At 67.2% G+C, this 57,671-nt stretch carries 47 protein-coding genes (2 of these 47 running past the window's edge); 18 read left to right on the top strand and 29 right to left on the bottom strand.

Annotated features, from left to right (window positions below; all coding sequences use genetic code 11):
- The 7 genes from AC3WLF_RS05040 to AC3WLF_RS05010 form a co-directional block, all read right to left on the bottom strand.
- Positions 1–436: the start of a sigma-54-dependent transcriptional regulator gene (locus AC3WLF_RS05040; RefSeq protein ID WP_010813064.1), read on the bottom strand. The gene continues 884 nt to the left of window position 1, outside the view; the window shows 436 of its 1,320 coding nt (coding positions 1–436); it begins with the start codon at positions 434–436; its stop codon lies beyond the left edge, outside the window.
- A complete protein-coding gene (locus tag AC3WLF_RS05035) occupies positions 426–2,375 on the bottom strand; it encodes a sensor histidine kinase (RefSeq protein ID WP_492357907.1) in 1,950 nt (649 codons plus the stop codon). The genes AC3WLF_RS05040 and AC3WLF_RS05035 overlap by 11 nt, the downstream gene beginning before the upstream one ends.
- Before the next feature lie 166 nt (positions 2,376–2,541).
- The gene (locus AC3WLF_RS05030) at positions 2,542–3,852 is read right to left on the bottom strand and encodes a dicarboxylate/amino acid:cation symporter (protein WP_492317541.1); all 1,311 of its coding nucleotides are present in this window, start codon (positions 3,850–3,852) and stop codon (positions 2,542–2,544) included.
- A gap of 619 nt (positions 3,853–4,471) precedes the next feature.
- A complete protein-coding gene (locus AC3WLF_RS05025) occupies positions 4,472–5,770 on the bottom strand; it encodes an MFS transporter (protein ID WP_492357906.1) in 1,299 nt (432 codons plus the stop codon).
- Positions 5,771–5,852: 82 nt separating this feature from the next.
- On the bottom strand, positions 5,853–7,547 hold the full coding sequence (gene hutU, locus AC3WLF_RS05020) for a urocanate hydratase (protein WP_492357135.1): 1,695 nt from the start codon (positions 7,545–7,547) through the stop codon (positions 5,853–5,855).
- 189 nt (positions 7,548–7,736) lie between these two features.
- A complete protein-coding gene (gene hutC, locus AC3WLF_RS05015; RefSeq protein WP_492357905.1) occupies positions 7,737–8,483 on the bottom strand; it encodes a histidine utilization transcriptional repressor HutC in 747 nt (248 codons plus the stop codon).
- Positions 8,484–8,530: 47 nt separating this feature from the next.
- Positions 8,531–11,914: a diguanylate cyclase gene (locus tag AC3WLF_RS05010; protein WP_492352908.1), complete on the bottom strand. Its 3,384-nt coding sequence runs from the start codon at positions 11,912–11,914 to the stop codon at positions 8,531–8,533.
- Between the two features lie 341 nt (positions 11,915–12,255).
- Here AC3WLF_RS05010 and AC3WLF_RS05005 point away from each other — a divergent pair, with 341 nt between their 5' ends.
- Together AC3WLF_RS05005 and AC3WLF_RS05000 are read left to right on the top strand one after the other, a co-directional pair.
- Positions 12,256–12,654: a nuclear transport factor 2 family protein gene (locus AC3WLF_RS05005; RefSeq protein WP_492357904.1), complete on the top strand. Its 399-nt coding sequence runs from the start codon at positions 12,256–12,258 to the stop codon at positions 12,652–12,654.
- Between the two features lie 99 nt (positions 12,655–12,753).
- Positions 12,754–13,641, top strand: coding sequence for a c-type cytochrome (locus AC3WLF_RS05000; RefSeq protein ID WP_492357903.1), 888 nt, complete (start codon positions 12,754–12,756; stop codon positions 13,639–13,641).
- 9 nt (positions 13,642–13,650) lie between these two features.
- On the opposite strand, the gene AC3WLF_RS04995 is transcribed toward AC3WLF_RS05000, so the two are convergent.
- Entirely contained in the window at positions 13,651–14,739 is a 1,089-nt protein-coding gene (locus tag AC3WLF_RS04995) for an acyltransferase family protein (protein WP_492317687.1), read from the bottom strand.
- Between the two features lie 327 nt (positions 14,740–15,066).
- On the opposite strand from AC3WLF_RS04995, the gene AC3WLF_RS04990 reads away from it, so the two are divergent.
- From AC3WLF_RS04990 to AC3WLF_RS04980, 3 genes are all read left to right on the top strand, one after another.
- The gene (locus tag AC3WLF_RS04990) at positions 15,067–15,531 is read left to right on the top strand and encodes a (2Fe-2S)-binding protein (protein WP_010813052.1); all 465 of its coding nucleotides are present in this window, start codon (positions 15,067–15,069) and stop codon (positions 15,529–15,531) included.
- 16 nt (positions 15,532–15,547) lie between these two features.
- Positions 15,548–17,806 carry a xanthine dehydrogenase family protein molybdopterin-binding subunit gene (locus tag AC3WLF_RS04985; protein WP_492357902.1) on the top strand — a complete coding sequence of 753 codons (2,259 nt, stop codon included), beginning with the start codon at positions 15,548–15,550 and terminating at the stop codon, positions 17,804–17,806.
- A 269-nt stretch (positions 17,807–18,075) separates the two neighbouring features.
- The gene (locus tag AC3WLF_RS04980; protein WP_340527535.1) at positions 18,076–18,363 is read left to right on the top strand and encodes a helix-turn-helix domain-containing protein; all 288 of its coding nucleotides are present in this window, start codon (positions 18,076–18,078) and stop codon (positions 18,361–18,363) included.
- Between the two features lie 20 nt (positions 18,364–18,383).
- Here AC3WLF_RS04980 and AC3WLF_RS04975 read toward each other — a convergent pair whose 3' ends face one another.
- On the bottom strand, positions 18,384–19,922 hold the full coding sequence (locus tag AC3WLF_RS04975; protein WP_492317533.1) for an MltF family protein: 1,539 nt from the start codon (positions 19,920–19,922) through the stop codon (positions 18,384–18,386).
- A 179-nt stretch (positions 19,923–20,101) separates the two neighbouring features.
- Positions 20,102–20,530: a hypothetical protein gene (locus tag AC3WLF_RS04970; protein ID WP_492357901.1), complete on the bottom strand. Its 429-nt coding sequence runs from the start codon at positions 20,528–20,530 to the stop codon at positions 20,102–20,104.
- Positions 20,531–20,928: 398 nt separating this feature from the next.
- Here AC3WLF_RS04970 and groES point away from each other — a divergent pair, with 398 nt between their 5' ends.
- From groES to AC3WLF_RS04945, 5 genes are all read left to right on the top strand, one after another.
- The gene (gene groES, locus AC3WLF_RS04965; protein ID WP_010813047.1) at positions 20,929–21,219 is read left to right on the top strand and encodes a co-chaperone GroES; all 291 of its coding nucleotides are present in this window, start codon (positions 20,929–20,931) and stop codon (positions 21,217–21,219) included.
- Between the two features lie 46 nt (positions 21,220–21,265).
- Positions 21,266–22,909 carry a chaperonin GroEL gene (gene groL, locus AC3WLF_RS04960; RefSeq protein ID WP_492317531.1) on the top strand — a complete coding sequence of 548 codons (1,644 nt, stop codon included), beginning with the start codon at positions 21,266–21,268 and terminating at the stop codon, positions 22,907–22,909.
- A gap of 722 nt (positions 22,910–23,631) precedes the next feature.
- A complete protein-coding gene (locus AC3WLF_RS04955) occupies positions 23,632–24,870 on the top strand; it encodes a pilus assembly protein TadG-related protein (protein ID WP_492357139.1) in 1,239 nt (412 codons plus the stop codon).
- Between the two features lie 9 nt (positions 24,871–24,879).
- Positions 24,880–25,371 carry a TadE/TadG family type IV pilus assembly protein gene (locus AC3WLF_RS04950; RefSeq protein WP_492357140.1) on the top strand — a complete coding sequence of 164 codons (492 nt, stop codon included), beginning with the start codon at positions 24,880–24,882 and terminating at the stop codon, positions 25,369–25,371.
- Positions 25,372–25,393: 22 nt separating this feature from the next.
- Positions 25,394–25,810 (top strand): TadE family protein, encoded by a 417-nt coding sequence (locus AC3WLF_RS04945; RefSeq protein WP_492357900.1) that lies wholly within the window; start codon positions 25,394–25,396, stop codon positions 25,808–25,810.
- Between the two features lie 145 nt (positions 25,811–25,955).
- Here the strand turns inward: AC3WLF_RS04945 and AC3WLF_RS04940 are convergent, their stop codons facing one another.
- The 12 genes from AC3WLF_RS04940 to AC3WLF_RS04885 form a co-directional block, all read right to left on the bottom strand.
- Positions 25,956–26,741, bottom strand: coding sequence for a metallophosphoesterase (locus AC3WLF_RS04940; protein ID WP_492357141.1), 786 nt, complete (start codon positions 26,739–26,741; stop codon positions 25,956–25,958).
- Between the two features lie 211 nt (positions 26,742–26,952).
- On the bottom strand, positions 26,953–27,927 hold the full coding sequence (locus AC3WLF_RS04935; protein WP_492357142.1) for a type II secretion system F family protein: 975 nt from the start codon (positions 27,925–27,927) through the stop codon (positions 26,953–26,955).
- A gap of 77 nt (positions 27,928–28,004) precedes the next feature.
- Positions 28,005–28,982, bottom strand: a complete 978-nt coding sequence (locus AC3WLF_RS04930) for a type II secretion system F family protein (RefSeq protein ID WP_492357143.1) — start codon at positions 28,980–28,982, stop codon at positions 28,005–28,007.
- Positions 28,983–29,036: 54 nt separating this feature from the next.
- Entirely contained in the window at positions 29,037–30,407 is a 1,371-nt protein-coding gene (locus AC3WLF_RS04925) for a TadA family conjugal transfer-associated ATPase (RefSeq protein WP_492357144.1), read from the bottom strand.
- Positions 30,408–30,457: 50 nt separating this feature from the next.
- Positions 30,458–31,651 carry a CpaE/TadZ family protein gene (locus tag AC3WLF_RS04920; protein ID WP_492357899.1) on the bottom strand — a complete coding sequence of 398 codons (1,194 nt, stop codon included), beginning with the start codon at positions 31,649–31,651 and terminating at the stop codon, positions 30,458–30,460.
- Between the two features lie 54 nt (positions 31,652–31,705).
- Positions 31,706–32,044: a hypothetical protein gene (locus AC3WLF_RS04915; RefSeq protein WP_492357146.1), complete on the bottom strand. Its 339-nt coding sequence runs from the start codon at positions 32,042–32,044 to the stop codon at positions 31,706–31,708.
- 34 nt (positions 32,045–32,078) lie between these two features.
- Positions 32,079–33,953, bottom strand: coding sequence for a type II and III secretion system protein family protein (locus tag AC3WLF_RS04910; RefSeq protein ID WP_492357147.1), 1,875 nt, complete (start codon positions 33,951–33,953; stop codon positions 32,079–32,081).
- A gap of 64 nt (positions 33,954–34,017) precedes the next feature.
- On the bottom strand, positions 34,018–34,857 hold the full coding sequence (gene cpaB / locus AC3WLF_RS04905; RefSeq protein ID WP_492357148.1) for a Flp pilus assembly protein CpaB: 840 nt from the start codon (positions 34,855–34,857) through the stop codon (positions 34,018–34,020).
- A gap of 43 nt (positions 34,858–34,900) precedes the next feature.
- Complete coding sequence (locus tag AC3WLF_RS04900) at positions 34,901–36,322, bottom strand: DUF8689 domain-containing protein (RefSeq protein ID WP_492357898.1); 1,422 nt, start codon at positions 36,320–36,322, stop codon at positions 34,901–34,903.
- A 79-nt stretch (positions 36,323–36,401) separates the two neighbouring features.
- Entirely contained in the window at positions 36,402–36,935 is a 534-nt protein-coding gene (locus tag AC3WLF_RS04895; RefSeq protein WP_492357150.1) for an A24 family peptidase, read from the bottom strand.
- Between the two features lie 55 nt (positions 36,936–36,990).
- Positions 36,991–37,164 (bottom strand): Flp family type IVb pilin, encoded by a 174-nt coding sequence (locus AC3WLF_RS04890; protein ID WP_492357151.1) that lies wholly within the window; start codon positions 37,162–37,164, stop codon positions 36,991–36,993.
- Positions 37,165–37,248: 84 nt separating this feature from the next.
- Entirely contained in the window at positions 37,249–37,434 is a 186-nt protein-coding gene (locus AC3WLF_RS04885; protein ID WP_492357152.1) for a Flp family type IVb pilin, read from the bottom strand.
- 1,119 nt (positions 37,435–38,553) lie between these two features.
- Here AC3WLF_RS04885 and AC3WLF_RS04880 point away from each other — a divergent pair.
- The gene (locus AC3WLF_RS04880; protein WP_492357153.1) at positions 38,554–39,564 is read left to right on the top strand and encodes a glycosyltransferase family 2 protein; all 1,011 of its coding nucleotides are present in this window, start codon (positions 38,554–38,556) and stop codon (positions 39,562–39,564) included.
- A 228-nt stretch (positions 39,565–39,792) separates the two neighbouring features.
- Here the strand turns inward: AC3WLF_RS04880 and AC3WLF_RS04875 are convergent, their stop codons facing one another.
- Both AC3WLF_RS04875 and AC3WLF_RS04870 read right to left on the bottom strand, forming a co-directional pair.
- A complete protein-coding gene (locus AC3WLF_RS04875; RefSeq protein ID WP_439671369.1) occupies positions 39,793–41,169 on the bottom strand; it encodes a sigma-54 dependent transcriptional regulator in 1,377 nt (458 codons plus the stop codon).
- A gap of 1,296 nt (positions 41,170–42,465) precedes the next feature.
- On the bottom strand, positions 42,466–43,440 hold the full coding sequence (locus AC3WLF_RS04870) for a LysR substrate-binding domain-containing protein (protein WP_439671370.1): 975 nt from the start codon (positions 43,438–43,440) through the stop codon (positions 42,466–42,468).
- 81 nt (positions 43,441–43,521) lie between these two features.
- Here AC3WLF_RS04870 and AC3WLF_RS04865 point away from each other — a divergent pair, with 81 nt between their 5' ends.
- A complete protein-coding gene (locus AC3WLF_RS04865) occupies positions 43,522–44,790 on the top strand; it encodes an MFS transporter (protein ID WP_492357154.1) in 1,269 nt (422 codons plus the stop codon).
- 85 nt (positions 44,791–44,875) lie between these two features.
- Here the strand turns inward: AC3WLF_RS04865 and AC3WLF_RS04860 are convergent, their stop codons facing one another.
- The 5 genes from AC3WLF_RS04860 to hemL form a co-directional block, all read right to left on the bottom strand.
- Positions 44,876–45,439: a methyltransferase family protein gene (locus AC3WLF_RS04860; RefSeq protein ID WP_492357155.1), complete on the bottom strand. Its 564-nt coding sequence runs from the start codon at positions 45,437–45,439 to the stop codon at positions 44,876–44,878.
- Between the two features lie 360 nt (positions 45,440–45,799).
- Entirely contained in the window at positions 45,800–46,303 is a 504-nt protein-coding gene (locus AC3WLF_RS04855; protein ID WP_492357156.1) for a TPM domain-containing protein, read from the bottom strand.
- Positions 46,304–46,323: 20 nt separating this feature from the next.
- Positions 46,324–47,184 carry a TPM domain-containing protein gene (locus AC3WLF_RS04850; protein WP_492357897.1) on the bottom strand — a complete coding sequence of 287 codons (861 nt, stop codon included), beginning with the start codon at positions 47,182–47,184 and terminating at the stop codon, positions 46,324–46,326.
- Positions 47,185–47,197: 13 nt separating this feature from the next.
- Positions 47,198–47,824 (bottom strand): LemA family protein, encoded by a 627-nt coding sequence (locus AC3WLF_RS04845; RefSeq protein WP_492317504.1) that lies wholly within the window; start codon positions 47,822–47,824, stop codon positions 47,198–47,200.
- Between the two features lie 100 nt (positions 47,825–47,924).
- Complete coding sequence (gene hemL, locus AC3WLF_RS04840) at positions 47,925–49,217, bottom strand: glutamate-1-semialdehyde 2,1-aminomutase (protein WP_492353364.1); 1,293 nt, start codon at positions 49,215–49,217, stop codon at positions 47,925–47,927.
- A gap of 241 nt (positions 49,218–49,458) precedes the next feature.
- Between hemL and AC3WLF_RS04835 the strand changes: the two genes are divergently transcribed.
- From AC3WLF_RS04835 to AC3WLF_RS04810, 6 genes are all read left to right on the top strand, one after another.
- Complete coding sequence (locus AC3WLF_RS04835; RefSeq protein WP_010813017.1) at positions 49,459–49,629, top strand: rubredoxin; 171 nt, start codon at positions 49,459–49,461, stop codon at positions 49,627–49,629.
- 329 nt (positions 49,630–49,958) lie between these two features.
- Complete coding sequence (locus AC3WLF_RS04830) at positions 49,959–50,450, top strand: response regulator (protein WP_492317502.1); 492 nt, start codon at positions 49,959–49,961, stop codon at positions 50,448–50,450.
- Between the two features lie 43 nt (positions 50,451–50,493).
- On the top strand, positions 50,494–50,865 hold the full coding sequence (locus tag AC3WLF_RS04825) for a response regulator (RefSeq protein ID WP_010813015.1): 372 nt from the start codon (positions 50,494–50,496) through the stop codon (positions 50,863–50,865).
- Positions 50,866–50,920: 55 nt separating this feature from the next.
- Entirely contained in the window at positions 50,921–51,481 is a 561-nt protein-coding gene (locus AC3WLF_RS04820; RefSeq protein ID WP_492317501.1) for a chemotaxis protein CheW, read from the top strand.
- A 116-nt stretch (positions 51,482–51,597) separates the two neighbouring features.
- A complete protein-coding gene (locus AC3WLF_RS04815) occupies positions 51,598–53,793 on the top strand; it encodes a methyl-accepting chemotaxis protein (protein WP_492317500.1) in 2,196 nt (731 codons plus the stop codon).
- 145 nt (positions 53,794–53,938) lie between these two features.
- On the top strand, positions 53,939–57,671 hold the 5' portion of the coding sequence (locus AC3WLF_RS04810) for a hybrid sensor histidine kinase/response regulator (RefSeq protein WP_492357896.1). Its footprint extends 2,111 nt past the window's final position; only the first 3,733 of its 5,844 coding nucleotides appear in the window; it begins with the start codon at positions 53,939–53,941; the stop codon falls past the right edge of the window.

Raw genomic sequence — 57,671 nt, 5'->3', positions numbered from 1 at the left:
GGTGGGCTTCCAGCTTCTGGCGGCCCGCCAGCCGTTCTCGCAGTTCTGACACTTCCAGCGCAAGCCGGCGTTGCTCCAGCGCGCGGCGCGTGGCGTCCACCAGCTGCTCGGGCGAGAACGGCTTTTCCAGGAAGTCGTAGGCGCCTTGCTTCATCGCCTGCACCGCCAGCCCCACGTCGCCGTGGCCGGTGATCATGATCACCGGCAGGGCCGGGTCGCGCTCGCGCAGTTGCGCGAGCAGCGCCATGCCGTCCTGGCCCGGCAGGCGAATGTCGCTGACGACCACGCCGGCATAGCCCGGCCCGGCCTCGCGCAGCGCGGCCTCGGCGCTGCCCACGCCGCGCGTGGCAATGCCCTCCAGGCGCAGCGCCTGCTCGCAGCCCAGGCGCACGTCGGCATCGTCCTCGACGATCAGTACGGTCAGGTCAGCCGGCATGCTTTGCGTCCTGTGGGTTGGCGTCGTGCGCCGCCAGCGGCAGCACCAGCGTGAAGCAGGCGCCGCCGTCCGGGTGGTTGGCGGCGGACAGGCTACCGCCGTTTTCATTGAGGATGCCGGCCGACAGCGTGAGGCCGAGCCCCAGCCCTTGCCCGGCGGGCTTGGTGGTGAAGAAGGGCTCGAACAGCCGTGCGAAGGCTTCCTCGGACAAGCCGGCGCCGTTGTCGCGCACGGTCAGGTGGACCATGGCGCCCGCCACGTGCGCATGCAGCGCAATGCGTGGCGCGGACTGGCCGGCAACGGCATCGAGCGCGTTGCCGAGCAGGTTCACCAGCACCTGTTCCAGGCGGTTGGGATCGCACACCACTGCCAGCGTTGGATCGATATCGCGCTGCAGCGCCGGTTGGACCGCGTCCACTCGCGTCTGCAGCAGGAACAATGCGTTGTCCACCGCTTCGGCCAGCCTGGCCTGGCGGCGGCCGTTGCCGGACTTGCGTGCAAACGACTTGAGCGCGCCGGTGATGCGGCCCATGCGCTCGACCAGCCCGATGATGGTGTCGAGGTTGGCGCGCACGGTGGCGTAGTCGCCGCGCTCGAGGAACTTGCCGGTATTGCCTGAGATGGTGCGCAGCGCCGCCAGCGGCTGGTTCAGCTCATGCGCGATGCCGGTCGACATCTGGCCCACGGCGGCCAGCTTGCCTGCCTGCAGCAGCCCGTCCTGGGCCTGGCGCAGCACGGTCTCGGCACGGATGCGTTCGGCCACCTCGGCCTGCAGGCGCTGGTTGGAGGTGGACAGGTCGGCGGTGCGATCGGCCACCTTGCGCTCCAGCTCGCTGTTTGCCGCCTCCAGCGCGGCGCGCGCCGCCAGGCGCTCGTTGACGATGCGCCGGCGCACGTTCCACGCCGCCCCCAGCAGCAGCACGAAGGCGCTCAGCACGCCGGCCAGCGCCGCCGTGTTGAGCGCGGCCACGCGTGCCTGCGAGGTATTGGTCAGCAGCGTCAGCTGCCAGTCGGTGCCGGGCAGCGCGGCATGCTGCGCCAGCATCGGCGGGCCGCTGCGCAGTCGCACCAGTTCGTCGCTGCTGCTGCCGTTGCCGTTGCTCAGCTTGCGCACCAGGGTCAGCGGCAGTTGCGGCAGCGGGGCGCGGTTGTACTGCAGGCTGCGCGTCAGGCGCTCGCGCGCCTCGGGTGACAGGGGGCGCAGCGCGGCCAGCTTCCACGACGGGTCCGAGGCCAGGATCACCACGCCGTTCTCGTCGGTCAGCAGCATCTGGCTGTCCGCGCCCTGCCAGCGGTTCTCCAGCGGCTCCAGGCCGATCTTGACCACCGCCACGCCGACCGGGTTGTCGCGCTCGCCCAGCGGCGCCGACAGGTAGTAGCCCGATTCGCTGCGGGTGGTGCCCACGCCGTAGAAGCGGCCCAGCTGGCCGTCCATGGCCGCCTGGAAGTAAGGGCGGAAACTCAGCGCTTCGCCCAGGTAGCTGTCCGGGCGCTGCCAGTTGCTGCTGGCCAGCACCTTGCCGTGCGCATCCAGCACATAGATCACGCGCGTGCCGGCGCGCGTATTGAGGGCGCTCAGGTAGTCATTGGCGCGTGCCGCGCGGGCGGCGTCGTCCGGGCGCAGCAGCAGCGCGGCGATGCGCTCGTCCAGCGACAGCAGGCCGGGCACGTAGTCGTAGTGGGCCAGCTCGCTTTCCAGTGCCTGCGTGTACAGCCGCAACTGCACCTGGCCGCGTTCGGCCTGTCGCGCCAGCGCGGTGTCGTAGCTGTAGCGGTAGCCGAGCGAGCCCGCCAGGCCCACCAGCATGGCCAGCGCCAGCAGCGCGAGCAGCGGCGCAAGGCCGCGCAGGCCGTGGGGCAGGCGCGAGCCGGTGGGTGCGGCGGACGCAGGTGCGGTGGCGCGGGTGGTATCGCCGGGAGGGTGTAGCGGACCGGTCATCAGGTGTTGGGTGAGGCAGGTGGCAAAGCCGCCGCGCGGGCAAGACGGGCAGGGGCTGGCGCGGGTGCCTACTTTTACCACACCAGGGGGGCAGTGCCGCGCCAGAATGCAAAAAGGCCCGGTTGCCGTATCGGCAACCGGGCCCTGGCACGCCTGGCGGACGGTATTACTTGCCCGCGAGGACCTGGGCAGGTGCCAGGCCGGTGGTGGTATCCGCGGCGGGTTCATCCTCCTCGGACGGTACCGGCGCGCCGATGGCGCCTTCGCTTTTGGCGACGACGGCGGTGGCAATTGCATTGCCGAGCACATTGGTCACGGTGCGACCCATGTCGAGTACGTGGTCGATGCCCAGCACCAGCAGGATGCCGGCCTCCGGCAGGCCGAACATCGGCAGCACGGCGGCGACCACCACCAGCGAGGCGCGCGGCACGCCGGCGATGCCCTTGCTGGTGACAAGCAGGACCAGCAGCATGGTGATCTGCTGGGTCAGCGACAGCTCGATGCCATACACCTGCGCCACGAACAGCGCGGCAAACGAGGTGTACATGATCGAGCCGTCCAGGTTGAACGAGTAGCCCAGCGGCAGCACGAAGTTGGTGATGCGCTCCTTGACGCCGAAACGGGTCAGCTGGTCGATCACCTTCGGGTAGGCCGATTCGCTGCTGGCGGTGGCGAAGCCGATCATCAGCGGCGCGCGCATCTGCTTGAGCAGGCGGAACACGTCACGGCCCAGGAAGAAGTAGCCGCCGGCGATCAGCGCCACCCACAGCAGCGCCAGCGCCAGGTACAGGCTGCCAATCAGCTTCGCGTACACGACCAGCACGCCCAGGCCCTGCGCGGTGATCACCGCCGCGATCGCGCCGAACACGCCCACCGGGGCAAACGCCATCACGTAGTTGGTGACCTTCAGCATCACCGTGGCGAGGCCTTCGATGCCTTGCAGCACGGGCTTGCCCACGCCGTCCTTGACCGTGCCCAGCGCAAAGCCGAAGAACAGCGAGAACACCACGATCTGCAGGATTTCGTTGTGCGCCATCGCCTCGACAAAGCTCTTGGGGAACATGTGGGCGATGAAGTCGCGCAGGTTCAGCGCGCCGGTCTTCAGGTTCGAGGCCGCGTCAGCCGGCGGCAGCGGCAGGTTCATGCCGTGGCCGGGTTCCAGCAGGTTGGCCATCACCAGCCCCAGCAGCAGCGAGGTGATCGAGGCGCCAATGAACCACATCATCGCCTTCAGGCCGATGCGGCCCACGGCGCGGCCATCGCCCATGCTGGCGATGCCGGCCACCAGCGTGGCGAACACCAGCGGGCCGATGATCATCTTGATCATCCGCAGGAATACGTCGGTCAGGATGGACAGGTGGTCCGCAATCGATTTGGCGGTGGCGGCGTCCGGCGCCATGTTGTGCGCGGCGGTGCCGACCAGCACGCCGAGCAGCATCGCAATGAAGATCAGGGTGGGCAGTCGATTCAGTTTCATCGTGGATCAGGCCTGTGCGTCCGTCTCCTGTGGCAGGGACGGGCGTCTGTGTATTGCGGGAAGGCTGGGCGGCGATGTCGGGGCGCCGGGCCGGCCTTGTCGTGGTTCAGCGCGGCAACAGGTGCCGTGGGTTCGCCGGGGTGGCGAAGGGGGTGGGCAAGGCGGGGTCGGTCATGTGTGTCCTCCTTTGTTTTTGGCATCGGCCGGGACGCCGGGCGGCGTGCCGGCATACCCGTCTGGCGCTGTAAGCGGCGGCCTATATTGCACGCGCCGTGCCAGCCCGAAAGGGCTGCAGGAGTTGTGCAACTTGTTGAATACAAAGGAGAAAAAGATGTGATTCCGGCGCACGATTCGGGAATCCGGACCGGCATGCGAAAACGCCGTTCGGGAATCCGAACGGCGTTCTAGGTGTTAACCCGGGTTTTGGGGTGCCTGGCAGCGGGGAGGATGGGGCGTTTGCCGGCGTCACAGGGCTGGAAAAAACCGAGGGCCTTGCTTGATGTGGTTCCTGGCTAAACCACCCCTCACCCCGGCCCTCTACCCATGAGGGGAGAGGGAGAACACCTTGCTCAGGCTAGCTCGGGCGGCATTGGTGCACCCTTTGCAGGCGCCGGGGAACTCATTTCAGCCGCCGTCCCAGCGTTTCCGGCACCATTGCCAGGCCGATCAGCGATACCAGGCCACAGCCGATCACATACAGCGCGGGCGCATTGGCGTCACCGGTGACCTGGATCAGCCGGGTCGAAAAATACTGCGCAAAGCCGCCGAAGATCGCGATCGCCACGCAATACGCGATCGACAGCCCGGTGGCGCGCAGCCGCTGCGGCAGCACCTCGCTGACCAGCACCATCGAGGCCGGCGCGGTCATCGACATCGGCACCGACAGGCAGCCCACCACCACCAGCAGGCGCGTCAGCGACGGCTCGGCGTTGATCAGCACGAAGGCCGGGTAGACCAGCGCCAGCAGCGCCACGCGCGACCACAGCACCACGGTCTTGCGGCCGATGCGGTCAGCCAGCCAGCCCGCGAACGGCGACAGCACCACCTGCACCAGCGCCGCCACGCACGCGGCCCAGATGCCCAGCGACAGCGGCATCTTCAGCACGCTGACCGCGTAGTTGCTGAGGTAGTACACGACGATATAGGTCGAAGAGGCCAGGCCGATCATCAGCAGGATGCTGGCGATGATCTCGCGGCCATGGCGGCGCAGCAGCGGCCATTGCGCGGCGTGCTCGCCGTGGCGCGCGGGCGCGGCGGTTTCTTCCAGCCGGCGGCGGATGATGAGGCCGACGGGAATCACCAGGATGCCGATCAGGAAGGCGAGGCGCCAGCCCCACGCTTCAAGGTCCGCCGGCGCCAGCACGTTGCTCAGCACCAGCCCGGTGATCGCGCCCAGCAGCGCCGCCAGCCCCTGGCTGAACGGCTGCCACGCGGTATAGAAGCCGCGCGTGCGGTCATCTGCGTATTCCAGCAGCAGCGCGGTCGATGCGCCCATTTCGCCGCCGATGGCAAAGCCCTGCACCAGCCGCGCCACCACCACCAGCACCGGCGCGAGGATGCCGATCTGCGCGTACGGCGGCGTCACCACGAAGATCAGCGAGCTCAGCCCCATCAGCCACAAGGTCAGCGCCACCGCCGGCTTGCGCCCGGCGCGGTCGGCGTACATGCCGATCAGCAGGCCGCCCAGCGGGCGCATCAGGAAGCCGACGCCAAAGGTGGCGAACGACATCAGCAGTTGCCCGGTAGGGTTGTCGACCGGGAAGTAGAGCCGGCCGATCAGCGTGGCAAAGAAGCTGTAAACGACGAAATCGTAGAACTCCAGGCCATTGCCGATGGTGATGGCGGCAATGGCGCGCGTGCGTGACAGTTGCGCCTGGGGCGCAGCGACCGCCACGCCGGCGGTGGTGTCGATGGACATGGGTGTCTCCGTAAAACGATAAGGCGCCGGCCGGGGCGCACGCGGCGGCCCGGCGGCAAAACGGCTCTTGCTGGCCGCGGGATCAGTCGCGCGATGCGTGGTTCAGCATCGGCAGGTCCAGGCCCTGCTCGCGCGCGCAGTCGACGGCGATCTCATAGCCGGCGTCGGCATGGCGCATCACGCCGGTGGCGGGGTCGTTGTGCAGCACGCGGGCGATGCGGGCGGCGGCTTCATCGGTGCCGTCGCACACGATCACTACGCCGGAATGCTGCGAGAAGCCCATGCCCACGCCGCCGCCATGGTGCAGCGAAACCCAGGTGGCGCCGCTGGCGGTGTTGAGCAGCGCGTTCAGCAGTGGCCAGTCGGACACGGCGTCGGAGCCGTCTTGCATGGCCTCGGTTTCGCGGTTGGGGCTGGCGACCGAGCCCGAATCCAGGTGGTCGCGCCCGATCACGACCGGCGCCGACAGCTCGCCGCTGCGCACCATCTCGTTGAAGGCCAGGCCCAGCTTGGCGCGCAGGCCCAGACCCACCCAGCAGATCCGCGCCGGCAGGCCCTGGAAGCTGATGCGCTCGCGCGCCATGTCGAGCCAGCGGTGCAGGTGCTCGTCATCGGGGATCAGTTCCTTGACCTTGGCGTCGGTCTTGTAGATGTCCTGCGGGTCGCCCGACAGCGCGGCCCAGCGGAACGGGCCGATGCCGCGGCAGAACAGCGGGCGGATGTACGCGGGCACGAAGCCGGGGAAGTCGAAGGCATTGGCCACGCCTTCTTCCTTGGCCATCTGGCGGATATTGTTGCCGTAGTCGAAGGTCGGCACGCCCATCTGCTGGAACGCCAGCATGGCGCGCACATGCGCGGCCATCGAAGCCTTGGCGGCCTTGACCACTGCCGCCGGCTCGCGCTGCGCGCGCTCGCGGTATTCGTCCCAGCTCCAGCCGGCCGGCAGGTAGCCGTTGAGCGGGTCATGCGCGCTGGTCTGGTCGGTGACCATGTCCGGGCGCACGCCGCGGCGCACCAGTTCGGGCAGCACCTCGGCGGCGTTGGCGCACAACGCGATCGAGATCGCCTTGCCTTGCGAGGTGTAGCGGTCGATGCGGGCCAGTGCGTCGTCCAGATCGGTGGCCTGTTCGTCGACGTAGCGGGTCTTCAGGCGGAAATCGATGCGGCTTTGCTGGCATTCGATGTTGAGCGAACAGGCGCCGGCCAGCGTTGCGGCCAGCGGCTGCGCGCCGCCCATGCCGCCGAGGCCGGCGGTCAGCACCCAGCGCCCCTTCAGGTTGCCGCCGAAGTGCTGGCGGCCGGCCTCGACGAAGGTCTCATAGGTGCCCTGCACGATGCCCTGGCTGCCGATGTAGATCCAGCTGCCGGCGGTCATCTGGCCGTACATGGCCAGGCCCCTGGCGTCGAGTTCGTTGAAGTGTTCCCAGTTGGCCCAGTGCGGCACCAGGTTGGAGTTGGCGATCAGCACGCGTGGCGCGTCGCGATGGGTGCGGAACACGCCCACGGGCTTGCCCGACTGCACCAGCAGGGTCTGGTCGTCTTCCAGGCGGGTCAGCGCTTCCACGATGCGGTCATAGCATTCCCAGTTGCGGGCGGCGCGGCCGATGCCGCCATAGACCACCAGTTCCTTCGGGTTCTCCGCCACCTCAGGGTCGAGGTTGTTCATCAGCATGCGCAGCGGGGCTTCCGTGAGCCAGCTCTTGGCCGTCAGCGTGGTGCCGCGGGGAGCGCGGATTTCGGTGTCGCGGAAACGCGTGGTGGTGGTGGTCTTGGTCACGGGAACTCCTTCGGTCGTGCTGGTCTGGAACGCTCGCTTTTTCGGGCGATGCATAGGCATGTATATTCCTGTATATACAAGTACGTATAAATCGGGGTAATCCCGTAGGGCGGCCTGCGCCCGCACAGCGCTTTAATCACAAAATGATGTTGGAGTCCCTTGTGCCCTGGCGGGCGGCCAGTTCCGGGCCTAGGACGTGAACCGGCCTTCCAGGCGATGCAGCGAGCCGGGATGTACCAGCCGCACCGACGTCACGACCCGGCCCACGGACCAGGTGCGGCGCCGGATCAGCAGGCACGGCTCGGCCCGCTGGATGGCCAGCAGCCCGCACTCTTCCGGCAGTGCCAGCACGGCCTCGACCACGTGCTCGCCTTCGGTCAGCGGTGCGATGCGGGACAGGTACTGGTAGGGGGTTTCGCTGGTGAAGTCCTGCGCCAGGTAGTCCGGTGCCACCGCGGCATTGACATAGCGGTCCTCCAGCTGGATCGCCACGTCGTCCTCATAATGCACGATCACGGAATGGAACACCCGCTCCTCCAGTGCCACCTCCAGTGCCGCGGCCTGTGCCGGGCCGGCGCGTTCCGCCTCCAGGCTAATGACCTGCGCGTGATGCCGGTGCCCGCGTGAAGCAATGTCTTCGGCAATATTGTTGACCGCATACAGCGCGGTCCGCCGCTTGGGTTCGGCGACGAAGGTGCCGACGCCCTGCAGCCGCACCAGCATGCCTTCCGCGGTCAGCTCGCGCAGCGCGCGATGCACGGTCATGCGGCTTACGCCCAGGGACTCGACCAATTCGGTCTCGGACGGCACGCGGTGATGCGGCGGCCAGCTGCCGTCAGCGATCCTGCTGCTGATGTGCTGCTTGACGCGCGCATAGAGCGGCGCCGGCATAGAGTCGGACACGAGCGACAACGGGTTCCCCTTGGGTGCGGCCATGCGGCCAATGCGACAGGCGCCGAATTTATCATGGCCCGGCACCCTGGCTACGATGCCTGCGCGTCACGCTGCCGGCATCCGGCCAGGAACACATCCAGTGCCACCGGCCGGCCGATCACATACCCCTGCGCATAGTCCACCCCGATCGCGCGCAGCGCATCGAGGGTGCGCTCATCCTCCACCCACTCCGCCACCGTGCGCACCCCCAGCCGGTGCCCGATGTCGTTGATCGAGCTGACGATCTCGCGGTCGACCGCGTTGTCGGCCAGTTGCCGGATAAAGCTGCCGTCGATCTTCAGGAAGTCCACCGGGAACTGCTTCAGGTAGGCGAACGAGGACAGGCCCGAGCCAAAGTCGTCCAGCGACACGGTGCAGCCGGCGCGCCGCATCTCTGTCACCAGCCGGTTGGCCGCGGCCATGTTGTTGATCAGCGCGGTTTCCGTGATCTCCAGCCGGATGCGGCTGGCGGGCAGCGCGCTGGCCTCCAGCTCGGCATGCAGGAAGGGCAGCAGGAAGGGCTCGCCGAGCGAGTTGGCGGACAGGTTGATCGATACCGACAGCCCGGGCACGGCGCCCAGGCGTTCGCCGTAGCCGCGCAGCACGTTGCGGATGACCCAGCGGTCGACGTGGCCCATCAGGTCGTAGCGCTCGGCGGCGGGAATGAAGGCACCGGGCATGATCAGATCGCCGTGCTCGTCGACCATGCGCACCAGGATCTCGATATGGCAGTGTTCGGCGCCGTCTTCGTTCTCCTCGGGCTGCAGTGCGCGGATCTCCTGCGCGAACAGGCGGAAGCGGTTGGCTTCAAGCGCCGAATGGATGCCGGCGGCGACTTCCAGCTCGCGGTGGTGGCGGCGCGCGTCGCTCTCGTCGCGGCGGTAGACCGAGACGCGGCTGCGGCCGGCGGCCTTGGCGGCGTAGCAGGCCACGTCGGCGCGGCTCATCAGTTCGCTGACCGGGGGCACGTCCAGGTCGATCGCGGCGATGCCGATGCTGGCGCCCATGTCGTACACGCGTCCTTCCCACGGGAAGCGGCGGCCCCGGATGGCGTCGATCACGCCCTGGCAGACCTGTTCGGCCTGGTCGACGGTGCAGTCCTTGAGCAGCAGCGCGAACTCGTCGCCGCCCAGGCGCGCCAGCACATCGTCGGGGCGCACGTGGTTGCGGATCATGTAGCCCAGTTCGCGCAGCAGCACGTCGCCGGCGCCGTGGCCGGCGGTGTCGTTGACGATCTTGAAGCGGTCCAGGTCGATGAAGCACAGCGCGGCGCGATGGCCGTGCAGCCGCGCCGCGTCGCAGGCCTCGCGCAGGCGCTTCTCGAACCAGGTGCGGTTGGGCAGGCCCGTGAGCGCATCGTGCATGGCCGAACGCGCCAGCTCGCGCTGCAGCGCGCGCGCGGTGGTGATGTCCTGGAACACCAGCACCGCGCCCAGTACCTCGCCGCGCGCGGTCAGCACGGGAGCGGCTGAGTCCTGCACGTCGTGGCGCTCGCCGGTCAGGCTCTGCAGCACGGCGCCGTCCTGCAGGTAGGCGGGCGCGAGCGTGCGCAGGCAGGCTTCGACCGGGCTTGGGATGGGGTCGCCGGTGGCTTCGTCGACGATGCGGAAGACCTGCTCCAGCGGCAGGCCGGTGGCGCCGGCCATGGTCCAGCCGGTCAGCTGTTCGGCGATCGGGTTCATGAAGGTCACGTGCATGGCCGCATCGGTGCAGATCACCGCATCGCCGATCGAGCGCAGCGTGATGTGCAGGCGTTCCTTCTCTTCGAACAGTGCCTCGGTCAGGCTCCGCTGCTCGGTGATGTCCCAGTTGGTGCCGACCAGGGCCTGCGCGGTGCCATCGTCGGTGCGCGTGACCATGGCCATCGCGCGTACGTGGCGCACGTTGCCGCCGGGGCGCGCGATGCGGTATTCGGTATCGAACGGCGCCTCGCCGCGGATGGCCTGGCGCATCTCGCCGCTGACGCGGCTGACGTCGTCCGGATGCAGCATCGCGATCCATTGCTCCACCACTGGCGTGCCGCCCGCGGGGTCGGTGCCGTGCAGCGCGTGCATGCGCGCGTCCCAGGTGACGCCGGCGCTGGTGAAGTCCCACTCCCAGATGCCCACGCCGCCGGCTTCGGCCGCCAGCTGGATGCGGCGCGACAGCCGTTCCAGCTCTTGCTGCGCCAGCTTGCGCGCGTGGATGTCTTCCACCTGGGTGATGAAGTGCTGCGGCTCGCCGGTCTGTTCGTCGCGCACCAGCGACACCGCCAACAGAACCCAGCGGTAATGGCCGTCCTTATGGCGGTAGCGCTTTTCCAGGCGGTAGGACTCGATCTTCCCGGACAGCAGGTTGTCGACCTGGAGCAGGCCGCCGCTCAGGTCGTCGGGGTGGGTCAGTTGCTGGTAGCTCAGCTCGCGCAGCTCGGCCGCGCTGTAGCCCAGCAACTCGGTCATGGCACGGTTCACCGTCTGCCAGCGGCCGTCCATGTCGACCAGCGCCATGCCGATGGCCGAGTGCTCCATGGCCTGGCGAAAACGCTTGTCGCTGCTGCGCAGGCTGGCGCGGCCGTGCCGGTTCTGCTCGGTCAGGTAGGCAATGCAGACCGGCAACACCATGATCACCGCCGCCGACAACGGCACTGCTTGATGGCGGTGCGCGAGCAGCATCAGCGCCTGCAGGCAAAGCGTGGCCACCAGCGTCAGCAGCGCGGTCGCAAACGGATTGCCGGCCAGCGCCACCAGCACCAGCGGCAGCGACATCGCGGCAAACGGGTCGTGGCCCTGCCACTGCGCAAAGGCGCCGATGGCCAGGCACAGCGCCAGCGCGCCCGCCTGCGGCGCCAGCACCGGCCGCGCGACGGCGGCGCGCACGCGCACCGCCGTCATCGACAACATCATCGGCAGCAATAGCGCCATGCCGAGCGCGTCGGCCTGCCACCAGGTCCACCAGACCGAGGCGAAGCTGGTGCCATGGGTCGTGGCGATGGCCATGGCCCCGGCGGTGGCCCCCAGTGCCGGCGCCAGGATGCCGCCCACCGCCAGCATCACCGCGAAGGCGGCCAGCGGACCGTGGCGCCCCAGGACGGCATGCCGGTCCAGCAGGCGCAGCAGCCCGAGCGCGAACAGCATCTCGGCCAGGTTGGCGCCGGTCAGCATCAGCGCGGTGGCGACGCTGTCGCCGGCCGCATAGTTGGCCAGCACGCTGGCGCCCAGCATGCCGGCCAGCAGCCACGGCCCCTCCGCGCGCGGCCGGTGCAGCAGCAGGCCCAGCCCGAAGGCGTTGGGCAGCCACACCGCCGCCACGGTACCGGGCAGCCGCGCCAGCCACAGCGCAGCCGCCGCCAGCACGAAATAGCCGGCGCCGGCCAGCAGCAAGGGCAGCCAGCGGCGCTGCGCGGCAGGATGGTCGTTGGCGGCCTGGTGGCTCGGCGGGGCCGTGTCGGGCGTCATGGACGAGAACGATGCAAAAAGGCGGTGCGTCTGGGTGGGAGGAGGCGGCTTGCCCGGCGCGCCCGGGCGGCACGGCCCCGGATGCGGGGACGGAATGCCGCCCAGCGTAGGGGCAATGTAGCGAGGATAAGGACGCGGCCATTGGCAGGACAGGGGGCAGGTTGGGGGCTATCTTGCCACTGGTGCTGGGGGCGATTTTTTGGTAGGGACCGTCAGGCATGCGGGTAAGCCAGTTCATAACCTCACGGGTAATCGCGCCGCGGCCCCGCCGCGCCCATCATGCAGCCATGGCCTGACCTCAGGCCGCTATACGGATTCCCAACCAAGACCAGGAGTACGCCATGTCTGCCGCCATCCAAGCCCAAGTCACTGCCGATCCCGCCACCCTTGCCGACCGCTACCTCGCCGCCTGGAACGAGACCGATGCCGCGCGCCGGCGCGAGCTGATCGCGCTGGCGTGGACGGAATCGGCAAGCTATGTCGATCCGCTGATGCGCGGCGACGGCCATGGCGGCATCGACGCGATGATCGCCGCAGTGCAGGCGAAGTTCCCCGGGTTCCGCTTTACCCGCGTGAGCCCGGTCGATGCGCACGGCGAGCACCTGCGCTTTACGTGGGAACTGGCCCCGGCGGGAGAGCCGGCGCTGGTGGTCGGCACCGAATTCGCCACGATTTCCGCCGATGGCCGGCTCGCGCGCATGACCGGCTTCATCGACCGGGCCCCGGCCGGGCTGGCCTGACCGCGGCGCGCGCCGCCGCTATGTGGCCTGCCCCACCGACAGCCCCCCGCCCACTGGCGGCAAGCTGCTGCATCCAGTGCGGCGGACAGGGGAAGGCAAATGGCGCGATTTCTGCGGGTGGCGGCATGGGGGCTGGCCGGCACGGCTGTCGCCGTGGCCGTGGCGGCCTATGCCGCGGTATGGGTCGGCGAGCGCAAGGCGGCGCGCATTGTCGTGGTCAAGGTTTCACCCGTCGCCATCCGTGAAGACGCCGCCGGCATCGCCCTCGGCAAGTACCTGTTTGAATCGCGCGGCTGCATGGAATGCCACGGTGCCGGCGGCGGCGGCAAGCAGGTGATCGACGACCCCGGCGGCCTGCGCGTGCGCGCGCCGGACCTGACGCGCGCCAATCCGGACATTGCCGCCTACCAGCCGGTTGACTGGGTACGGAGCATCCGCCATGGCGTGGCGCCCTCGCACCGGCCGCTGCTGATCATGCCCAGCGAGGACTACAACCGCCTGAGCGACGAGGACCTGGGCGCGCTGGTGGGCTACCTGCGCAGCCTGCCGCCGGCGATGGGGGCGCCCGCGGAAATCCGCATGCCATGGCTGGTGCGGGCGCTGTACGGCGTGGGCATCGTGCAGGACGCGGCCGCCAAGATCGACCACAGCTTGCCGGTGCAGCCTGCAATGGTGCCGGCGTCCACGGCCAGGTACGGCGGCTACGTCGCCAATGCCTGCCTGGGATGTCACGGGCCGGACTTCCGCGGCGGCAAGATCCCGGGCGCGCCGCCCGACTGGCCGCCCGCGGCGGACCTGCGCCCAGTGCCGGGCGGTGCCATGTCGCGCTACGGCCAGGCTTCGGCCTTTATCGCGATGATGCGCAGCGGCAAGCGGCCCGATGGCACCGAAGTGAGCCGCGTGATGCCGTTCGATTCGTTCGGACGCATGAACGATACCGACCTGACCGCGCTCTATCTGTTCCTGGCCGGCATGCCGCAGCGCTGAGCGCGCGCGTCAGCGCCGCGCCAGCCGCCGGCCGGCGGCGATGCCGGGCAGCTCCACCCAGCGGTGCAGCAGCAGCGCCAGCGCCAGCGCCAGGCCGGCATCGATGACAAAGCGCAGCAGCTGCAGCGCGGTCTGGCCGGGCGCCAGTTCGGGCATCAGGCGCTTGACGCCCTCGATCACGGTGGGGTGCGTCAGATACAGCGCATACGACAGCTCGCCCAGCCAGACCAGTGCGCGCGGCACGCGCAGCACGCCGGCGTGCTCGGCCGCCACGGCGCCGGCCAGCAGCGCCGCCGCGGGCAGCCCGCGTCCGGCCAGGCTGAAATCGGGCCCGACCAGCGGCAGCGACAGCGCGAACGCGGCGCAACCGGTTGCCAGCATGCCCACGGCGATGGCCGGCGTCAGCAGGTGGCGCCAGCGCGCATAGGCCCATGCCAGTCCGCAGCCCAGCAGGAATTCCAGCACCAGCGGATTGCTGGCCATGGCCAGCCACGGCGTGGCGAACGGGTAGCCCTGCGCCGGATCGGCCGCCAGCGCGCCGAAGCGCCACCACGGCAGCACCAGCGTGGTCAACGCGAAGACCCCCAGCACCACCAGCAGCGCGCGCCGCCCGGCCAGCAGCAGGCCGAGCGCGAAGGCGGCGTAGAACGCCAGCTCATAGTTGAGCGACCAGCCCACGTACAGCGCCGGGTAGCCATAGTACGGCGCGTGGTCGGTTGCAGTCGGCAGGAAGGCCAGCGACGCCGCGAATACCGCCGGCGTGACCGGATTGAGCAGCAGCGCATGGATGGCCGACATGATCCAGTACGGCGGCGCCAGCCGGCAGCAGCGCCGGATCATGAAGCTGAGCGGGCGCTCAGGCTGGGGCCGGGCCAGCACCGCGACCCAGGCGATGATGAAGCCGCTGATGACAAAGAAGACGTCCACGCCGACATGGCCGCGCTTGATCACGTTGTCGGTCAGCCAGTTGAGCGCCGGCGCATCGGCGCCGCCCAGCGCCAGGCCGGAGTGGTAGACCACCACGAACGCGGCGGCCAGCCCGCGCAGGGCCTGGATGCTGTCGAGCCGCGCCACTGACGGGGACTGGGCCGCCGGCACGCGCGTGGCAGCGGTGGCGCGCGGGACCGGTGCCGCGGAGGCGCCGGAATAAGTGTGTTCTGGAATAGTCGATGGCACTGTTGCGGCGACAGAAATCGGAAAGCGAAGGGATTCATGAGGGACAGCCGCCACATGCCCAAAGTTCGTGCAAAACGGCTTCGGGGGCAGGGTAGTGCGCACGGTGTCCGGCAAGGTGACCGAAATTGCACTATCCTCATTTGTCCTTTGCGCCAGGCTGCGGCGCATGGGCAGTGCCCGCGCGCCGCACCGCGCCCGGCGGGGCACTGGAAAGAACCAGCGGGCAACGTACCCAAGGAGTGTCCCCCCATGACCACCCTCAATATCAACGTCAACGGCAAGACCCGTGAAGTCGACGTGGACCCGTCCACGCCGCTGCTGTGGGCGCTGCGTGACAACCTTGAAATGACCGGCACCAAGTTCGGCTGCGGCATGGCCGCATGCGGTGCCTGCACCGTGCACGTCAACGGCCAGGCTACGCGCAGCTGCGTGACGCCGGTATCCGCCGCTGCCGGCGCGCGCATCACCACCATCGAAGGCATCGGCACTGACAAGGTCGGGCGCGCCGTGATGGACGCCTGGCTCAAGCACGACGTGGCGCAATGCGGCTACTGCCAGAACGGCCAGGTGATGAGCGCCATCGGCCTGCTGCGCACCAAGCCGCGGCCCACCGACGCCGACATCGACCAGGCCATGGCCGGCAACCTGTGCCGCTGCGGCACGTACCAGCGCATCCGCGCGGCGATCAAAGACGCCGCCCGTGCGCTGGCCTGAGCGGGAGGAAACCAATATGCGTATCCGAGGCATCGAAGCCCTGGCAGGCGGCCAGGCCGGCAATAGCGGCGAAGCGCGCCCGAACACCGGCGTGGCCACGCTGGACCGCCGCAGTTTCCTGAAGCTGACCGGCCTCGCCGGCAGCGGCCTGGCGCTGGGCGTGGCCCCGCTGGCGCAGGCACAGGAGGGCGCCAAGCCCAAGGCGCCGCCGCCGGCGCCGCAGGCATTCCTGATCATCGCGCCGGACAACACCGTGACCGTGGCCGTGAACCGGCTCGAATTCGGCCAGGGCGTGCACACCGCATTGCCGATGGCGCTGGCCGAAGAGCTGGACGCCGACTGGCGCAACGTGCGCGCCACGCTGGCGCCGGCCGGCGATCCGTACAAGGACCCTGGCTTCGGCATGCAGATGACCGGCGGCTCCACCGCGCTGAACCACTCGTTCCAGCAGTACCGCGAACTGGGCGCGCGCGCCCGCGCGATGCTGGTGGCGGCGGCCGCGCAGCAATGGAAGGTCGATCCGGCCAGCTGCAAGGTGGAGCAGGGCGTGGTCACGTCCGGCAGCCACCGGGCCACCTTCGGCGAACTGGCGCCGGCGGCGATGGAGCTGCCCGTGCCGCAGCGGGTTACGCTGAAAGACCCGTCGCAGTTCCGCATCGTCGGCAAGCCCACGCCGCGGCTGGATGCGCGCGGCAAGATGGACGCGACCACGCCGTTCGGCATCGACACGCACCTGAAAGGCATGGTGGTGGCCGTGGTGGCGCGCCCGCCGCGCTTTGGCGGCAAGGTCAAGAGCTTCAGCGCCGACAAGGCGCGCGCGGTGCAGGGCGTGCGCGGCGTGCTGCAGGTGCCGGTTGACCGCGGCGGCAGCGGCGTGGCCGTGATTGCCAGCGGCTACTGGCCGGCCAAGATGGGCCGCGACGCGCTCGACATCCAGTGGGAAGACGCGGGCTCGAAGGTGTCGTCGCAGGCGCTCTTCGATGAATACGCAAAGCTGGCCGGCCAGCCCGGCATGGTGGCGCGCGCGGGGAGCGGGGATATCGGCTCGGCCATCAACGGTGCCGCGCGCAAGATCGAGGCCGATTTCCGCTTCCCGTACCTGGCGCACGCGCCGATGGAGCCGCTGAACTGCACGCTGCAGCCGGAAGTGGCCGGCGGCAAGGTGCAGTCGGTCAAGGTCTGGGTGGGCTCGCAGTTCCAGACCGTCGACCAGGCCGCGGTGGCGCGCACGCTGGGGCTGACGCCGGACAAGGTGGTGCTCAACACCATGATGGCCGGCGGCGGCTTCGGCCGGCGCGCGGTGCCGACCTCGGACTACATCGTCGAGGCGGCCAACGTGCTCAAGGCCTGGGTGGCCGCCGGCCACACCGAGCCGCTCAAGGTGGTGTGGAGCCGCGAGGACGATATCCGCGGCGGCTACTACCGCCCGCTGCACCTGCACCGCGCCCGCATCGGGCTGGACGCGCAGGGCAAGGTGGTGGGCTGGCAGCACACCATCGTCGGCCAGTCGATCCTGAAGGGCACGCCGTTCGAGCCCTTCATGGTCAAGAACGGGGTCGACGCCACCATGACCGAGGGCATCGTCGAGAACGACTACGACCTGCCGCTGCAGATGTCGGTGCACCACCCGCAGGTGGACGTGCCGGTGCTGTGGTGGCGCTCGGTGGGCAACACCCACACCGCCTTCGTCAAGGAAACGCTGGCCGACGAGATGGCCGCCGCCGCGAAGCAGGACCCGGTGGCATTCCGCCTGGCCCGGCTCGACGAGAAGAAGCACGCGCGCCACCGCGCCGCGCTGCAGCTCGCCGTGGACAAGTCCGGCTATGGCAAGCGCAAGCTGCCCAAGGGCCATGCCTGGGGCGTGGCCGTGCACGAGTCGTTCAACACCGTGGTGGCGTATGTGGTCGACGTTTCGGTGGTGAAGGGCGAGCCGCGCGTGCATCGCGTCACCGCCGGCGTGCATGCCAACCGCGTGGTCAACCCGATGTCCGCCGAGGCCCAGATCCAGGGCTCCTGCGTGTTCGGGCTGGCCATGACCAGGCCGGGGTTTGCCATCGAGATCGAGAACGGCGCCGTGAAGAACAGCAACTTCGCGGACTATCCGCCGCCGCGCATCACCGATGCGCCGGTGGTGGACGTGTTCTTCGTGCCCTCGCAGGAGAACCCCACCGGCCTGGGCGAGCCGGGCGTGCCGCCAATCGCGCCGGCGGTGGCCAATGCGCTGTTCACGCTGACCGGCAAGCGCCAACGCCAACTGCCCTTCGTGATGGCTTGATGGTGTGATGGCAGCCAGCCGCCGAAGGGGAGGTGCAGCCGCACCGCGCATCCCCCGAATGCGGCTGGCGTTCGCTGTCCGCTGCGCAGTTTGTTGTAATCGCACCAGTGTTTGCAGGGCCGTGGCTCCACCCTATTGCGTTTGCGCGGCGAGCCGCGTAGAACGGGGAAAACTGCGCGGGAAAAACCGCGCGGAAGAAAACTACGTCAGCACCGCCCGGCCGCCGCCTGTCGCGGACCGGAGGCGTGCCCGGAGACCGAGGTGTGACCATGGAGACCCAGGAAAGTACGCTGACCCTTGCGCTGATGACCGAGCCCGCGCGGATCCGGATCTGCCGTGCGCTGCTGGATGCCGGCGAGGCGGGCCTGCCGGCCACTGACCTGGCGCAGGTTGCACGGCTGAGCCTGGCGCGCGCCGGCCATGTGTTCCTGGAGCTGGTGCAGGCCGATGTGCTGGCGCTGTCGATCCAGGAGCGCCGCGTTTGCTATGTGCTGAAGGCGCGCCGCGCCGTGACCGAGGCGCTGGGCTATATCGACGCCAGCGGACTGGCCGACTGATCCATGCGGCGTGGCCGCCGCTACTTCCGGACTTCCTTCAGTGCCCGCTCACGCGCGGCCTCCCGGTCCTGCGTGAGCCGGTAGGCTGCGTAGTACTTGTAGATGTTGCGCACATAGGTGGTGGTTTCGATGCCGATCTTCTCGGCCACCACGATCTCGACATTGTTGAACCACTTGTCGGGGTCCAGCCCGCGCGCCGCAGCCTCCTTGCGCATCTTGGCGATATTGCCGGGCCCGGCGTTGTAGCTGGCAAAGGCGAACAACGGCCGGTTGGATTCCGAGAAATGCGCGTCAGGGAAGTACTTCGTCATCAGCCGGTCCATGTACTTGGCGCCAGCGTGGATGTTGGACTCGACCATCTGGATATTGCCCACGTTCAGTTCCTTGCCGGTGGCGGGCATGATCTGCATGATGCCGACGGCGCCCACGCGGCTGCGCGCCTGCTGGTTGAGCTGTGACTCCTGGAAGCCCTGTGCCGCCAGCATCAGCGGGTCGAAGCCATAGTCCTTGCCGTACTTTTCGAAGAAGGCAACGGTCTGCTGGAAGCGCTTGTATTCGGCGTCCTCGGTATTGTTCCTGATCTGCTTGATCCGGCGCATGGATTGCTTGAGCAGGTATTCCGCCACGCCCTGCTTCTTGACGTAGTTGACATAGAAGTCGTCGATCACCTGCCGCAACTGCGGGCTGTCCTTGCGGAAGGCCCAGCCGACATAGCCGCCTTCGCGCACCGCCAGGTCCTGGCGCACCTTGATGTCAGGCAGGATCTGCACCCACATTGCGGCCTTCCAGTCGTCGACCACGACGATCTCCAGCAGGCCCGCATTCACCATCTCGAGCACGTCTTCGTCTTCAAGCGCGTCGGGCAGCAGCACCAGCTGCATTGGCGCCTTGCCGGACTGGCGCAGGCGGTTGTTCAGTGCAGTCAGGCTTTCGTAGTAGCTGCTCGCGCGGCGCACGTGCACGGTCTTGCCCGCCAGGTCGTCCAGGCTTTTCAGCGCCGGCGACTTCGGGCCGGTCACGATCAGCTCGCGCACTGGCTTGCGGTCACGCGGTGCGGCAAAGTCGACCAGCTTCAGCCGTGCCTCGGTCTCGGTCAGGTTGCCTGCGGCGATATCGCCCAGGCCCGCCGCCAGGTCGGGCAGCAGCCGGTCGCGCGTGGTGGGGATGATGAGGACAGTGAGCGGGCGCTTGCCAAGTCGATTGGCGTAGGTCTTGTTCAGGTAGCGCTCGAATTCCCGCACCAGTTCTGCGGTAATTCCGCGCTCGTGGCCTTTGTCGCTGAAGTAGAGGGTGCGGCTGTAAGGCACCAGCACGCGGATGACGCGACTGTTGACCATCACGTCGAAGTCGCCCTTGCGCGGCTTGTTGGCCAGGTTGAGGCCGCGCGGCCTAGAATCGGCCTTGCCGGTTGCGGCTTTCGCCGTGGGGGCAGCAACAGGCGCGGACGCCGGCGCCGGCTTCTGCTGCGCTACGGCAAACGTGCTGCACAGGCTGAGCGCGCCCACCAGGCCGGACAGGAGAAGGCCTGCGAACCAGTGGCGTGGGTGGGCAGCGGGCATGGCGCGGATGGCAAGCCGGGCAGAAAGGCGCGCGACTTGCTCGTATCGAGTCTAGGCGCGATCCCGCCGCTTGCAAGCCGCCAGGGTCCGGGTGCTGCCGAAGGACAAACGGGAGGGGTATGTCCGGCAAAAAGAAGGTGGCCGGTTGATCCCGGCCACCCGTCGTGCAAAGGCCGGCGCTATTGCTTTGGTGCGGCCATTTCCTGCTTGGCCGTTGCATCTGCTGCCTTGTTCTCTACCTTGCGCTCCTGCTTGGCAGCGCCGACTTCTTCCTTGTACTCACCCTTGGCTGCCTTCTTCTTGGCCTTGTACTCGGCGGCGGCCTTCTGGCGTGCCTCGCGGCGTTCCACCAGCGGGTCCTTCGGCGGTTCGACCTGGGTCATGCCCGGCGGCACGCCCTTGCTGCCTGCCGGCGTGGCAGAGGTTGCTGGCATCGCCGGGGTCGCCGGGGTCGCGGGCATGCCCTGGGCAGCAGGGGTTGCCGGCGTGGCCGGGGTGGCGGGGGTGGCGCTTGTCTGGGCAATCGCAGCAGCGCAGCTGAGGCCAGCCAGGCCTGCGGCAATCACGCTGGCGATTCGGGTAAGGCGAGCGGGCTGTTTCGTATCCATGGAATACCTCCAGAGTCGCTGTCTGAGGCGCCGGCAACGGAAGCGCTCGGCGCGGCGTACGCCGTACATCCGGCCAAGACGGGCGCGCGGCGACAAGCCCAGTCTAGGCAGCGGCACCACGTTGCGCTGTCAGGCACACGCCCGAATGGGTGCCGGGATTATTCCTACAGGCGGGTCGTTGCCGGCCGGGAGCCCATGCCGCGCAAGGCATCGATAGCCCCTCGGGAAAACCCGCATCACCCCCGCGTCTTGAAATGCCCCTACCCCGTCCCTATAATTAGCACTCGTCAGGGGTGAGTGCTAACAGCCTCCTGCGACACCTGAACATTTCTGACGGCCGTCGCCTCGGTAGCCGGCCGATTTGTGATCAAAAACTCACTTTGTATCTAGGAGTCCGTATGAATCTGCGTCCTTTGCACGACCGCGTGATCGTGAAGCGTCTGGACAACGAAACCAAGACCGCGTCCGGTATCGTGATTCCCGACAACGCTGCCGAGAAGCCCGATCAAGGCGAAGTGCTGGCAATCGGTCCTGGCAAGAAGGATGACAAGGGCAACAACATCGCCCTCGACGTCAAGGTCGGTGACCGCGTGCTGTTCGGCAAGTACGCCGGCCAGGCCGTGAAGGTGGAAGGCCAGGAACTGCTGGTCATGCGCGAAGAAGACATCATGGCCGTGGTGAACAAGTAATTCACCAACCGACCGCCACCCCGTACAGATTTCAGGAGATTCAAGAATGGCAGCTAAAGACGTAGTGTTCGGCGACGCCGCACGTGCCAAGATGGTCGAAGGCGTGAACATCCTCGCCAACGCAGTCAAGGTGACCCTGGGCCCGAAGGGCCGCAACGTGGTGCTGGAGCGCAGCTTCGGCGGCCCGACCGTGACCAAGGACGGCGTGTCCGTGGCCAAGGAAATCGAGCTGAAGGACAAGCTGCAGAACATGGGCGCCCAGATGGTCAAGGAAGTGGCTTCCAAGACCAGCGACAACGCCGGTGACGGTACCACCACCGCAACCGTGCTGGCCCAGTCGATCGTGCGCGAAGGCATGAAGTTCGTTGCCGCCGGCATGAACCCGATGGACCTGAAGCGCGGCATCGACAAGGCTGTTGCCGCCGCCGTGGAAGAGCTGAAGAAGGTCAGCAAGCCCACCACCACCAGCAAGGAAATCGCCCAGGTTGGCGCGATCTCGGCCAACAGCGACACCTCCATCGGCGAGCGCATCGCCGAAGCCATGGACAAGGTCGGCAAGGAAGGCGTGATCACGGTTGAAGACGGCAAGTCGCTGGCCGACGAGCTGGAAGTCGTGGAAGGCATGCAGTTCGACCGCGGCTACCTGTCGCCGTACTTCATCAACAACCCGGAAAAGCAGGTTGTCCAGCTGGACAGCCCGTTCGTGCTGCTGTTCGACAAGAAGATCAGCAACATCCGCGACCTGCTGCCGGTGCTGGAGCAAGTGGCCAAGGCCGGCCGCCCGCTGCTGATCGTCGCTGAAGACGTCGAGGGCGAAGCCCTGGCGACCCTGGTGGTCAACAACATCCGTGGCATCCTGAAGACCGCCGCCGTCAAGGCCCCGGGCTTCGGCGACCGCCGCAAGGCCATGCTGGAAGACATCGCCATCCTGACCGGCGGCACCGTCATCGCTGAAGAAATCGGCCTGACGCTGGAAAAGGCTGGCCTGAACGACCTGGGCCAGGCCAAGCGCATCGAGATCGGCAAGGAAAACACCATCATCATCGACGGCGCCGGCGACGCAGCTGCGATCGAAGGCCGCGTCAAGCAAATCCGCGCCCAGATCGAAGAAGCGACCTCGGACTACGACCGTGAGAAGCTGCAAGAGCGCGTGGCCAAGCTGGCCGGCGGTGTTGCCGTGATCAAGGTTGGCGCTGCCACCGAAGTCGAAATGAAGGAAAAGAAGGCCCGCGTGGAAGACGCCCTGCACGCCACCCGCGCTGCGGTGGAAGAAGGCATCGTCCCCGGCGGTGGTGTGGCCCTGCTGCGTGCCCGCGCTGCGATCTCGGCACTGACCGGCGAAAACGCCGACCAGAACGCCGGTATCAAGATCGTGCTGCGCGCCATGGAAGAGCCGCTGCGCCAGATCGTGCTGAACGCCGGTGAAGAAGCTTCGGTGGTCGTTGCCAAGGTTATCGAAGGCAAGGGCAACTACGGCTACAACGCCGCTTCGGGCGAGTACGGCGACCTGGTGGAAATGGGCGTGCTGGACCCGACCAAGGTCACCCGCACCGCACTGCAGAACGCCGCTTCGGTGGCTTCGCTGATGCTGACCACCGACTGCGCAGTTGCCGAATCGCCGAAGGAAGAGTCGGCTCCGGCAATGCCGGGCGGCATGGGCGGCATGGGCGGCATGGAAGGCATGATGTAATTCATCGCCGACCGACTGCCCTCAAGGGCAGGCTGTCTTGGAAAACCCCCGCGGGCGCGAGCCCGCGGGGGTTTTTGTTTGGGGCGCGGCAGCAGGCTCTCGCTGGGGCGGCCGGGTCAGATCTCGACCACGCAGCACCAGTCGAAGCTGGTGCGGGTATGGCCGTGGATCGACTAGTCCACAACCAGCAAGGAAACCGCTCGCGAGAGCGCTTGCTTTGGTGCCGGACTCACGGAGAGCGTCCTCTGCCTGTCGCTCAATTCGTGGCCGAGGTATGAGTCAAAACTGAAACGCACGTCTGTGCAGCAGGCAGGCCTTCCCCTTGCTTGCAGAACCGAGCAGCCAAGGTAAGCGGGTTTCTGAGCCCGGTAAGTGATCTTGATCGCACCATAGAGGTGAAGCATGCCGATTTGCATCGGCAGTGGGCCGGAAGCCGGACTCGCTGGTCGGGGGCTTCAATATCCTGGCGAGTTGTCCAGCGTACCCTCTTCAGGCTGTATCCCTACCTACTGATTCCGCCATTGGGCCGATACCAATTGCCGTTGGCATGACCAAGAATGCATGTACGAAGCTAGGTATCGGGATGTTCCAGGCGTAGCCAGCCGGACGCCTAAGGGTGTGGGTGGCAGCCGTGGGCCTCGGCAATGACAGCGGGCCTGTGAGGCTTCTCCCGTTATCCACGCAAGCTGGGTGCTTATGTCTCTTATCCAAGGGCGACACATATGTCCAGGTATAGCAAAGGGAAGGAAAAAGGGGTCATTCTCCCGATTGTGGGCCTGACCCTGGCCGTGTTGCTGGGCATGGCCGGTCTGGTCATCGACCTGGGAGGCATGTTTGTTGCGAAGACCGAGCTACAGTCGGCAGTCGATAGCTGTGCGCTGGCCGCGGCGCAGGAACTCGACGGCGCTGCAGACGCCCTGACACGGGCTACGAGCGCTGGGCTGACCGCTGGGAACGCCAACAAGGTCAGGTACCAGAAGAGCTCGGCGGCCCTCGTCGACACTGACGTCACCTTTAGCGATACGCTCAACGGATCCTACAGTTCGACCTTCACGCCTGTCGCCAACGCGCGCTACGTGAAATGCGGTCATCTTACGAGTGGGATTTCGGCCTACCTGATCCAGCTGGTCGGAGGCCCCTCCAGCAATGCTGTTGCTGCCGTTGGTGTTGCCACCCGCACTCATGCGCAGAGCACCTGCCCCATCCCTGTTGGCTTGCTTCCCAAATCGGGGGCTAGCGCCCCTGACTATGGATTTGCGATTGGTGAATGGGTAACTGTGCTTTACGACGGCACCAAGACGGCTGCTCCCGGGGAAATGGGCTGGTACAACCTCGATGGATCCACCAACGCCAACGAGACAAAACAAGAAATGGCCGTTGGGTACTGCAACTCCAAGGTCAACGATACGCTCCGGACCCCTGGGGCGAAGGTCGCCGTGGATGACCAGTGGAACAGCCGCTTTGGCATCTACAAGAACAACGGGGACAAGTCGCTCATGCGGCCGGACTTTACGGGGTACGCCTACACAACCACGAACTGGCCGAATGGCAAGCAGGCATATTCCGGTTCATCAGGTGGCACTGACCCGACTGCGACCAATTTCAAGAGCAAGCGGCTGACGTTCGCAAGCTACGCGGATACGGGCACAGATGTCCAGGTCGGCGACACGATCACCAACCTGAACATGAAAGGCGGCTACAAGGATCTGGCCGTGCCAGGCGGCAATGGCGATCATGCAAAGCTGGGAATGAGTCGCCGCCTTGTGATCGTGCCAGTGGTGTCGACGGCTTCGAAAGTCCTGGATTTCGCTTGCATGCTCATGCTGCAGCCGATCAGCGGACCTACTGAATCGGTTCAGTTCGAATACCTGGGTAATGCGGCGACGATCAGTAGCCCGTGCACGACCAACGGCCTTGCCGGCGGCAATTTCGGCCCCATGATCCCGGCGCTTGTCCAGTAGGGGATATCGATGAAAAGGCGACAAAAAGGTGTGGCGCTCGTTGAGCTCGCCATCACGATTTCCTTACTGCTGGCGATCTGCTTCGCCGTCACTGAGTTCGGCCGGGCAATCTACACGTACAACACACTGGCCAAATCAGTCCGTGATGCGACCCGCTACCTGAGTACGCAGGCGGCGGGCAACGCGGCTGCGCACGCTATGGCGAAGCAACTGGTCGTGTACGGTACGCCGGTGGCTACCGACGGTCAGTCGACCCTGGCGCCTGGCCTGAAAACCAGCATGGTAACCGTCTGCGACGCCGCGGATCCGGCATGCACTTCCAATATGGGCCAGGGCGCCAGTCCTGCAATCAATACGGTGACGGTCCGGATTTCCGGCTATACGTTCACGCCTATCCTGGACCTGCTCGGATTTACGCGGTTTTATACCGGCGGCAGCGCTTCACTTACGTCGATTCCTTTCAGTGATATCTCAGCTACGATGAGGCAGGCTTATGAATAGGCGTCAGCGAGGTGCGACAGCGGTGGAGTTTGCCATTGCGGCAGTGCTCTTCTTTGCGTTACTGCTTGGCATACTGGAGTTCGGACGGGTGCTGTATACGTGGAACGCCGTCGCAGAAGCCACCCGGTGGGGAGCGAGGCAAGCGGTAGTCTGCGGCAGAGGATCGCCGTCAGTGCTCAACCGCATGCAGGAAATTCTGCCAAGCCTCAAGTCTGCCAATGTCTCGGTCAACTGGTACGACGCAAACGGACTGAGCGCCAGTTGCGACAGCGCCTCCTGCACGGGAGTCGCTGTCAGCGTGACGGGATTGGCCGTTTCCTCGGTCTCTCCGGCGGCCTGGGTCGGATTTTCCAGCCTGGCTGTACCCGGATTCCTGACTTACCTTCCCAGGGAAATCATGGGACAGGACGCGGGCAGTAGCGCTATCTGCGACAGCTGAAAACCTGGTCCTGAAAACCCCCGCCGGTGCGAGTCCGCGGGGGTTTTTCTTTTGTGGCCCCGGCGGCTGGTCGGAATTCGACCGTGGCCTACAGCAGCACCTGCGCTGCGGCTCCATCAGCGAGCGATAAGATGATGGCACCGCTTCAGACCTCCACCACGCAGCACCAGTCGAAGCGCTTGTTTTCCAGCTCGCCGGTGCGGCGGCTGACGTAGCCGCGCGGGTTGCAGACCACGCGCGAATCGTCGATGCAGTAGTCGAAGCTGGTGTGGGTATGGCCATGGATCCACAGGTCCGCCTGCGCCACCAGGTCGGGCCGGCGCGACAGGAAGCCGCCGGAGACCAGGTCGTGCGAGTAGCGCGGGTCCAGGCTGCCAAGGTCTGGACCGTGGTGCGTGACCACCACGGTCTTGCCATCGTAGGGTTGCGCCAGCTGCGCCGCCAGCCAGGCCGATGCGGCCTGGTGGCGTGCCAGCGCGTCCAGGGGCGTGAAATGGCGCGGACGGCCGTCGTCGCCGTGGAGTTCGATCAGCCGGTGGTCCAGCATCACCGCCGCGCAAGCCTGCATCGCGTCTTCGCGCCGGTCGGTGCCGAACAGCGTGTAATCCGTCCACCAGGTGGTACCGATGATGCGTACGCGTCCGTGTGCGCCATTGAATTCGGCCACGGCGCCATTGAGCACCTGTATGCCGGGGTGCGCCTCGGTGGCTTCGGCCATCAGGCGATCCACGGTATCGAAGTTGCTTTCGTAGTACTCGTGGTTGCCCGGCACATAGATCACCGGCTGGCTGAAGGTGCGCGCGGCCCAGTCAATGCCATCGCGCCCGTTGGCGATGTCGCCGGCCAGCACCACGATGTCGGCATCGCAGGCGGGCACGGCCTGTGGCATGTTGTGCTCGATGTGGAGGTCGCTCAGGATGCGTAGCTTCATGGGGACTCCGGAAGGCGCATGGGGCTTGCTGCATGGGCCGCTACGGCGGCAGGCGGTTGCCTGCATTCTTAATAAGCCAGCCTGTCTGGTCAAGTCCTGCGGATCCGGCCGAAAAGCAAAAAAGCCCGGAACCAGGTCCGGGCAAGTGACTGTCTAGCCGGCATTGCACCGGGAGACAGCCGGGGGAAACGATCGCGGTTTCCCGGATGTATTACCCTCCCTGTCCGGCCATGGTCGGCAGGAGGACGCGATAAATCTGGATAAAGGCTGGCCCGAGCAGCACCAGCAGCAGCGACGGGAAGATGGTGAAGATCAGCGGGAACAACAGCTTGAGCGCGATCTTGGCGGCTTGCTCCTCGGCTCGCATGCGGCGTTTGGTGCGCAGCATGTCGGACAGCACGCGCAGGGACTCGCCCAGGCTGGTGCCGAACCGGTCGGCCTGGATCAGCATGGAGGCGAACTTGTCGACGTCTTCCACGCCGGTGCGCAGCGACAGGTTCGACAGTGCCTTTTCCTTGGAGAAACCTGAGCGCAACTCCAGCAGCATCAGCTGGAGCTCATCGGCCAGCACCGGGCAGCGCAGCGCCAGCTCGTCGGCCACGCGCATCAGCGCCGCATCAAGCCCGAGGCCTGCCTCCACGCAGACGGTCAGCAGGTCGATGACATCAGGGAACTCTTCGAACACTGTGCGCTGGCGTTGCGACAGCTTGCGCGCCAGCACGACATTCGGCAGGTAGTAGCCGATGGCGCCCAGCACCGCGAGCAGCGAGAACATCATGTACTGGTCCTGGAACCCCGGACGCCCGCCTACTGCCACCAGCCCGATCATCGGCAGCGTGACGGCCAGCACCGTCTTGGCGCCAAAGTACAGCGGCGCGGCGCTGGCGTTGCGCCATCCGGCGTTCATGAAGCGCACGCGCAGCTGCGAGTTATCCCAGCCTTCCTTGGGTAGCGACAGCCGCGATACGGGGTGCGCCCATTGCACGAGCTTCTCGATCAGCGCCTGCTGCCTGCCCGGGTCCACGCCGGGTTGCCCCGCCTGGCCTGCGAGCTGCTCCGCCCGGCCGCGCATGCGGTTCGGCGAGAACACATAGAGCACGCCGAACACCGCGCCGAACGCCGCCACAAAAATCAGCGCCAGCACGACAAACTGGCCTGCCTGAAACCCCTGGATAATGCCTTGCATGATGGACTCCCGTCAGGATGGCTGTCCAAGCCCTGCGTGTTGAGACCCTGCGTTTCTTCTGTCCTGGCTTTGGGGCCTCATACGTGGATGCGGATGATCTTGCGCATCCACAGCACGCCAAAGACCATCGACACCAGCGCGCCGCCGACCATCTTCAAGCCAATCGGGTCTTTCCACAGCACCTCCATGAAGCCCGGATTGACCACCATGACCATCCCCGCGGTGCAGAAAGGCAGCAGGCCCAGCACCCACGCGGACATCTTGCCTTCCGCCGACAGCACGCGGATCTTGTCATACAGCTTCAGGCGCTCGCGTACCATGGTGCCGATGGTGTCGAGGATCTCCGCCAGGTTGCCGCCGCTTTCGCGCTGGATCAGCACCGCGATCACGAAGTAGCGCAGGTCGCCCACCGGCACGCGAATGGCGAGGTTGGTCATGGCCTCGTCCAGCGCCACGCCGTAGTTGATTTCCTCGAAGGTGGTGCGGAACTCCGGCCCGATCGGTGCCTTCATTTCCTGCCCGACCATACCGAGCGCCCCGCTGAACGAGTGGCCGGCGCGCAGCGCGCGGCTGATCATATCGACGGCATCCGGCAGTTGCGCCTCCATCTGCTTGAGCCGCTTGCCGCGCAGGCGTACCACATGCAGCACCGGCAAGAGCGCGGCCAGCGCCGCGCCGCCCAGCATCAGCGGCACCGGCACCGGCACCAGCGGGATCAGCGCGACCGTGCACAGCGATACCATCGCGCAGTAACCCAGCAGCTGCCCTACCGACCAGCTGCTGCCGGACTGTTCCAGCCAGCGGTCCAGCGCGCCGATGCGGGGCACGCTCATCAGCCAGCGCTGCATGCGTGGCGATCCGGCCAGCAGCCGCTTCTTCAGGATCGATAGCTGCTCAGCGCTGACGTGTCCACCCGCGGACAGTGCCCGGAGCCGTGCCTCGATGCGCCTTGCCGCCGGGCCGTGGGTGCTGTTCCACCACAGGTAGATGCCCTCGACACAGAGCACCACGGCCGCGAACAGCAGGATGCCGAAGGCATAGAAGATCATGCTCATGTGCGTCTCCCCGGGGGTTTCTGTCGTGTTGGTCTTGTTGGTCCGGTGCCGGAATCAGACTTCGTAGCGCTTCGCCGGGTCATAAGTCTCGTCCGGCAGCCCCACCCCGAACACGCGCAGCCGCTCGGCAAACTTGGGATATACGCCGGTGGCGCGGAAGTGCCCGCGCACCGTGCCGTCCTTGTCCACGCCGGTGCGCTGGAACGTAAAGATCTCCTGCATGTTGATGATGTCGCCCTCCATGCCGGTGATCTCCTGAATGCTGATGATCTTGCGCCGCCCGTCGGTCATGCGCGCCGCCTGCACGATCACCGTGATGGCCGACGCGATCTGCTGGCGCATCGCCTTGGCGGGCATGGTCAGGCCGGCCATGCTGACCATGTTCTCGAGGCGCGTTAGCGCATCGCGCGGCGTGTTGGCGTGGATGGTGGTGAGCGAGCCCTCGTGGCCGGTGTTCATCGCGTTGAGCATGTCCAGCGCCTCGCCGCCGCGCACTTCGCCCAGGATGATGCGATCCGGGCGCATCCGCAGGGCATTGCGCACCAGCGCGCGCTGCGTGATCTCGCCCTTGCCTTCAATATTGGGCGGGCGCGTTTCCAGCCGTAATACATGGGGCTGGCGAAGCTGCAGTTCGGCCGCGTCTTCGATAGTGACCACGCGTTCGTCCTCGGGGATAAAACCCGACAGGATGTTAAGCAGCGTGGTCTTGCCGCTGCCGGTGCCGCCCGACACCAGCACGTTGACCTTGGCCTGCGACAGCGCTTGCAGCATCTGCGCCATCGGCGGCGTCAGGCTGCGCAGCTCGACCAGGTCGGACACTTGCAGCGGATTCACGGAGAAGCGCCGGATCGACAGCAGCGGCCCGTCGATTGCAGAGGGCGGGATAATGGCATTGACGCGCGAGCCGTCCGGCAGGCGCGCGTCCACCATCGGGCTCGTCTCGTCAATGCGGCGACCCACGCGCGACACGATCTTCTCGATCACCTTCATCAGGTGCGCGTCGTCGTAGAACAGCACGTCGGTCAGTTCCAGCTTACCGCGTCGTTCCACATAAGTCTGGCGCGCCGTGTTGACCAGGATGTCCGACACCGTGGGATCCTTCAGCAGCGGCTCCAGAGGACCGAAGCCAAACATCTCGTCATAGATCTCCACCGTCAGCTGGCGGCGTTCGCTGTCGTTGAGCAGCACCTTCTGCTCGTCGATGATCAGGTTGACCAGCGTTGCGATCTCCTGCTTTACCTGCTCCTGCGGATAGCGCGCCAGCCGCTCAAGCTCTACTCGGTCCAGCACGGTTTCATGCACATCGCGCTTGAGGGTGTGATAGCCCGGCGAGGCCGGCCCCGCGGATGCAGAAAACTGGATCGCGGCGTGGCCGTTGGCGATGAGTGCGGGGCCGGCACCAGCCAGCTGTTCGCGGATTGACATGTTGGGCTCCTTTAAGTCGGAATCTGTTGACCGGACCATGCCGGCTGCAATCAGGTACTCTTCGCACGCAGCATCAGCCGGCGCAGCGGGGATACGGGTTCAGGGCAGCTACGGCGTTCGAGTTCCGGCGTGGCCAACAGCTGCGTGGACAGGGACTGCAGCGCACGTGCAATGGCGCTACGCCGGCTCAGCTTGGCAACAGGCTCGCCATGGCTCACGGCTTCTTCCACTGCCGAGGGATCGTCGGGCAGGGAAATCGCCGCCTTCATGCCGAAGATTTCCTCCATCGTCGCGCGCGGTAGTTCGTTCTTGCGGCCAGTGCGGTTCAGCACAAGCTGAATCTTGTCCGCCGGGTAGTGCAGCGCGCGCAAGATGTCGACCAGGCGGCGGCCGGGACGCCCGAAGGCGACCGTGGGCTCGGCCACCACGCAGATGCGGTCGCTCTGGTCCAGCACGCTGATCGACAAGGGATCGATGCTCTGGCCGATGTCGAAGACGACGAAGTCGTAGTTGGGCTGCATCACGGCGAGGATCCACTCCAGCTTGTCCTTCTGGATCTGCGTAGCCTTGACAGGATCCGTGGCCCCGGCGAGCAGGTCGAAGCCTTTGTCCACGTGGACCAGGCAGGCATCAAGGAAGGAGGCGTCCATGCGATCTATCTGAGCGCAGATGTCGGGCAGCGTCGAGGGCGGGGTTTTGTCGCTGACGATATGGGTGAGGTCGCCGAAGTGCCGGTTCAGATCCACCACCAGCACCCGCTTACCTTGATGCCTGGCCAGCGCGTCGGCGAGGTTGGCCGCCACGAAGCTGGTGCCTGCGCCACCCTTGCAGGAGATCACGGAAATCACTTGCGCGATCTCGTGGACGCGCGGCACGTGGGTCGCTTCCACGCGCTTGAGCGCCTCAGACAGCTGGCCCTTGTCCAGCGGCCACGACAACACGTCGCGGATGCCGGCGCGCATGGCCTTGATCAGTACGTCGGTGCCCGGTGCCTGCGTGATCAGGATGCATGGCAGATCGGGATGCTGCTGGCGCAGGGTTTCGATGGCCTGAATCTGGGCAGGTCCGATGGCGGGCAGCTCCAGGACCAGCAGATCGGCCATGCGCAGGCGATTGGCATGGAACGGGAAGCGAGCCAGGCCCTCCTGCAGCAACATGGCCTGGAAGTTCCCGACCACGACGCTGAGCCGGTTGATCTCTGCCAGGCGGTCGGCGTCTTCGGATGCGATCAGGATCTTCAGCATGGTGTCATCTCCATTCTTCGGTCATCTTCGAACCTCACTCCATGAGCACTGAGCTCAGCGCGAGCCGCCGCCGCCCATGCCCACGCCGCCATATCCGCCCGCGCCGAAGTCGATAGTCATGGCGGGCGTGCCGCTTTGCTGGCCCTTTGACAGCGAACGGTCGAAGTTCTTCATCGCCGCCACGGCCGTCTTGCCGTCAGTGCCGGTGACGGTCGGCAGCCCGGCGGGTGCATCAGGATTGATGATCTGCATCTGCGTGACGGTGGCCAGCGCCACGCCGCGCTGGCCGTCCCACACCGGCGTCGAGGTCATGCAGGCCGACAGCCCCAGGCAGGCCAGGCTGCCGAGCACCAGGACGGCAGCGCCGCGCGAAAGCTTCAGTGTCTTGTTCATGATCGTTCTCCGATTCTGCTGGTGGCGCGGCGGATCAGTTGCCGCCCGAGGCGGTGCGGCCGGCCGTAGCCGCTGCCCTGGCCTGGGCCAGGCGGGCGGCGGTGGCTTCGATGCGGGCGATGCGCGCGGTGGTGTCCTCTACAGACGGCGCGGCCGTCGTGTTGCGGGCGGGCGCCGGGGCTGGCAGGGCAGGGCGCGTGCTTGCGGCGGCAACTGGTTCCTGTGCGGGCGGCGCGGGCTCATCCAGCGGTTTGCCATTCGGCACGACCGAGACCGAGGTGCCGGGCGCGCCTTCGCTGCGCGGTGCCGTGGGCGGCGTGGCGGGCGCTGCGGCCGGTGCGGCGGGCTGCGACGGTGCCGGCGCGGGTTGCGGCGGACGCTTGCCGCTGCCTTCCATATTGCCCATGAAGTACAGCGACAGCGGGTTGGGCGTGGAGAAGCTGTCGGTCGGCAGCGGGTAGTTGTTGGTCTGCATCGGCTGGACCAGGCGCGGCGTGATGATGAACACCAGCTCGGTCAGGTCCTGCTGGTACTGCGTGCTGCGGAACAGTGTACCCAGGACCGGCACCTCGCCGGCACCCGGCACCGCCTTGAGCGAGCCGCGCGCGCTGTCAGTCAGCAGGCCGCCGATGGCAAAGCTCTCGCCGTCGCGCATCTGCACAGTGGTGGAGGCGCGCCGCGTGGTGATCACCGGCAGCACGGTCTGGCCGGTCAGGCTGCTGCCGCGTACGGTGGCGCCTGTGGGCGACAGCTCCGACACTTCGGGCGACACCTTCAGGTGGATGCGGCCGTTCGCCAGCACGGTAGGCGTGAACTTCAGTCCGACGCCGAATTCTTCTTCCTGCAGCGTGATGGTCGCGTTGCCGCCGATCGCATTGCTCTGCGCCACCGGGATGTAGATCTTGCCGCCGGCGAGGAAGCTGGCCTCCTGGCCGCTGATGGTGACAAGGTTAGGCTCGGCCAGGATCTTGACTAGGCTGTCATTCTTCTGCGCGTCCAGAGCGATGTCGAATGGCCGGTTGTTGGCCTTGCTGGCGAAGATCGCAGTCGAGGCGCCGGTCAGCAGTGACGTCACCAGCCCGCCGCTCCAGGAGCCAAAGCCGCCCTGCAGGTTCACCGTCGAGCCGAGTTGGTTCAGCAGCGTCTTGGAAACTTCGGCCACCTTGACTTCCAGCATCACTTGCTGCGGGCTGTCGACCGACAGCATATTGAGCACGCCGCCTTTTTTGTTGCCGTTGCCGTTCCCATTCTTGCTGCCGTCGCCCTGCGCAGCGTTGGCATACGCCTGGGCGATGTCCATGGCCTGCTGCGCGGACTGCGCGTTGGTGACGCTGCCGGTCAGCACCAGGTTGTCGGCGGCCGTCATCACGCGGATGCCGGGTTCGCCCGGCAGCAGTTGGCCGAGCGAAGTCTGCAGTCCGCCGGCATCGGCATTGACCACCACGTTGATGATGCTGCAGCTGCCGCTGCGGCCTTGGACGATCATGTTGGTGGTGCCCACGCTGCGGCCCAGCACATAGAGGGTCTGCGGCGACACCATCGTGGCCTGGACCACGTTGGGGTTTCCCAGGGTGCGGTTGCGCACCGGCTCCTGCAGCGTGATCAGCTGCGACTTGCCGACCGGCACCATCACGCTTGACTCGCTGCGGATCGCACCAGTGCAATTGGGGCCGCGCGCCTCCGCGGACGGCGCGGGCGGGGCCGAGGTGGCCGCAATGGCCCCGCCAGGCGTCATGCTGATGGTCATCTGCATCGGACCCTGGGGTGCCTTGGCGGCGGGCGCGGTCGCCTTGGTCAGGTTGCCGGCCTCGATGGCAGCCTGTGCCGCGGCGGCCAGCGGCGTGCAGAGGATGGCGGCCAGCACCAGGATGCGGGTGCCGCCTGCAGCTTCGGATCGTTTCTGGTTCATTTTGAATCTCCCCCCGGAGAGGCTGTTGCAGCTCAGAATTTGTTGGATGGCTGGTGGTACGCGCTCAGAAGCACTCGATGCCGCCTTGCATGCCCGCCAGCACGCCGATGCAATTGCCGGAGCGTGCTGGCGCAGCAACCGTGCGGGTCTTCACCACAGTGCGCGTCGCCGTCTGGGTGACGACTTTGACGGGTGCTTCGGGCGCCTTGCCCAGAAGAGTCCCCTTGGTTGCGCCGCCCGTGTTGATGTCGGCCACATCCATCTGGTTGCGCAGCACCAGCGACAGTGTGCCGACGCTGCGGGCCACGTCCAGCTTCTCGGCCTGCTCTGGCGTGACTTCCAGCGTCACCGCATTGACTACCTTAGGCTGGGTGTCGTCGCGGCTGACCTGCTGCGCTACCGCCAGCACCAGGATCTTCTCGAGCACGATCTTCGAGATGCTGCTGTTCTGCGTGGTCTTCGCTTCCTCGTTGGTATTGACGATCACGTCGACGTGGTTGCCCGGCAGCGCAAAGCCGGCCACACCCACCACATCGTTGACGCGGACCGTGATGGCGCGCTTGCCGTCATTGATCACCGCCGAGAGGCCACCCTTGGTGCCGACAGGCGCCAGCTTGGCATCCAGGACGGGCTCGCCGCGCTGTAGGCTGGTGCGCACCACGCGCCCCTCCAGCACCTTGAGGTCTTCGAACGCACCGGGCGGCACGCTACCCGCCGGCCAGCTGACCAGCCGCAACTGGCTGCCATTGAGCGGCTGCCCGAGATTGAGGTCGTTGGCGGCAACCACCACCTGCCTGACCGAACTGGATGACTGCTGGACCAGCCATCGCGACGCCGACACCACTGCCGCCACGCCGGCGACCAGGGCAATCAGCAGCATCAGGATTGCACGTGTGTTCTTCATGATGACTCTCCCCTACAGTTGTCCGAGTATTCGGTGGTGCAGTTCAGCTTGCGGCGCGGTGATCGTCCGACCATCGATGGCCGGCGCCAGGTGGCGGCATGGCGTCGGCCGAGGTACGCAGTCCGTAGTAGCTCTGCCAGGCAGCCACCAGGCCGGCCTCTGTGACCTGCGCGGCTTGCCCGTGATAGCGCACGCCTGAATCCACCAGGCGCAGCAGGTCGCGCGGAATGCAGGCCAGCAGTGGCGTATCGCTGGAGTAGTGCAGGCTGTCGACCAGGAAATCGAACATCGCATCCGTGCTGGCCAGCCCGAAGTCAGCGGCGGTGCGCTGGTAGACTTCGCGGTAGTCGTCCACCGACAGCGGGCCCACGTAGAGCTTGCTGCCGAGGCGGCGCAGGAAGGCGTCGTCGCTCAACTCCGACGGTTCGAGATTGGTCGAGAACACGGGCCAGACATCGAACGGCACCGAGAAGCGCACGCCGGTTTGCAGCGTGAACATGTCAATGCTGCGATCCAGCGGCACGATCCAGCGGTTCAGCAGGTCGCTGACACCAACCATCTGGCGGCCCAGGTCATCGATGATGTAGATGCCGTTGTTGGCCTTCATGTGCGGAGGCGCCTGGTAAAAGCCGGACGTGCGGTCATAGCGCAGGTCCAGCATGGACAGCGTCAGTTCGCCGCCCGACAGCACCACCGGGCGATGGCACAGGACCCAGCGGCGGTCCAGCGAGCGGCGCGCCAGTGAGGCTTGGCTGTCGTCGAACGGCACATGAACCAGCGGGTCGAACACCTGGATGATCTCGCCGGCCACGGTGATGGCGTGCGGCACCGGCACCGCGCCGGGCAGCAGCGTGCCTAGTCGTTGTGCCAGGTAGGTCTTGCCGCTGCCGGCCGGGCCGTAGATCATCAGCGCGCAGCAGGTGTTCAGTGCCATGCCGATAGCGTCCAGCAGATGGACCGGGATCACCAAGTCATGGAAGGCCGCGGTGACGTCCGCCTTGGTCACGGAAGCGTGGTTGACCGAGTGGCGCTTGACGGCATCGAGGTATGCATCCAGCGTAACCGGCGCCGTGCCGACATAGCTGCAGCGCGCCGACGCTTCCGCCGCGCGGGTATAGCCGGCGTCGGTAAGCCGGAAGCGCACATCGAGGTCGCTGGCGCCGCGGTGCGCGATTTCAAGCAGGCGCTCGCGCACGGCCACGGCGGCAATTTCATTGACCACCAGGGCCGGCAGCTTGAGCGTGTCGGTCAGTACCGCCAGCGTGACGGTGCGGTGCTGGTAGGCAGCCTTCATCAGCAAGCCAAGCAACTGCGCGATCTCCAGGCCGGTATCGGCAATCGTGCGCGGCAGCACGTGCCAGGGCGGCAGCGGCAGCGTGCCATGCTCGGCATGGGCATTCCTGCCGGTCGCGACGGGCTCGAGGAGCCGTGGTGCTGCGTGACCTGTGTCGTGATGCTCGTTCATTGCCGTCCCCTGTTCGCTGCTCAGTGTGTTCTCGTTCCTGAAGGCGCCTGCGACTGGCCGGCGCGTTGTGTCGTCTGTGTCATGTGCCGGCAAAGAGCATGGTCAGCGTCCCGGCGGCAATCGCTACGCCGTAGGGTATGGAGCCGGCGGAAGCCCCAGCTTGAGGTTGCACCGGCCGGGCACCAGGCACCAGGGTGGCGATCAGCATGTGGCCCACGCGGGTGAGCGTCGCCCGTCCTTGTCCTGTAGCGAGCAGCAGTACCAGTGCCCAGACCCCACCAATCACGCAGGTTGCCAACGCGATTTTCAGCACCATGCTTACGCCAAGCCAGGCGCCCACGGCTGCCATCAACTTGATGTCGCCGGCCGCCATGCCGCGCATTAGATAGAAGGGCAGAAACAGCACCAGGCCCACCGTCCAGCCACACAGCCACGCCAGCGACCCGGCAGCGAGGCCGTGAATGGCTGCCAGCACGGGCAGTGCGGTGATCCAGGCGCCGAAGGTGAGCCAGTTGGGAATGCGGCGCCGGTCCAGGTCGATGGCCGCGGCTGTGAGCACGATGCCGATCGTGGCAGGGCCGACGAGGGGGGCGAGGGCAGTGGCGGCTTGCATAGCGATAGTGGCTGGCAGCTTGGGTTGTGTTCAGGGCATGCGCTAGTCGGATGCCTCAAGGCATCTTGGAGGCGATCAACTCATACATGGCTTTCACGGTATCGCTGAGCACGATGGCGGAGCCGATGATCGCCATCGCTATCAGGATGCCGAGTAATGAATACTCGATGGAGGAGACGCCCTGGTCGTCATGCAGAAGATCCTTTGAGATGGCGAGGAGCTCGGGCATTTGGCATCTCCAGTGTTCGTGGGCCGAAAGTGCACCGCAAGACCGGCCGAAGGAGGCCGGTCTTACTTGCATGCCTATCGGCGATTACGGGGCGACAGCCGCGAGTTCGTCGCTAATTGCTGTGAACACGTCAACCAGTTCCGTGCCGACGAGCTTTACCGACGCGATGATGACAACTGCAATGAGCGCAGCAATGAGGCCATATTCAATGGCGGTCACACCGTCTTCATCACGGATGAATTGCTTGAGCATGGTGGTCAGGTTTTGCATGACTAACTCCTTGGGTTGGGAACAAGCACTGCAGGACTACGGAACTACGGATCAGGCAACTCCGGCACCGGATATCAATGCCGGGAAACGCGGCAGCAGGGCGGTGCGCAGATCGCGCATGCGTGGAACGGCCAGCGGCCGGGTCCGCCGCGCACGCCCTGTGGGCTGCGTGCCTGCAACCGGCGTTCGGCGGAGGCGTGCATGCATCGCGCCGCACGTTGTGCATGCCCCATGCGGGCCATGCGGCGAAACGGTGCGCTGGGGCCAATGCGGGCAGTGCCAGCGTGGCAAGCGTTCCGATGCGGTAGCGCGGGTTGGCGGACGGCAGGCATGGTGAAATTCCCCGTATCGTTCTTAGTGCCGGCCAGTTGCTCCGGCATCGCGGCAATTCGATCCTGATGGCGTTGCTGCGTGCCAGGACATAGGCAATCCACGGGCCAGCCCACGAGAAACCGTTCTGCCACAAGGCTTTCCGGGAAGCGGAGCGTGCCCGGATCCGGTCCTGCCGTCTCTGAAGCGGTGTTTTGGCCGCTCTTCGTTGCCGGCTGGAAACGCGCGCCACACAAGCCAATGTGGATGGGGCGACCAATGGATGAGGGCGCGTTGCAACGCCGCGCGCACGGTTGGTCAGGACGAGGCTTTCCTTTCAGCCAAAAGCATGATGTGGCGCGAACGGATGCGTGCCGCGCATACCGCAGACGAAGGAGGCGATTGCAGCCTGCGGCGGCTGGTCTCAATGTGTGGCCGTCTGATGGACGAGGGCGCTGCCTGTCGGGACAGCGTTTCTGGAGCGAAACGTCGAGCGGTTCCCTTGACCCTCCGCCCGAGCCCGGAAGGGCGGACGGATTCGCTGCAATCCTTGTGTACGCGTGGCTCGTCGACAGGTGGAGCCGCGTGATTCAGAGCAGAAACATCGCAAATCGTGCCGATGATTCACGGCGGTCGTGCCTGTGCGGAAGATGCTCGCCGCCTTGCGTTCTGCTAGATGGCGCGATAACACTGAGCGAGGAGAGCATGAGTCCGTGCCGCCGCTGTGCCGGACTTTCCCGCTGATGACAATTTTCCGCGCGTGGCTCGCAGCCAGGCTTCTTGCTGTGCGTGCCGGGGAGGAAACAGAGTATGTCTAACAATGACGCCAGGCTGCTGTCCCTGGTAGTGCCGTGCTACAACGATGGGGCAGCGATGCCTGCATTCTTTGCGCGCGTGCTGCCAATTCTGGAGTTGCTTCCCGCCATGCAGTGCGAGATCGTTTGCGTCAATGACGGCAGTTCGGACGACACGCTGGCCAAGCTTGTCGATGCGGCGCGCTGCGACGCCAGGATACGGGTGCTGGACCTGACACGCAGCTTTGGCAGAGAAGCGGCGCTGACCGCCGGCATCGATGAGGCAATTGGTGACGCGGTGATTCCGATCGATGTCGGCCTTCAGGATCCGCCTGAGCTTATTCCGACGTTGGTTCGTCGGTGGCGCCAAGGCGCTGAGGTTGTACTGGCCCAATGCGAGGGGGGCGGAAACGGCTCGGTCTTGAAGCGACTGGGCCGGATCGCCCGCTACCGGTTGCAGGATTATGTGTCGGCTCAGAAGAGCCCCAGGAGCGTCGGCGAATTTCTATTGCTGGACCGTGCCGTGGTCAATGCGCTGAAACAGCTTCCGGAGCGGCACCGTTTCATGAAGAGTCTGTTTGCATGGGTCGGCTTCAACACGGTGACCGTGCAGTATGAACAGCCTTTGGGCAACGCGGGCCGGACTGGACGTCCAGACTGGGGGCCACGGGTTCGAGCGCTCGAGGGTGTTGCCGGGTTCAGCGCAGTGCCGCTGCGCAGCTGGACGTACCTGGGTATTTGCAGCGCCGTGCTTGCAGGCTGCTACGGCGTATACATCGTTGCCAGCAACCTCATATCTGGCGTGGACGTGCCGGGCTATGCGCCGGTGCTCACGCTGATGCTGTTGGTAGGCGGATTGCAGCTAATCGGCCTGGGGGTAATGGGGGAGTATGTTGTCCGCATCCACGACGAATCGAAGGGGCGCCCGATTTACCTGATCAGGCGACGCTATCAGGCGCGCCGCCCACAGGAGCGCGCGGGGAGGGAGGCCAGAGTCATCTCCCTGGTCGCGAGCAAGCAAAACTAAGGGCCAGTCGGCCAGGAGGTGGTGCGGCTTGCAGCCCTGTTCCAACGGGCGTAGCCACTGATGCGGCCGTAGCCGGCGCACACATGGACGTGAACGCCGGATTTATCGTCTGTCCGCTTGAACGCGCGTACAGATGGCGCCAGACTGGCCGGCCAGCGGCGGCGCGTGGATACGCCTGCCGTGGCGCTGCGCGAGCCCGAAAGTTCGCTGCAAGGTGACATGCCGCTGTCAGCCCTGCACGCAGATCAACCCCAGATCCCCCTTCTTCACCTGCAGCTTGTAATCCCGCATCAGCCTGAATAGCGTCACCCGCGAAATCCCCAGCTCTGCCGCCACGTCGATCAGCCGTTCATGATGCCGCTGCAGCGCCTCGACGATCGCGGTCTGCTCGGCCGCTTCGCGGATGGCCGCGAGCGTGAGCGGGCGGTCGTCGGCTGGGGTGGCCAGCTCCAGGTCGTCGGGCTGGATCACGCCGTCTTCGCACATGGCGGCGGCGTGGCGGATGCGGTTGATCAGCTCGCGCACGTTGCCGGGCCAGTTGTGCTGCTGGATCGCGCGCAGCGCCATCGGCGAGAAGCCGCGGATGCGTGCCGGCGACTGCTTGCGCACGTTGTCCAGCACGTGCTCGGCGATCAGCAGGATGTCGCTGCCGCGTTCGCGCAGCGGTGGCTGGCGCACGCGCAGCACGCACAGCCGGTGGTAGAGGTCGCCGCGGAAGCGTTCGGCGGCGATCGCGGCTTCCAGGTCGACGTGGGTGGCCGAGATGATGCGCACATCGACCTCCACCGATTCGGTGCCGCCCAGCCGCTCGATGCGGCCGGTTTCCAGGAAGCGCAGCAGGCTGGTCTGGCTTTCGATCGGCATGTCGCCGATTTCATCCAGGAACAGGGTGCCGCCCTGTGCCATCTCGATGCGGCCGGGCTTGCGCTTGGTCGCGCCGGTGAAGGCGCCGCGCTCATAGCCGAACAGCTCTGACATCAGCAGCGTGGGCGGGATCGCCGCGCAGTTGACCGCGACGAAGGGGCGCGAGGCCCGCTCCGAGGCGCGGTGGATGGCATGAGCGGCCAGTTCCTTGCCGGTGCCGGACTCGCCGGAGATCAGCACGGGCGTGTCCCAGCGCGACACCTTCTCGATACCGCGGAAGAGCGATTGCATGGCCGGGCAGCTGCCGATCATGCCGTCTGGGCGTGCGGTGCCGGGGCGGGCATGCTGGGCGCCCGGGCGCAGTTGCGCCATGCCGAGCGCGTGGCCGAGCGATTCCGCCAGGCGGGAGTGCTCGACCGGTGCGGTGTAATAGTCGACGAAGTACAGGCCCAGCAGCCGGCGCGCGGATTCGGTCAGGGACTCTTGGCCGGCGATGATGCCGATCCAGCCGATATGCGGCAGCGAGAGCCAGGGCTCGAACGATTCCAGGTCGGCATCGCTGAAGCCGCCTTGCAGGTCGAGCATCGCCGCAAGCGGCTGGTTGCCCGGGGGCAGCGCGTGGAGATCTTGCAGGTTGGAGGCGAAGCTGATCTTCCAGCCACGCTGTGCGAGCATCCTGCAGAGCATGGCGTCGTGGTGCTGCGACAGGTACAGCAGCGGGCGGTTGGTGTACGCGCTCATAGAATTTCCCCGGATCTTTGTTTTTACAAAGCCGGCGGCCTGCTGTCGCGGGTCACTGGCTTCGTTGGCTCTAAGGCTCGCGCCTGCCACAACATGTCAATGCCGCGGCCTGGCGCTCTCCCTAAAAGTTGCTGCCGGCGGCGCTGCGCTGCGCGGGCCGGTGGGCCCGTTTTCGCCGCCGCCGCGACCTCACCTCCCTGGTATCGGTCGCGGCGGCTGCCGCTTCGCATCGCCTGCATGGCAGGCTGTTGCTTCACCCCGTTTCTTGTCCGGATACGCCGGCTCGGCCGATGCGTCCGCTTGTTGTCTGCGTGCTGCCCCGTTTATCCGTGGCATGCCGCATAGTCCAGGTACCACGGGCCGCTTTTCGTCCGCTTGCGGCCCGTGTTCCTGAACGACCTCCGCTAATCTTGTCGACGACCCCTGCAACCTGGCCAGCCGATGCGGGCCAGTTCCTGCCGCGTGGCCCACGCTTACAGCGCCAGTCCGAATCCGCCCTGGGATGCGGGGTCGTCCTGAAACTGATCTTCGGCGAACGCGTGCCAGTGTGTTGCCGCTTCGGTTTCAGACATCCCCCTGTTCCGGGCTTCTGTTCGCGCGGACATATGTGCGACGAACGTGCCAGATATGGCTAATTCTTTGATAACAAAAGGAAAAAGAAATTTCCGGCTGGCTTTGAGCCGCTGCTGGCGATCAATAACGTTCCGCTTTTGATACATCCGGCGGGATTTTTATATTGCGGCGCAGCATTTGGTGGGCGGGCGATGAGACACAGGGATCACAGTGCCGGGCAAATGGGTGCCGGAAAACCTACTTTTCACCGGCAATGCCCATCCGAAGGAGGGAGAGCAAAATTTCAAACGGACAGGCGTCAGGGCTCGAATGCAGCACGCGAATGAAGCTGCCAGGTAGTTTCATTTCCGTTACAACGTTTTGAACTCTGTACCTCGGTAGCCACCCCGGCGTCCCGCGGTTGTCTTCAGCCTTTTGGCGCCGCGCACGCGGTTGCGGGCGCGGTTGGGTGGACGGAATCGACGCGTTGACAAGCGTTTGCACGATGCGGCGCCGGGCTGGCCCGGCCGTATCTCATCTCTTTGGATGGGGCGGGTAGATTTTTCACGGACGCTGGCACGGTGTGCCAACTGGTTGCATTCGTGAAACCCGGACGGCTCTGGCAAGGGCGCGGCACGCGCGTACGGCAAGCCATCGGAAGGCTTGCGGCATCCGCCAAGCCCTTGATTTCACTGGTCTAGACGAAAATGATTCGTATTGCCAACATCTGCGCCTCAAACAATTTCATGCATGAAACCGCTTGGCGGGCGTGTTGCCGTCGGCGCCAGGGTGGACGTGGCCGGCTTCCTGCCGGACCTGTTCCTCCAGCCAGGCATGGAACTGCTGGATGGCCTTCTCGCGCGGATTGCCTTCGCGCCAGGTGACCCAGTAATGGAGGCTGGACGGGATGCGGGTGGGCCCGATCTGCACCAGTTCGCCGCTGGCCAGGTAATCGTGCGCCAGCTGGGCGCGCGCAGTGGCTACGCCGAGCCCGGCGACGGCGGATTGCAGCATCAGGCCGGCATCCTGGAAGATCGGGCCGCGTTCGGGCTCGTCGCCTGGCAGGCCGGCGGCTTCGAGCCAGTCGCGCCAGGGGCGCAGCGCAAAGCGCAGCATCGGCATGCGCGGCACGTCGGCCAGCGTGAAGCCGGGGTAGCGCGCCAGCAGCGCCGGGCTGGCCACCGCGATCACATGGTCCTCGATCAGGTTGTGGCATTCAAAACCGGGCAGGTCGATGCGCTGGTGCCAGATGCCGACATCGACGCTGTACGGGTCGGGCGGCGTGATCTCCGCATGCAGCCGCAGGTGCAGGTCCAGCGACGGCACCTGGGCGTGCAGGCTGGGCAGGCGCCGGATCAGCCAGGCATTGGCCAGGTCGGCCATCACGCTGACCTGCAGCCGTGTTACCGGCGGCGCGGCGCTGTTGCCGGCCTCGCGCAGCGCGCTTTCGATGCTGTCGAGCGCGCCGCGCACCTGTTCCGCCAGCCGCGCGCCCACGCTGGTGGGGGTCATCTGGCTGCCGGTGCGCTGGAACAGCTTGGTGCCCAGGCTGGTCTCGAGCGCGCGGATATGGTGGCTGATGGCGCTGTGCGTCAGGGCCAGTTCCTCGGCCGCGCGCGAGAAGCTGCGGTGGCGCGTGGCAGCCTCGAGCGCACGCAGCGCTTGCAGCGGCGGCAGGTGGACGGGGCGTTGGGCGGGTTTGGCGGGGGATTTGGCCATGGCCGTCAAATTCTACTCACAATTGCCGCGGGTATCTTTCGTTGGCTTTGGTTTGCCGGAGGAACGACAATTCGGGCCATCATGACGACTACGACTTCAAACTTGTCTTCCGCGCCCTCGCAAGCGCGATTTGCCCCTGGCGCTGCTGCCGGCGCCCGCTGGCGCGTGCTGGCGGTATTCTCGCTGGGCTTCCTGGTGTCCTATCTGTTCCGCGGCGTCAACCTGGGCTTTGCGCCGCACCTGACGCGCGAGCTCGGGCTCAATGCCGGCGACCTGGGCCTGCTCACCAGCTTCTACTTCCTTGGCTTTGCCTGCGCCCAGTTGCCGGCGGGCATCCTGCTGGACCGCTACGGCCCGCGCCGCACCGAGGCCGTGATGCTGCTGGTGGCGGTGGCCGGTTCGATGGTGTTCGCGCTGGCGCCCGGCATGGCCGGGCTGGCCGCCGGCCGGCTGCTGATCGGGGTGGGCGTGTCGGTGTGCCTGGGCGCCACCATCCAGGCGCTGTCGATGTGGTTCCCGCTGTCACGCATGCCCTTGCTCAACGGCGTGGTGATGGCCATCGGCGGCCTGGGCGCGGTGCTGGTCGGCGCGCCGCTGTCGTGGCTGCTGTCACTGACTGACTGGCGCACGGTCAGCATGGGGCTGACCTGCATATCGCTGGCGATGGCGGTGCTGCTGTGGTTCGGCGTGCCCGACAAGCCGCGCGCCGGCAAGGAAAGCCTGCGCGAACAACTGCGCGGCACGCGCCAGATCCTGTCCAGCGAACGTTTCTGGCGCGTGGTGCCGCTGACACTGCTCAACCAGGGCGTGTTCATGGCGGTGCAGACGCTATGGGTGGGTGCGTTCCTGCGCGACGTGCCCGGCTTCGATCCGGCCAGCAGCGCACAACTGGTCTCGGTGATCGGCTTCGCGATGATGGCCGGCTGCGTCGGCGCGGGCTGGGCTGCGCGTCACCTGGAGCGTGTCGGCGTAAGCCTGTATGCCTTTGCCGGCACTGGCATGACCGCCTTTATCGTGGTCCAGCTGCTGCTGATGGCGCAGGTCCCGCTGCCGCCGGTGCTGCTGTGGGTGGCTTATGGCGTGTTCGGCTCCAGCGGCATCCTGACCTATGCGGTGCTGGCGCGCAGCTTTCCGGATGCGCTGATCGGAAGGGCTACCACGGCGCTGACGCTGACTGTGTTCCTGTCCACCTTTGCCTGCCAGGTGGGTGTGGGGCTGGTGTTGGATCTGTGGCCCTCCACGGCCGGACACTATCCTAAGGCCGCACACCTGACGGCGTGGGGCGGACTGGTGGCGCTGCAAATAGCTGCGGCCGTGTGGTACCTGATGGGTGCGCGCCGCCTGCGCTGAAGCGGACTGCCCGACGTGAATCCCCTTCGCCTCGTCGTCCCCCCGGTAGGCGGCCTATCGCAATTCCAAGGAAGAGTTGGGCAACTCAGAACACGCCTGGCAACGCACGGAATCGCACTTTTTCACGATACCGACAGTATTCGGGGTCGTCGGACAGTAGCTTTTCCTCGCGATTTATCCGTACAGCCTGCAGCGCGTACAGCCCGGCATAGACAAGCAAGTTCTGCAGCCCGAAGTTTGTGAGCAAGAAGCCGACGTCGGCGATGAGGTAGCCAAGGTAGATCGGATGTCGCACGAATCGATAAGCCCCGCTCGACACGATTCCGCGATTGGCCGGCAGTATTCCGAACGAGAACCGGAGCGAGATCTTTGCGTAGATTTGCCAGGTGATTCCTATGACCTGGAGGCCAGCGCCAAGTAATTCCGGTACAAGGTGCTGCCCTGGCGCCAGCTGAATTGCGAGGAAATAGTATGTGGCGCCTAGCGAGCAGATGACGGTGACCGGATTCCAGTCTCGTCTCTTCGGAACCCGGGCGAATAGAGATAGGCCAACGTTCAGGCAGTTTGCCAACACGAGCAGCAGCAAGGTGATTCGCGTCGGGTCCGCGAGCCAGTGCCGGATTGCCGCGTACGCGAACGCTGCAAACATGATGGCGGTGGTACTTCTGAGACTAGCCTCCAAGAGGAATTCTCGAAGTTCTGTTCTGGGCGCAGGGCCCCCTTGGGCCTTGTCCGCTGGGCATTCTGGCATGGCTTCCCCTTGTTTTGGTGGAGTCTTGGCGCTCCGCCTCACTGGCTGTCGTGCAGTTGTTGACCAAGCGTAGCCTGCGAATGCCAGACGTCCTATCGGGCAAAAGGATGTTTCGCCGATGAACCGCCCATTGCCTGGTCGATGGCGCAGGCCAAGGGAAAGGCCAGATGGAAATCGACAACGAGCTTGCGGATCGCTATCTGGCCGTCACATCGTTCGCCATTGCGATTGGGCCAAACTTGGCGATTTGAACAGCCCCTAGAGAAAAACCGGGCGGTCGTCCAGCTCGTTCGGGTTGTGCCCGCCGTCGGAGGGGAAGTGCGTGGCCAGCAGCGCATGGATGCTCGCCACCGTGGCCAGCACCGGCCGTACCGACAGGTCCTGCCTGAGCCCCAGCACCAGTTCGTCGCACAGCTCGCGCCAGGTGGCGGGCCCCACGCAGGCGTCGATGCCGCGGTCGGCCAGCAGCTCGACCGCATGGTCGGCCAGGTTGATATAGAGCAGCACGCCGGTATGGTCCGCGGTGTTCCAGACCTCGAGCGCGCCAAACAGGAAGCGGGCGCGCTCGCGCGGCGTGACGCCGGACCAGGCATCGCCCACCGGCAGGCTGGCTTCGATCACCACGCGGATCTCGCCGCGGTGGCTGGCTTCGCCGGCATGCACGGCTGCATGCAGCTGCTGCTGGGCTTCGGCCGGAAAGTGCTTGCGGGCTGCGCTGGCCGTGGTGGCGATATGGTGCAGGGCACGTCGGAGATTCGGCATTGTCTTCGTTCCTTGTGCTGTCACCAGTTGCCCGAGGCGCCGCCGCCGTCGAAGCCGCCGCCGCCCCCGCCACCAAAACTGCCGCCGCTGTCACCGCCCCCGCCAAATCCTCCGCCACCACCCCAGCCGCCGCGGCGGCCCCAGTCCTGCCCCATGGTGTAGCCGCCCAGTCCGCCGAGGCCGCCGGCGATCACGTCGCGCCCGCGCCGGGAGGTGACGATCTGCGGGCCGCGCCGGCGCAGGATGGCACTGAGGAAGAAGAACACGATGATCGCCAGCGGCAGCAGTGCCGGCAGCCACTCGGCCAGCGCGGACGATTGCTGCGCCTTGCGCTGCGGTGCCGCCAGGCCTTCCTTGTCGATGGTGGCCTGGATCGCCGAGATCCCCGCCGCCAGCCCGCCGTAGAAGTCGTTCTGGCGGAAGTGCGGGGCCATCACGTCCTGCAGGATGCGCTTGGACATGGCATCGGTCAGGGACCCTTGCACGCCGCGCCCGACCTCCAGCCGCATCTTGCGCAGCCCGGGCGGGTTGTCCTTGGCGATCAGCACGATCACGCCGTCGTCGATGCCCTTGCGCCCGGCGCGCCAGGCGTCGGCCACGCGGATGCTGTAGGCGTCGATCGGCTCGGGATCGGTGGTGGGCACCATCAGCACGAAGATCTGGCTGCCGCGTTGCTGCTCGTATTCCGCCAGTACGTTCTCGAGCGCGCCGCGCTGCTGTGGCGTCAGCGTGCCGGTCAGGTCGGTGACGCGCTGGGTCAGCGGCGGCACCGCGACGAAGCCGTCTGCCGCCAGCGCCGGGCCGGCCAGCAAGGCCGCCAGCCAGAGCAGGGCGGCCGCCAGCCAGGCGTGCCGCCAGGGCGAGCGCGGGGTTTGGCCCATGGTGTGGCGCGCCTCAGAACTTGACTGCGGGCGGCGTGGAGATGGCTTTCTCGTTGTCCACCGTGAACGACGGCTTGACCGGGTACTTGAAGATCATCGCCGTCAGGTTGGTCGGGAAGCTGCGCGCCAGCACGTTGTACTGCTGCACGGCGGCGATATAGCGCTGGCGGGCCACGGTGATGCGGTTCTCGGTGCCCTCGAGCTGCGACTGCAGGTCGCGGAACGAGGCGTCGGCCTTCAGTTGCGGGTAGTTCTCGGAAACCGCCAGCAGGCGCGACAGCGCGCCGGACAGCTCGCCCTGGGCCTGCTGGAAGCGCTTGAAGGCTTCGGGGTCGTTCAGGGTCTCGGGCGAGACCTGGATGCTGGTGGCGGCGGCGCGCGCCTTGGTCACGGCCTCGAGGGTCTCACGCTCGTGCGAGGCATAGCCCTTGACCGTGTTGACCAGGTTGGGGATCAGGTCGGCGCGGCGCTGGTACTGGTTGATGACTTCGCCCCAGGCGGCCTTGACCGCCTCGTCCTTGGCCTGGAAGTCGTTGTAGCCGCAGGCGGACAGCAGGCTGGCCATGAGCGCCAGCAGCAGCCAGCGCAAGACCGGCATCGGCGAGCTGCCGGGCAAGGAGGGGGACGAAGAAGCGCGCATCGGAGACTCCGCGGGTTGGACGAAAACCCAAGTGTAGCGCACCGCCCTTGTCGCCAGAGGTGCAGGCTGCGCACTGGTGCGCCGCCTGCCTGGCAAGGCCTCAGCCCGCCGCGAACGCCTTGCGCGCGGCCTCGAGCGTGGCCGCCAGAATGGCGTCGTCGTGCTGCGCCGAGACAAAGCCGGCCTCGAAGGCCGACGGCGCCAGGTAGACGCCGTGATCCAGCATGGCGTGGAAGAAGCGGTTGAAGCGCGCGGTGTCGCTCTTGGTCACTTCGGCGAAGCTGCCCGGCACGCCCTCGCGGAAGTAGATCCCGAACATGCCGCCGATAGCGTCCGCCGCGAACGGCACGCCCGCGGCCTTGGCGGCCTCGGCCAGGCCGTCGGCCAGCTTGCGGGTCTGGCTGGCCAGGCGGTCATAGAAGCCGGGTGCCTGGATCAGCTTGAGCGTGGCCAGGCCCGCGGCCACCGCCAGCGGGTTGCCCGACAGCGTGCCGGCCTGGTAGACGCCGCCCAGCGGCGCCAGCTTGGCCATGATGTCGCGGCGCCCGCCGAAGGCCGCCGCCGGCATGCCGCCGCCGATCACCTTGCCCAGGCAGGTCAGGTCGGGCCGGATGCCGTAGTGCGCCTGCGCGCCGCCCAGCGCCACGCGGAAGCCGGTCATGACCTCGTCCAGGATCAGCACTGCGCCGTCGCGGGTGCAAAGCTCGCGCATGGCCTTCAGGAAGGCATCGCTGGCGCGCACCAGGTTCATGTTGCCGGCCACCGGCTCGACGATCACCGCGGCGATCTCGCCGGCGTGCCTGGCGAAGGCCTGTTCCAGCTGCTCGACGTTGTTGTACTCCAGCACCATGGTGTGGCGCGTCACGTCGGCCGGTACGCCCGCAGACGACGGCGCGTTCTGGGTGGTGTCGGCAAAGGTCAGCAGGCCGGAGCCGGCCTTGACCAGCAGGCTGTCGGCGTGGCCGTGGTAGCAGCCTTCGAACTTGATGATCAGGTCGCGCCCGGTGAAGCCGCGCGCCAGCCGCAGTGCGCTCATGGTGGCTTCGGTGCCGGAGGAGACCAGCCGCACCTGCTCGATCGACGGCACCAGCTTGCAGATTTCCTCGGCCATGGTGATCTCGGCCTCGGTCGGGGCGCCGAACGAGAAGCTGTGCGCGGCGGTTTCCTGTACCGCACGCACCACTTCGGGGTGGGCGTGGCCCACGATCATCGGGCCCCAGGATCCGATGTAGTCGATATAGCGCTGCCCGTCGGCGTCCCACATATAGGCGCCTTCGGCACGCGTGATGAAGCGCGGCGTGCCGCCCACCGAGCGGAAGGCGCGCACGGGCGAATTGACGCCCCCGGGAATGGTCTGCTGGGCGCGGTCGAAGAGCTGCTGATTACGGGACATGGCGTTGAGGTGAGGACAAGGACTGCAGGGATCGTGTGCGGCGGCCCCGGGACTTATCGTTGACATGCGGCAAAAACAGCGGAAATTCGCTGCAATTGCCGGCCAATCAGGCGCTAACAGGGCGCTAACATGCGCGAACACGGCGGATCTGGCACGATTCTGGCGGCCGCCGGCTGGCGCCGGCGGCACGGTTTCGGTACCATCTGCGCTGGATTTTAATGGAGAGTGGCCAGAGCCTGTTATGGAATACAAGACTTGGATGTGCCTGATCTGCGGCTGGATCTACGATGAAGCCGCAGGCGCGCCGGAAGACGGCATCGCCCCCGGAACCCGGTGGGAAGACGTGCCGATCAACTGGACCTGCCCGGAATGCGGTGCGCGCAAGGAAGATTTCGAGATGGTCGCCATCTGAGGCGGCGTCCCCAGAAGAACAATAACCGGGCGCGCGTCGCGCCGATGCGACAAAACGCCGGCCGGCCGCGGCCGGCCCCGATTGACGGCCCCCCGGCGTCTTGTCACACTCTGTTGCAAAATGACTGCCCGTCCCCCTGCCGCTGGTGGGGAGGACGGTAGGCAGGTGCGGGTTCCACGCACCGCCACTGCCGGGCATAGCCCGGCCTTGGAAGGGAAACAAGAATTGTCGGGGGTCCGTCGGAGCGCGCATGGGTCGCGCTGCTCCGCACGGGTGTTCTCTAGTGCTTGCCGGCGCTCCGCAAGGGGCAGCTGGTCGCGGGAACAACAATGCGGGTCGCTCAAACAGAAGAATACCAGCGGGTCAATACCGCCGGCGCCCAGGGTCTGGCGCCTGGCGTTTCCATTCCGGACACCACGGCGCAGCCGCGCCGCAAGGTGCTGGTCATCGATGATTCCAGCACCATCCGCCGCACCGCGGAAATCTTCCTGTCGCAGGCGGGATACCAGGTGGTGCTGGCCGAAGACGGCTTCGAGGCGCTCGCCAAGGTGGGCGAGCTGCACCCGGACCTGGTCTTCTGCGACATCCTGATGCCCCGCCTGGACGGGTACCAGACCTGCTCCCTGATCAAGAAGAGTCCGCGCTTTCACGCCATCCCCGTGATCATGCTGTCCTCGCGCGACGGCGTGTTCGACCGCTCGCGCGGCCGCCTGGTCGGCGCGCACGACCATCTTGCCAAGCCTTTTACCCGCGAAGCGCTGCTGCACGCCGTGCAGGCCTGCCTGCCATGCCAGGCCGCGGGCCACGTGCTGCCTGCCTGAAGCGCATGCACGCGACGCCATGTACGAATCGAAGGAAAACCTCATGACTGCCATCAACAAGATCCTGATCGTCGACGACTCCCCCACAGAAGCCCTGTTCATGTCCGACCTGCTCGGCAAGCGCGGCTTCAAGGTCTCGGTTGCCAGCAACAGCGACCAGGCCTTCGCGCGCCTGCAGGCCGAGAGCTTCGACCTGATCCTGATGGACGTGGTGATGCCCGGCCAGAACGGCTACCAGGCCACCCGCGCGATCAAGCGCGACGACCGCTTCAAGGACATCCCGGTGATCATGTGCACCAGCAAGGGCCTGGACACCGACCGCATCTGGGGCATGCGCCAGGGCGCGTCGGACTACATCGTCAAGCCCGTCGACGGCGAAGAGCTGCTGGGCAAGATCGCCGCGCTGGCGCACTGAGCTGCCAGCGCAGGCCGTACGGGAAGCCACTGCCACCTGTTCCGGGGACCGCCAGATGAACGCGCCACGCCAAGACCTCCGCGCCCGCCAGACCCGCCTGCAGGACTACCAGGCCATGCTGGCCCGGCGCCTGCGCGAGGCGCGCAGCCTGCCCGCGGCCGACAGCTACCTCGCGCTGCAGGTGGGCGCGCGCAACTGGCTGCTGCCGCTGGCCGATACCGGCGAAGTGCTCGACATGCGCCCGCCCAGCCCGGTGCCGCTGACGCAGCCGTGGTACAGCGGCCTGGTCAATGCGCGCGGCAGCCTGCTGGGCGTGATCGATTTCAGCCTGTTCTGCGGTGGCGCGCCAACGCCGCTGCAGCCCGGCAGCAAGATCGTGGTGCTGTCGCGCCAGGTCGAGCGCGCCTGCGCGATCCTGGCCACGCGCGTGGCGGGTTTGCGCCATGCCGCCGACCTGAGCCTGCCGCACGGCGATGCGGCGCCGCCACCGGCCGGCACGCCGGCATGGGAAGGGCAACGCTTTGCCGACCGCGACGGGCGTGACTGGCAGGTGCTGGACGTGCGCGCGCTGCTGGACGCGCCGGCCTTCCTGCAGGTGGGACGGGTTGCGGCCTGAGGCCTGGGGCCGGCCGCCGCGCCAATAACAAGAAACAAGAATGACGCGCAGGCCAGGGCCTGCCGCACCCGGCACGAGCCGCCGGGCATGACAACGATTAAATGGAAGAGGGTGCCATGGGTTTCAAGAAATTCAGCCTGGGCCGGCGCACGCCGGCAGCCGAAGCAGCCGCCGGCATGGCCTATGCCGGCGGCCCGGAACCCGCACCGGCACCCCCATCCGCCGACGGCCTGGGCGCCACGCCAATGGAGCATGTCACGCGCTGGCTTGGACGCATGCCGTTCTCGTCGCAGCAGCGGCTGCTGACGGTGGGCGTGGTGGTGTCGCTGGTGGCGCTGCTTGGCTCGGTGTACCTGGACAACCGCATCGCCAACAACGCCGCCGCGCAGATCGAGATCGCCGGCGACATGCTGATGCACTCGCAGCGCCTGGGCAAGGCGGTGCCGGTGGCGCTGCTGGGCAATGCGCAGGCCTTCACCCAGCTGCGCCAGTCGAAAGACGCGCTGGCGGGCGACCTGAAGGCGCTGCAGCAAGGCAGCGACGAGAAGCGCGTGCGCGCCACCACCGGCGCGGCCGAACCGCTGCTCGAGACCGCGATGCAATCGTGGAAGCGCTCCGAGAAAAGCGCCGCCGACGTGCTGGCGCAGCAGCCCGTGCTGACCACCATCGGCCAGACGCTGCAGATCTTCAACGCTTCCAACCCCGAGCTGCTGGAATCCGCCGAACAGGTCGCGGCAATCAAGCTGCAGTCCGGCGCCAACGCGCGCGAGGTGGCGGCGTCCGCGCAGCTGGTGATGCTGACGCAGCGCCTGGGCAAGAACCTGAACGAGTTCCTGGCCGGCGAAGGCGTCAACCCTGAAACCGCATTCCTGCTGGGCAAGGACACCAACACCTTCCGCGAATCGCTGGACGGCCTGCTCAACGGCAGCGAGGCGCTGCGCCTGTCGGCGGCCGCCGATGAAGAGACGCGCGGCTACCTGCAGCAGTTGTCGCAGCGTTTTGAGGCGGTGCAGAAAACCACGCAGACCATCCTGCAGAACCTGCCCGGCCTGATTGCCGCCAAGCGCGCGCAGCAGCAGATCTTCAACGACAACGAGGCGCTGCGCGGCGAGCTCTCGGCGCTGCAGCGCGCCTACGCGCAGTCGGCGCGCGTGCGCCCGGTGACGCTGGGCGCGACCGTGGTGTCGGCGGCCATGACGCTGCTGTGCCTGGTGGGCCTGGCGGCGCTGTACCTGCGCGATTCACGCATGCGCGCGCTGGAAGCCGAGGCGCGCGAGCGCGAGGCCGAGTCCCGCCGCCTGGACGAAAAGCGCAACAACGACAACACCCAGAAGGCGATTCTGCAGCTGATGAACGAGCTGCAGGACATCGCCGACGGCGACCTGACGCGCCAGGCCACGGTGACCGAGGACATCACCGGCGCCATCGCCGACTCGGTCAACTACACCGTGGAAGAACTGCGCGAGCTGGTCGGCCGGGTGCAGCAGACCGCCGGCGAGGTGACGCAGGCCTCGGGGCAGGTGCAGTCCACCTCGACCCAGCTGGTGTCGACCACCGAAGAGCAGTCGCGCCAGATCCGCCAGACCGGCGAATCGGTGGTGGAGATGGCCGACCGCATCACGCAGGTGTCGCGCGGCGCGGCCGAGTCCGCCAACGTGGCGCGTGCCTCGCTGTCTGCCGCGGAGCAGGGCCAGCAGGCGGTGCAGAACGCCATCACCGGCATGAACGACATCCGCGAACAGATCCAGGAAACCTCCAAGCGCATCAAGCGCCTGGGCGAGTCGTCGCAGGAGATCGGTGAAATCGTCGAGCTGATCTCGGACATTACCGAGCAGACCAACGTGCTGGCACTGAACGCCGCCATCCAGGCCGCGTCCGCGGGCGAGGCCGGGCGCGGCTTCTCGGTGGTGGCCGAAGAAGTGCAGCGGCTGGCCGAGCGTTCCGGCGAGGCCACCAAGCAGATCGGCGCGCTGATCCGCACCATCCAGACCGATACCCAGGACGCGGTGCACGCCATGGAGCGCAGCACCCAGGGCGTGGTGGAAGGGGCGCGGCTGTCCGACAATGCCGGCGCCGCGCTGGTCGAGATCGGGCGCGTGTCGCGCCAGCTGGCCGAGCTGATCGAGCAGATCTCGCAGTCCACCTCGCACGAGGCCGACCTGGCCACCACCGTGGCCCGCCATATCGAGCGCATCCTGCAGGTCACCGAGCAGACCACCACCGGCACGCGGCAGACCGCGCAGTCGGTGCGCCAGCTGACGCTGCTGACCGAAGAGCTGCGCAACTCCGTGTCGCGATTCAAGATCGCCTGAGTGGCCGGATGACGCCTGCGACCGCTTCCGCGCACCGCGGCCTTACCGGGCTTAGCGGCCACGCGCTCCATGCCAACTCCGCGCCTGCCGCCTGTTGCGGCAGGTTGCCCGCGGCCGCCCTCCGGGCGCCGCACTGGAAGCCGTCATGTCCCTGAATTTCCCTGTCCCGCGCGATGGCGCCGCAGCCGGCGCACCGGCTGAAGCCAGCGCCGTGCCCGAGCCGGCTCCGGCGCCGCCGTCCGCCAGCGCGCCAGCTGTTTCCGATCCAGGCGCCCCCGCGCGCGACCTGTCCGGCCTGGCGTGGCTTGCGCCGAGCCTGCGCAGCGCGCTCGAAGACGCCGCCGCCGAGCTTGGCCACTATGTCGACGAGGTCCGCCAGGCGCCCGAAGCGCTGGGCGCGCGCGACACCACCTCGCTGCGGCTGGCCGGCCAGCACCTGCACCAGGCCGCCGGCGCGGTGCATATCGTCGGGCTGCGCGGCACCGATCCGTATTGCCAGGCCCTGCGCCGCTTGCTCGAAGCCATCGACGCCGGCACCGTTGCCGCCGGCCCGGAGGCGCTGGCGGTATTCCGCGCCGGCGTGCAGGCATTGGCCGAGTATGTCGACGACCTGATGGCCGGCGACGATGAGACGCCGCTGCGCCTGTTCCAGCCCTATGCGGGCGTGCTGGCGCACCTGGGCGAAGAGCGCGTGCATCCGGCCGACCTGTGGCTCGATGAGCTGCAGATGCTGCCCGGGATGCTGCTGCCGGCAAAGGGCCCGGCGCCGGTCATGCGTGCGCGCCAGCAGTTTGAATCGGCCTTGCTCAAGGCATTGCGCCTGCCTGCGTCGTGCACCGACGCGGCGCTGCTGCGCGAAGCCTGGCTGCCGCTGTGCGCGGCGCTGGACGAGGTGCGCGCCAACGAGCAGGAGGCGCGCCGCGCGGCGGATCATCCGGACCGCGGGGTCTGGCATGTGCTGGCGCTGGTGTTCCGCGCGCTGGGCCTTGGCCTGTTGCCTTCGGACCTGCTGGCCAAGCGCTTTGCGGGCCGCGCCAACCTGCTGCTGCGCCAGTATCTGCAGGGCCATGTGCGCGTGCCGCAGGCGCTGCTCAACGATGCAGTGTTCCTGCTGGTCTGCACCGGCCTGGGCGGCGACCAGGACGACGATGGCGTGGCTGAGCCGCGTGCCGCATTGCGTGCCGATATTGCGCGCACGCTCGCGGCGTTCCGCCTCGATCCCGCGCACGCGCTTGCCAATGCGGACTTCCGCCAGCGCTATTACGGCTGGCTTGACCCGATCGACACGCGCAACCTGCAGCAGGCCGCCGCCGGGCTCGAGCACGCCGCCGCGGGCGAACCGGCCGGCTGGGAAACCGCGCTGGCCGCGCTGGCCGAAGCCGCGCAGCCGCTCGGGCAGCCGGCGCTGCAGCGCTGCCTGGCGCAGGTGGCCATGCACGGCGGGCAGCATCACCGCGGCGACGCGCTGGGCGCCGCCGGCATCGCGTTGTTCCTGGCGCGCGCGCTGGCGCTGCCGTGGCGCGTGCACGGGCAATCCGCCCATCCGGCGGCGGCGCGTTTTGCCGCGCAGTGCGAGGCGCTGGCGACATGCCTGGCCGATCCCGCCGCGAGCGCGCCCGCGTGGCTTGCGGGCATGGTCGACGAGGCGCGCGCCCAGGCGCTGCGCAGCGAGGCCGTGACGCAGCTGCGGGCGCAGCTGGACAGCGGCGAATCGTGGCTGGACAGCTTCGACCGCAACGCGGCCCGCGCCGAAGGCGCCGGCCACCTGCGCGATGCGTGCCAGGCCTTCGCCGCGCTTGGCGCCACGCTGGCGCAATTGCAGTCGTCCGCCGCGCTGCCTGCAGCGCTGGTGGACGATGCCGCGCAGGCCGCCGCCGCGGTGCAGTCCGTCAATGCGCGGCTGGCCGTTTCGGGCGAACTCGCCGATGCCAGTGCGCGCGCCGCGCTGCTGGGCGAGGTCGCAGCCGAGCTGGGCGCGGTCCATGCCTTTGCCGATGCGCTGGAATTCGGCCGCGTGCGGCGGGCCGATACGCTTGCCGAGGCCGGCGAGCCCGATGCGCCGCGCGCTGCGCAGCATCCGCTGGCCGCCGCGCGCGCCGCCGCGGCCGAGGCGATCCAGGCTGGCCCCGTTCCCGATGCGCCGCCAGTGCAGCGCCTGCGTGCCGCGCTGCAGGCGCTGGCCGACCAGGCCACCATCGACGACGATGCCGCGCTGCGCCGCCAGGCCGCCGAAGCCACCATGCAATGCAATGCCTGGTTGGCCGGCAGCGATGATGCGGCCGACAGGCTGGCACTGGCACTGGCCGAGCCGGCACGGGCTGCCGCACCCGCAGCCGCGCCGCCCGCGGCGCAAGGCCTGCCGGCTGACGGCGACAAGGCGGCGCTGGACGCCGAACTGCTCGGCATCTTCCTGAACGAAGCCGACGAGGTGCTGGGCGGTATCGCCGGCGACCTCGGCTCGGGCGTTGAGGCGCTGCACGATGCCGATACCCTCAGCCGCGTGCGGCGCGCCTTCCATACGCTCAAGGGCTCCAGCCGCATGGTCGGCCTGCATCGCTATGGCGAAGCGGCCTGGGCGGTCGAGCAGGTCATGAACCTGTGGATTGCCGAAGCGCGCGAGCCGGTGCCCGCGCTGCTGTCGCTGCTGCGCCGCGCGCATGCCGAACTGTCGGCGTGGGTGGCACAGCTGCATCGCGACGCGGCGACCTGGCACGACATCGCGCCGCTGGTGGCAGCCGCCGAAGCGGTGCGCGACCCGGGCGCCGCGCAGGCCGCGGATGAACTGCCAGTACTGCCCGGCGCGGCTGCGGAAGCGCCACCCGGGCCGGCCGCCGAAGCCGCCGGTCACACCGGCGCCGATGCGGTCGGGCACGGCGAAGACAATGTGATCCCGTTCCGCCTGTCCGGGGGGCTGTCGGACGAGGACGACCACTACAAGGTGATCGGGCCGGTGCGCATCGGCCTGGCGCTCTACAACGTCTACCTGCAGGAGGCCGACGACCTGCTGCGCCAGTTCGCCACCGACATCTCGGAATGGCGGCATGAAGGCCATCCGTGCCCGAGCGAGCTGGGACTGCGCGTCGCCCACACGCTGCAGGGCAGTGCGTCCACCGTCGGCCTGGAGCCCGTGCGTGAGATCGCCGAGGCGCTCGAGGCCCTGCTGCTGCAGCTGGGCTCGCACCCGGTGGCGATGCACCCGGGCGACTTCCGCCTGCTGGAGCAGGCGGTCGAGCGCCTGCGCGGCATGCTGCACCAGTTTGCCGCGGGCGTCTGGCCGGATGCCGATGCCGGCCTGCGCCGCAGCCTGGTTGAGTTTGGCGAGCGCGCGCTGCTGCGTCCGCGCGTGGCGGTGCCCGCGCCGCAGGCGCCGGCCGAGCCGGATGGTTCGGTGGCGCAGCTGCTGGGCCAGTTGCCGCCCGCGCAGGAAGACCAGCCGGAGCCGCCGGCATTGCCCGGGCCGGAGGCCGCACAGCCGCCGGTCGTGCCGCATGACGCGGTGGTTATCGCGCTGCCGACCCCGCACCGGGCGCCCGCTGCGCCGGTAGCGGACGAGGGCGCCGCGCCGGATCCCGCGCTGGTCCAGATCTTCCTGGAAGAGGCACAAGGCACGCTGCCCGAGCTGGGCAAGCTGCTGCGCGGCTGGGAAGCGGCGCCGGAAGACTCGCGCCACGGCGGCCTGGTGCTGCGCGCGCTGCATACGCTCAAGGGCAGTGCGCGCATGGCGGGTGCCATGGCGCTGGGCCAGGCCGCGCATGAAATGGAGACGCTGCTCGACGCCAGCCTGCGCGGGCAGGGGCAGCAGGCCGTCGGGCCAAAGCTGTTCGAGCGGCTCTATGCCTGGTACGACCGCATCCTGGCGCATGTCGAGGCGCTGCCGA

The organism is Cupriavidus sp. FW306-01-F10A, assembly GCF_058782785.1.
Note: the sequence above shows the minus strand (reverse complement) of the source record. Positions and strands in the feature narration are given on the sequence as shown.

Excerpts from the sequence above, each read along its gene's own strand:
- AC3WLF_RS05035 (WP_492357907.1), bottom strand. The coding sequence starts at position 2,375 with ATGACCGGTCCGCTACACCCTCCCGGCGATACCACCCGCGCCACCGCA.
- AC3WLF_RS05030 (WP_492317541.1), bottom strand. The coding sequence starts at position 3,852 with ATGAAACTGAATCGACTGCCCACCCTGATCTTCATTGCGATGCTGCTC.
- AC3WLF_RS05025 (WP_492357906.1), bottom strand. The coding sequence starts at position 5,770 with ATGTCCATCGACACCACCGCCGGCGTGGCGGTCGCTGCGCCCCAGGCG.
- hutC (WP_492357905.1), bottom strand. The coding sequence starts at position 8,483 with ATGGCCGCACCCAAGGGGAACCCGTTGTCGCTCGTGTCCGACTCTATG.
- AC3WLF_RS05010 (WP_492352908.1), bottom strand. The coding sequence starts at position 11,914 with ATGACGCCCGACACGGCCCCGCCGAGCCACCAGGCCGCCAACGACCAT.
- AC3WLF_RS05005 (WP_492357904.1), top strand. The coding sequence starts at position 12,256 with ATGTCTGCCGCCATCCAAGCCCAAGTCACTGCCGATCCCGCCACCCTT.
- AC3WLF_RS05000 (WP_492357903.1), top strand. The coding sequence starts at position 12,754 with ATGGCGCGATTTCTGCGGGTGGCGGCATGGGGGCTGGCCGGCACGGCT.
- AC3WLF_RS04990 (WP_010813052.1), top strand. The coding sequence starts at position 15,067 with ATGACCACCCTCAATATCAACGTCAACGGCAAGACCCGTGAAGTCGAC.
- AC3WLF_RS04985 (WP_492357902.1), top strand. The coding sequence starts at position 15,548 with ATGCGTATCCGAGGCATCGAAGCCCTGGCAGGCGGCCAGGCCGGCAAT.
- AC3WLF_RS04980 (WP_340527535.1), top strand. The coding sequence starts at position 18,076 with ATGGAGACCCAGGAAAGTACGCTGACCCTTGCGCTGATGACCGAGCCC.
- AC3WLF_RS04975 (WP_492317533.1), bottom strand. The coding sequence starts at position 19,922 with ATGCCCGCTGCCCACCCACGCCACTGGTTCGCAGGCCTTCTCCTGTCC.
- AC3WLF_RS04970 (WP_492357901.1), bottom strand. The coding sequence starts at position 20,530 with ATGGATACGAAACAGCCCGCTCGCCTTACCCGAATCGCCAGCGTGATT.
- groES (WP_010813047.1), top strand. The coding sequence starts at position 20,929 with ATGAATCTGCGTCCTTTGCACGACCGCGTGATCGTGAAGCGTCTGGAC.
- groL (WP_492317531.1), top strand. The coding sequence starts at position 21,266 with ATGGCAGCTAAAGACGTAGTGTTCGGCGACGCCGCACGTGCCAAGATG.
- AC3WLF_RS04955 (WP_492357139.1), top strand. The coding sequence starts at position 23,632 with ATGTCCAGGTATAGCAAAGGGAAGGAAAAAGGGGTCATTCTCCCGATT.
- AC3WLF_RS04950 (WP_492357140.1), top strand. The coding sequence starts at position 24,880 with ATGAAAAGGCGACAAAAAGGTGTGGCGCTCGTTGAGCTCGCCATCACG.
- AC3WLF_RS04940 (WP_492357141.1), bottom strand. The coding sequence starts at position 26,741 with ATGAAGCTACGCATCCTGAGCGACCTCCACATCGAGCACAACATGCCA.
- AC3WLF_RS04935 (WP_492357142.1), bottom strand. The coding sequence starts at position 27,927 with ATGCAAGGCATTATCCAGGGGTTTCAGGCAGGCCAGTTTGTCGTGCTG.
- AC3WLF_RS04930 (WP_492357143.1), bottom strand. The coding sequence starts at position 28,982 with ATGAGCATGATCTTCTATGCCTTCGGCATCCTGCTGTTCGCGGCCGTG.
- AC3WLF_RS04925 (WP_492357144.1), bottom strand. The coding sequence starts at position 30,407 with ATGTCAATCCGCGAACAGCTGGCTGGTGCCGGCCCCGCACTCATCGCC.
- AC3WLF_RS04920 (WP_492357899.1), bottom strand. The coding sequence starts at position 31,651 with ATGCTGAAGATCCTGATCGCATCCGAAGACGCCGACCGCCTGGCAGAG.
- AC3WLF_RS04915 (WP_492357146.1), bottom strand. The coding sequence starts at position 32,044 with ATGAACAAGACACTGAAGCTTTCGCGCGGCGCTGCCGTCCTGGTGCTC.
- AC3WLF_RS04910 (WP_492357147.1), bottom strand. The coding sequence starts at position 33,953 with ATGAACCAGAAACGATCCGAAGCTGCAGGCGGCACCCGCATCCTGGTG.
- cpaB (WP_492357148.1), bottom strand. The coding sequence starts at position 34,857 with ATGAAGAACACACGTGCAATCCTGATGCTGCTGATTGCCCTGGTCGCC.
- AC3WLF_RS04900 (WP_492357898.1), bottom strand. The coding sequence starts at position 36,322 with ATGAACGAGCATCACGACACAGGTCACGCAGCACCACGGCTCCTCGAG.
- AC3WLF_RS04895 (WP_492357150.1), bottom strand. The coding sequence starts at position 36,935 with ATGCAAGCCGCCACTGCCCTCGCCCCCCTCGTCGGCCCTGCCACGATC.
- AC3WLF_RS04890 (WP_492357151.1), bottom strand. The coding sequence starts at position 37,164 with ATGCCCGAGCTCCTCGCCATCTCAAAGGATCTTCTGCATGACGACCAG.
- AC3WLF_RS04885 (WP_492357152.1), bottom strand. The coding sequence starts at position 37,434 with ATGCAAAACCTGACCACCATGCTCAAGCAATTCATCCGTGATGAAGAC.
- AC3WLF_RS04880 (WP_492357153.1), top strand. The coding sequence starts at position 38,554 with ATGTCTAACAATGACGCCAGGCTGCTGTCCCTGGTAGTGCCGTGCTAC.
- AC3WLF_RS04875 (WP_439671369.1), bottom strand. The coding sequence starts at position 41,169 with ATGAGCGCGTACACCAACCGCCCGCTGCTGTACCTGTCGCAGCACCAC.
- AC3WLF_RS04870 (WP_439671370.1), bottom strand. The coding sequence starts at position 43,440 with ATGGCCAAATCCCCCGCCAAACCCGCCCAACGCCCCGTCCACCTGCCG.
- AC3WLF_RS04865 (WP_492357154.1), top strand. The coding sequence starts at position 43,522 with ATGACGACTACGACTTCAAACTTGTCTTCCGCGCCCTCGCAAGCGCGA.
- AC3WLF_RS04860 (WP_492357155.1), bottom strand. The coding sequence starts at position 45,439 with ATGTTTGCAGCGTTCGCGTACGCGGCAATCCGGCACTGGCTCGCGGAC.
- AC3WLF_RS04855 (WP_492357156.1), bottom strand. The coding sequence starts at position 46,303 with ATGCCGAATCTCCGACGTGCCCTGCACCATATCGCCACCACGGCCAGC.
- AC3WLF_RS04850 (WP_492357897.1), bottom strand. The coding sequence starts at position 47,184 with ATGGGCCAAACCCCGCGCTCGCCCTGGCGGCACGCCTGGCTGGCGGCC.
- AC3WLF_RS04845 (WP_492317504.1), bottom strand. The coding sequence starts at position 47,824 with ATGCGCGCTTCTTCGTCCCCCTCCTTGCCCGGCAGCTCGCCGATGCCG.
- hemL (WP_492353364.1), bottom strand. The coding sequence starts at position 49,217 with ATGTCCCGTAATCAGCAGCTCTTCGACCGCGCCCAGCAGACCATTCCC.
- AC3WLF_RS04835 (WP_010813017.1), top strand. The coding sequence starts at position 49,459 with ATGGAATACAAGACTTGGATGTGCCTGATCTGCGGCTGGATCTACGAT.
- AC3WLF_RS04830 (WP_492317502.1), top strand. The coding sequence starts at position 49,959 with ATGCGGGTCGCTCAAACAGAAGAATACCAGCGGGTCAATACCGCCGGC.
- AC3WLF_RS04825 (WP_010813015.1), top strand. The coding sequence starts at position 50,494 with ATGACTGCCATCAACAAGATCCTGATCGTCGACGACTCCCCCACAGAA.
- AC3WLF_RS04820 (WP_492317501.1), top strand. The coding sequence starts at position 50,921 with ATGAACGCGCCACGCCAAGACCTCCGCGCCCGCCAGACCCGCCTGCAG.
- AC3WLF_RS04815 (WP_492317500.1), top strand. The coding sequence starts at position 51,598 with ATGGGTTTCAAGAAATTCAGCCTGGGCCGGCGCACGCCGGCAGCCGAA.